Source organism: Photobacterium sp. 270122K (assembly GCF_059941365.1).
In genome coordinates, this window is the sequence record NZ_JBPOEN010000009.1 from 170595 (window position 1) to 228265 (window position 57671).

General features: G+C 51.4%; 57 protein-coding genes and 1 pseudogene (2 of these 58 cut by a window edge). 41 read left to right on the top strand and 17 right to left on the bottom strand.

The annotated features are described in order from the left end of the window. Both ACSF8W_RS16975 and metF read left to right on the top strand, forming a co-directional pair. Positions 1 to 918, top strand: partial view of a bifunctional aspartate kinase/homoserine dehydrogenase II gene (locus tag ACSF8W_RS16975; protein WP_500848381.1) — the 3' end only. 1500 nt of this gene lie to the left of the window's left edge; 918 of the gene's 2418 nt are visible here — the last part of the coding sequence; the start codon falls outside the window, past its left edge; its stop codon occupies positions 916 to 918. A 281-nt stretch (positions 919 to 1199) separates the two neighbouring features. Continuing rightward, on the top strand, positions 1200 to 2096 hold the full coding sequence (metF, locus tag ACSF8W_RS16980) for a methylenetetrahydrofolate reductase (RefSeq protein WP_500848382.1): 897 nt from the start codon (positions 1200 to 1202) through the stop codon (positions 2094 to 2096). A gap of 99 nt (positions 2097 to 2195) precedes the next feature. Here the strand turns inward: metF and ACSF8W_RS16985 are convergent, their stop codons facing one another. Together ACSF8W_RS16985 and ppc are read right to left on the bottom strand one after the other, a co-directional pair. Then, positions 2196 to 2759, bottom strand: coding sequence for a PadR family transcriptional regulator (locus ACSF8W_RS16985; protein ID WP_428475973.1), 564 nt, complete (start codon positions 2757 to 2759; stop codon positions 2196 to 2198). A gap of 414 nt (positions 2760 to 3173) precedes the next feature. Further along, positions 3174 to 5804, bottom strand: a complete 2631-nt coding sequence (ppc, locus tag ACSF8W_RS16990) for a phosphoenolpyruvate carboxylase (protein WP_500848383.1) — start codon at positions 5802 to 5804, stop codon at positions 3174 to 3176. A gap of 638 nt (positions 5805 to 6442) precedes the next feature. Between ppc and argC the strand changes: the two genes are divergently transcribed. From argC to argH, 4 genes and pseudogenes are all read left to right on the top strand, one after another. Continuing rightward, positions 6443 to 7456 carry an N-acetyl-gamma-glutamyl-phosphate reductase gene (gene argC, locus ACSF8W_RS16995; protein WP_500848384.1) on the top strand — a complete coding sequence of 338 codons (1014 nt, stop codon included), beginning with the start codon at positions 6443 to 6445 and terminating at the stop codon, positions 7454 to 7456. A gap of 16 nt (positions 7457 to 7472) precedes the next feature. Continuing rightward, entirely contained in the window at positions 7473 to 8252 is a 780-nt protein-coding gene (argB, locus tag ACSF8W_RS17000) for an acetylglutamate kinase (protein WP_500848385.1), read from the top strand. 149 nt (positions 8253 to 8401) lie between these two features. Continuing rightward, positions 8402 to 9610 (top strand): argininosuccinate synthase, encoded by a 1209-nt coding sequence (locus tag ACSF8W_RS17005; protein WP_428475977.1) that lies wholly within the window; start codon positions 8402 to 8404, stop codon positions 9608 to 9610. A 72-nt stretch (positions 9611 to 9682) separates the two neighbouring features. Continuing rightward, a pseudogene (argH, locus tag ACSF8W_RS17010) lies at positions 9683 to 11080 on the top strand (argininosuccinate lyase); the annotation flags it as partial. Positions 11081 to 11164: 84 nt separating this feature from the next. Here the strand turns inward: argH and ACSF8W_RS17015 are convergent. The 4 genes from ACSF8W_RS17015 to ACSF8W_RS17030 all read right to left on the bottom strand — a co-directional run bounded on the left by ACSF8W_RS17015 (position 11165) and on the right by ACSF8W_RS17030 (position 15104). Beyond that, positions 11165 to 12358: an ISL3 family transposase gene (locus ACSF8W_RS17015; RefSeq protein WP_500847551.1), complete on the bottom strand. Its 1194-nt coding sequence runs from the start codon at positions 12356 to 12358 to the stop codon at positions 11165 to 11167. 51 nt (positions 12359 to 12409) lie between these two features. After that, on the bottom strand, positions 12410 to 12685 hold the full coding sequence (locus ACSF8W_RS17020) for a DUF3624 domain-containing protein (protein WP_500848386.1): 276 nt from the start codon (positions 12683 to 12685) through the stop codon (positions 12410 to 12412). Positions 12686 to 12839: 154 nt separating this feature from the next. Further along, positions 12840 to 14297 (bottom strand): dihydrolipoyl dehydrogenase, encoded by a 1458-nt coding sequence (locus ACSF8W_RS17025; RefSeq protein WP_500848387.1) that lies wholly within the window; start codon positions 14295 to 14297, stop codon positions 12840 to 12842. Between the two features lie 78 nt (positions 14298 to 14375). Then, positions 14376 to 15104 carry a glutathione peroxidase gene (locus ACSF8W_RS17030; RefSeq protein ID WP_500848388.1) on the bottom strand — a complete coding sequence of 243 codons (729 nt, stop codon included), beginning with the start codon at positions 15102 to 15104 and terminating at the stop codon, positions 14376 to 14378. Between the two features lie 168 nt (positions 15105 to 15272). On the opposite strand from ACSF8W_RS17030, the gene oxyR reads away from it, so the two are divergent. Further along, positions 15273 to 16202, top strand: coding sequence for a DNA-binding transcriptional regulator OxyR (gene oxyR, locus ACSF8W_RS17035; protein WP_500848389.1), 930 nt, complete (start codon positions 15273 to 15275; stop codon positions 16200 to 16202). A 112-nt stretch (positions 16203 to 16314) separates the two neighbouring features. On the opposite strand, the gene ACSF8W_RS17040 is transcribed toward oxyR, so the two are convergent. Beyond that, entirely contained in the window at positions 16315 to 18864 is a 2550-nt protein-coding gene (locus tag ACSF8W_RS17040) for a penicillin-binding protein 1A (protein WP_500848390.1), read from the bottom strand. Between the two features lie 147 nt (positions 18865 to 19011). On the opposite strand from ACSF8W_RS17040, the gene pilM reads away from it, so the two are divergent. The 9 genes from pilM to ACSF8W_RS17085 all read left to right on the top strand — a co-directional run bounded on the left by pilM (position 19012) and on the right by ACSF8W_RS17085 (position 27866). Further along, complete coding sequence (pilM, locus tag ACSF8W_RS17045; RefSeq protein WP_500848391.1) at positions 19012 to 20028, top strand: type IV pilus biogenesis protein PilM; 1017 nt, start codon at positions 19012 to 19014, stop codon at positions 20026 to 20028. Beyond that, on the top strand, positions 20025 to 20645 hold the full coding sequence (locus tag ACSF8W_RS17050) for a PilN domain-containing protein (protein WP_500848392.1): 621 nt from the start codon (positions 20025 to 20027) through the stop codon (positions 20643 to 20645). Before pilM ends, ACSF8W_RS17050 begins: the two co-directional genes overlap by 4 nt. Then, complete coding sequence (locus ACSF8W_RS17055) at positions 20638 to 21276, top strand: type IV pilus inner membrane component PilO (RefSeq protein ID WP_500848393.1); 639 nt, start codon at positions 20638 to 20640, stop codon at positions 21274 to 21276. The genes ACSF8W_RS17050 and ACSF8W_RS17055 overlap by 8 nt, the downstream gene beginning before the upstream one ends. Beyond that, entirely contained in the window at positions 21273 to 21809 is a 537-nt protein-coding gene (locus ACSF8W_RS17060) for a pilus assembly protein PilP (protein ID WP_500848394.1), read from the top strand. Before ACSF8W_RS17055 ends, ACSF8W_RS17060 begins: the two co-directional genes overlap by 4 nt. A gap of 16 nt (positions 21810 to 21825) precedes the next feature. Further along, entirely contained in the window at positions 21826 to 23541 is a 1716-nt protein-coding gene (locus tag ACSF8W_RS17065) for a type IV pilus secretin PilQ (RefSeq protein ID WP_500848395.1), read from the top strand. A gap of 210 nt (positions 23542 to 23751) precedes the next feature. Next, on the top strand, positions 23752 to 24270 hold the full coding sequence (gene aroK / locus ACSF8W_RS17070; protein ID WP_500848396.1) for a shikimate kinase AroK: 519 nt from the start codon (positions 23752 to 23754) through the stop codon (positions 24268 to 24270). A gap of 23 nt (positions 24271 to 24293) precedes the next feature. Next, positions 24294 to 25373, top strand: coding sequence for a 3-dehydroquinate synthase (gene aroB, locus ACSF8W_RS17075; RefSeq protein WP_500848397.1), 1080 nt, complete (start codon positions 24294 to 24296; stop codon positions 25371 to 25373). 14 nt (positions 25374 to 25387) lie between these two features. Further along, positions 25388 to 26935 (top strand): AAA family ATPase, encoded by a 1548-nt coding sequence (locus ACSF8W_RS17080; RefSeq protein ID WP_500848398.1) that lies wholly within the window; start codon positions 25388 to 25390, stop codon positions 26933 to 26935. A 106-nt stretch (positions 26936 to 27041) separates the two neighbouring features. After that, positions 27042 to 27866 (top strand): Dam family site-specific DNA-(adenine-N6)-methyltransferase, encoded by an 825-nt coding sequence (locus ACSF8W_RS17085; protein WP_500848399.1) that lies wholly within the window; start codon positions 27042 to 27044, stop codon positions 27864 to 27866. 159 nt (positions 27867 to 28025) lie between these two features. Here the strand turns inward: ACSF8W_RS17085 and ACSF8W_RS17090 are convergent, their stop codons facing one another. Further along, positions 28026 to 28235 carry a DUF2970 domain-containing protein gene (locus tag ACSF8W_RS17090; RefSeq protein WP_500848400.1) on the bottom strand — a complete coding sequence of 70 codons (210 nt, stop codon included), beginning with the start codon at positions 28233 to 28235 and terminating at the stop codon, positions 28026 to 28028. Positions 28236 to 28383: 148 nt separating this feature from the next. Between ACSF8W_RS17090 and rpe the strand changes: the two genes are divergently transcribed. The 8 genes from rpe (at position 28384) to ACSF8W_RS17130 (ending at position 36766) form a co-directional block, all read left to right on the top strand. Then, positions 28384 to 29058, top strand: coding sequence for a ribulose-phosphate 3-epimerase (gene rpe / locus ACSF8W_RS17095; protein ID WP_428475993.1), 675 nt, complete (start codon positions 28384 to 28386; stop codon positions 29056 to 29058). 1 nt (position 29059) lies between these two features. Continuing rightward, positions 29060 to 29749, top strand: a complete 690-nt coding sequence (locus ACSF8W_RS17100; RefSeq protein ID WP_500848401.1) for a phosphoglycolate phosphatase — start codon at positions 29060 to 29062, stop codon at positions 29747 to 29749. A gap of 90 nt (positions 29750 to 29839) precedes the next feature. Continuing rightward, positions 29840 to 30856 carry a tryptophan--tRNA ligase gene (trpS, locus tag ACSF8W_RS17105; RefSeq protein ID WP_500848402.1) on the top strand — a complete coding sequence of 339 codons (1017 nt, stop codon included), beginning with the start codon at positions 29840 to 29842 and terminating at the stop codon, positions 30854 to 30856. A gap of 123 nt (positions 30857 to 30979) precedes the next feature. Then, complete coding sequence (locus tag ACSF8W_RS17110; RefSeq protein WP_500848403.1) at positions 30980 to 31561, top strand: aminodeoxychorismate/anthranilate synthase component II; 582 nt, start codon at positions 30980 to 30982, stop codon at positions 31559 to 31561. A gap of 468 nt (positions 31562 to 32029) precedes the next feature. Then, positions 32030 to 33250 (top strand): aspartate aminotransferase family protein, encoded by a 1221-nt coding sequence (locus ACSF8W_RS17115; RefSeq protein ID WP_500848404.1) that lies wholly within the window; start codon positions 32030 to 32032, stop codon positions 33248 to 33250. A gap of 127 nt (positions 33251 to 33377) precedes the next feature. Then, a complete protein-coding gene (gene astA, locus ACSF8W_RS17120) occupies positions 33378 to 34400 on the top strand; it encodes an arginine N-succinyltransferase (RefSeq protein WP_500848405.1) in 1023 nt (340 codons plus the stop codon). 12 nt (positions 34401 to 34412) lie between these two features. Beyond that, positions 34413 to 35879, top strand: a complete 1467-nt coding sequence (astD, locus tag ACSF8W_RS17125; protein WP_500848406.1) for a succinylglutamate-semialdehyde dehydrogenase — start codon at positions 34413 to 34415, stop codon at positions 35877 to 35879. Positions 35880 to 35947: 68 nt separating this feature from the next. Continuing rightward, positions 35948 to 36766 (top strand): DUF1338 domain-containing protein, encoded by an 819-nt coding sequence (locus ACSF8W_RS17130; RefSeq protein WP_500848407.1) that lies wholly within the window; start codon positions 35948 to 35950, stop codon positions 36764 to 36766. A 58-nt stretch (positions 36767 to 36824) separates the two neighbouring features. On the opposite strand, the gene ACSF8W_RS17135 is transcribed toward ACSF8W_RS17130, so the two are convergent. Both ACSF8W_RS17135 and crp read right to left on the bottom strand, forming a co-directional pair. Beyond that, a complete protein-coding gene (locus ACSF8W_RS17135; RefSeq protein WP_500848408.1) occupies positions 36825 to 37013 on the bottom strand; it encodes a hypothetical protein in 189 nt (62 codons plus the stop codon). A 177-nt stretch (positions 37014 to 37190) separates the two neighbouring features. Beyond that, positions 37191 to 37823: a cAMP-activated global transcriptional regulator CRP gene (gene crp, locus ACSF8W_RS17140; RefSeq protein ID WP_036801200.1), complete on the bottom strand. Its 633-nt coding sequence runs from the start codon at positions 37821 to 37823 to the stop codon at positions 37191 to 37193. 273 nt (positions 37824 to 38096) lie between these two features. Between crp and ACSF8W_RS17145 the strand changes: the two genes are divergently transcribed. Next, positions 38097 to 38501, top strand: a complete 405-nt coding sequence (locus ACSF8W_RS17145) for an OsmC family protein (RefSeq protein WP_500848409.1) — start codon at positions 38097 to 38099, stop codon at positions 38499 to 38501. A gap of 280 nt (positions 38502 to 38781) precedes the next feature. Here the strand turns inward: ACSF8W_RS17145 and ACSF8W_RS17150 are convergent, their stop codons facing one another. From ACSF8W_RS17150 to ACSF8W_RS17170, 5 genes are all read right to left on the bottom strand, one after another. Beyond that, entirely contained in the window at positions 38782 to 39651 is an 870-nt protein-coding gene (locus ACSF8W_RS17150; RefSeq protein WP_428476002.1) for a phosphoribulokinase, read from the bottom strand. Between the two features lie 153 nt (positions 39652 to 39804). Then, on the bottom strand, positions 39805 to 40026 hold the full coding sequence (locus tag ACSF8W_RS17155; protein ID WP_500848410.1) for a YheU family protein: 222 nt from the start codon (positions 40024 to 40026) through the stop codon (positions 39805 to 39807). Between the two features lie 50 nt (positions 40027 to 40076). Beyond that, on the bottom strand, positions 40077 to 41057 hold the full coding sequence (locus tag ACSF8W_RS17160) for a hydrolase (protein ID WP_500848411.1): 981 nt from the start codon (positions 41055 to 41057) through the stop codon (positions 40077 to 40079). Positions 41058 to 41165: 108 nt separating this feature from the next. Then, complete coding sequence (locus ACSF8W_RS17165) at positions 41166 to 41675, bottom strand: TIGR02444 family protein (protein WP_500848412.1); 510 nt, start codon at positions 41673 to 41675, stop codon at positions 41166 to 41168. A gap of 27 nt (positions 41676 to 41702) precedes the next feature. Next, positions 41703 to 43631: an ABC transporter ATP-binding protein gene (locus ACSF8W_RS17170; RefSeq protein WP_500848413.1), complete on the bottom strand. Its 1929-nt coding sequence runs from the start codon at positions 43629 to 43631 to the stop codon at positions 41703 to 41705. A gap of 190 nt (positions 43632 to 43821) precedes the next feature. Between ACSF8W_RS17170 and kefG the strand changes: the two genes are divergently transcribed. The 4 genes from kefG (at position 43822) to slyD (ending at position 47113) form a co-directional block, all read left to right on the top strand. Further along, the gene (kefG, locus tag ACSF8W_RS17175; RefSeq protein ID WP_500848414.1) at positions 43822 to 44391 is read left to right on the top strand and encodes a glutathione-regulated potassium-efflux system ancillary protein KefG; all 570 of its coding nucleotides are present in this window, start codon (positions 43822 to 43824) and stop codon (positions 44389 to 44391) included. Then, entirely contained in the window at positions 44381 to 46195 is a 1815-nt protein-coding gene (gene kefB, locus ACSF8W_RS17180) for a glutathione-regulated potassium-efflux system protein KefB (protein WP_500848415.1), read from the top strand. Before kefG ends, kefB begins: the two co-directional genes overlap by 11 nt. Positions 46196 to 46234: 39 nt before the next feature. After that, on the top strand, positions 46235 to 46447 hold the full coding sequence (locus ACSF8W_RS17185; RefSeq protein ID WP_500848416.1) for a YheV family putative zinc ribbon protein: 213 nt from the start codon (positions 46235 to 46237) through the stop codon (positions 46445 to 46447). A gap of 102 nt (positions 46448 to 46549) precedes the next feature. Continuing rightward, complete coding sequence (slyD, locus tag ACSF8W_RS17190) at positions 46550 to 47113, top strand: peptidylprolyl isomerase (RefSeq protein ID WP_500848417.1); 564 nt, start codon at positions 46550 to 46552, stop codon at positions 47111 to 47113. Between the two features lie 100 nt (positions 47114 to 47213). Here slyD and ACSF8W_RS17195 read toward each other — a convergent pair whose 3' ends face one another. Together ACSF8W_RS17195 and ACSF8W_RS17200 are read right to left on the bottom strand one after the other, a co-directional pair. Continuing rightward, the gene (locus ACSF8W_RS17195) at positions 47214 to 47435 is read right to left on the bottom strand and encodes a SlyX family protein (protein ID WP_428476010.1); all 222 of its coding nucleotides are present in this window, start codon (positions 47433 to 47435) and stop codon (positions 47214 to 47216) included. A gap of 4 nt (positions 47436 to 47439) precedes the next feature. Next, positions 47440 to 48417, bottom strand: a complete 978-nt coding sequence (locus tag ACSF8W_RS17200) for a WD40 repeat domain-containing protein (RefSeq protein ID WP_500848418.1) — start codon at positions 48415 to 48417, stop codon at positions 47440 to 47442. Between the two features lie 196 nt (positions 48418 to 48613). On the opposite strand from ACSF8W_RS17200, the gene fkpA reads away from it, so the two are divergent. From fkpA to rpsJ, 12 genes are all read left to right on the top strand, one after another. Next, entirely contained in the window at positions 48614 to 49429 is an 816-nt protein-coding gene (gene fkpA, locus ACSF8W_RS17205; protein ID WP_500848419.1) for an FKBP-type peptidyl-prolyl cis-trans isomerase, read from the top strand. 295 nt (positions 49430 to 49724) lie between these two features. Further along, complete coding sequence (locus ACSF8W_RS17210) at positions 49725 to 50447, top strand: helix-turn-helix transcriptional regulator (protein WP_428476013.1); 723 nt, start codon at positions 49725 to 49727, stop codon at positions 50445 to 50447. Then, positions 50444 to 50848, top strand: a complete 405-nt coding sequence (gene tusD / locus ACSF8W_RS17215) for a sulfurtransferase complex subunit TusD (RefSeq protein WP_500848420.1) — start codon at positions 50444 to 50446, stop codon at positions 50846 to 50848. The genes ACSF8W_RS17210 and tusD overlap by 4 nt, the downstream gene beginning before the upstream one ends. Positions 50849 to 50871: 23 nt before the next feature. Further along, complete coding sequence (tusC, locus tag ACSF8W_RS17220) at positions 50872 to 51228, top strand: sulfurtransferase complex subunit TusC (RefSeq protein WP_500848421.1); 357 nt, start codon at positions 50872 to 50874, stop codon at positions 51226 to 51228. Between the two features lie 7 nt (positions 51229 to 51235). Beyond that, entirely contained in the window at positions 51236 to 51529 is a 294-nt protein-coding gene (gene tusB / locus ACSF8W_RS17225) for a sulfurtransferase complex subunit TusB (RefSeq protein WP_500848422.1), read from the top strand. Positions 51530 to 51706: 177 nt separating this feature from the next. After that, on the top strand, positions 51707 to 52081 hold the full coding sequence (gene rpsL / locus ACSF8W_RS17230; RefSeq protein ID WP_005595139.1) for a 30S ribosomal protein S12: 375 nt from the start codon (positions 51707 to 51709) through the stop codon (positions 52079 to 52081). Between the two features lie 95 nt (positions 52082 to 52176). Then, entirely contained in the window at positions 52177 to 52647 is a 471-nt protein-coding gene (gene rpsG, locus ACSF8W_RS17235) for a 30S ribosomal protein S7 (RefSeq protein ID WP_428447266.1), read from the top strand. A 90-nt stretch (positions 52648 to 52737) separates the two neighbouring features. Next, positions 52738 to 54834, top strand: a complete 2097-nt coding sequence (gene fusA, locus ACSF8W_RS17240) for an elongation factor G (protein WP_500848423.1) — start codon at positions 52738 to 52740, stop codon at positions 54832 to 54834. Positions 54835 to 54944: 110 nt separating this feature from the next. Further along, positions 54945 to 56129: an elongation factor Tu gene (gene tuf, locus ACSF8W_RS17245; protein WP_500848424.1), complete on the top strand. Its 1185-nt coding sequence runs from the start codon at positions 54945 to 54947 to the stop codon at positions 56127 to 56129. Between the two features lie 330 nt (positions 56130 to 56459). Further along, positions 56460 to 56648, top strand: coding sequence for a (2Fe-2S)-binding protein (locus tag ACSF8W_RS17250; protein WP_500848425.1), 189 nt, complete (start codon positions 56460 to 56462; stop codon positions 56646 to 56648). A gap of 83 nt (positions 56649 to 56731) precedes the next feature. Next, the gene (gene bfr / locus ACSF8W_RS17255; protein ID WP_428479872.1) at positions 56732 to 57211 is read left to right on the top strand and encodes a bacterioferritin; all 480 of its coding nucleotides are present in this window, start codon (positions 56732 to 56734) and stop codon (positions 57209 to 57211) included. Positions 57212 to 57585: 374 nt separating this feature from the next. Continuing rightward, on the top strand, positions 57586 to 57671 hold the 5' end (the start) of the coding sequence (gene rpsJ, locus ACSF8W_RS17260; RefSeq protein ID WP_002541412.1) for a 30S ribosomal protein S10. The gene runs 226 nt beyond the window's last position; the window shows 86 of its 312 coding nt (coding positions 1-86); its start codon is at positions 57586 to 57588; the stop codon falls past the right edge of the window.

The following is a 57671-nucleotide window of genomic DNA, read 5'->3' on the forward strand; positions in this document are numbered from 1 at the left end:
GATCTGGCGGGCATTGAACCGCAGAAAGCCCTCGATCATTTTGATGATGTGGCACAAGCCTATCAACCGGGGGCCTGGATCGACACGTTGGCCGCCCACGACTACGACGATGTGATCGTATTGGATGTCACGGCCAGTGCCGAATTGTCGGCGCGCTACCCGCAAATTGCGGAAGCCGGATTGCATTTGATCTCGGCGAACAAGGTGGCCGGCTCAGCCAGTGGCGAGCAGTATCACGCGGTGATTGATGCGTTTGCCAAGAACAGCCGCCTGTGGCTTTACAATGCGACGGTGGGGGCGGGCTTACCGGTTAACCATACCGTGCGGGATTTGTCGGAGAGCGGGGATGTCATCATCGCTTTGTCCGGGATATTCTCGGGCACCTTGTCATGGTTGTTCCAGCAGTATGATGGCAGTATTCCGTTTTCTCAGCTGGTGGAACTGGCGTGGCAACAAGGGCTCACGGAGCCGGATCCGCGGCATGATCTTGATGGCAGTGACGTGATGCGCAAGCTGGTCATTTTGGCTCGCGAGTCCGGTTTGGCGCTGGAGCCTGAACAGGTAAAAGTAGAAAGCTTGGTGCCGGCCAGTTTGGCAGAACTCTCTCTTGATGCTTTCTTTGAGCAAGCGACCGAGTTGGATGAGCTGCTGTTAGAGCGGTTAGTCAAAGCCCAGAAAGAAGACAAAGTGCTGCGCTATGTCGCGCGTTTGGATCGCCATGGCAAAGCCGCCGTGGGGGTGGAAGCCCTGCCGGCAGAGCATGCGCTGGCGAACCTGCTGCCGTGCGATAACATTTTTGCCATTGAAAGCCGTTGGTACCGAGAAAACCCGTTGGTGATCCGTGGTCCGGGGGCGGGGCGGGATGTCACTGCTGGGGCATTGCTGTCGGATATCAACCGATTGGCGGGCATGTTATAGCGGGCGTTATGCTTCATGCCAGTGAGCCGGCAGGGTAACACTCGGCCGTGTTTCTCTTGGTTAGTTGATTGTTTCAATAATAGATTTAAGCCCGTGTTTTGCGGGCTTTTTGCTATGTGTTGACGTGAAAATCCTGCAACTTCAAGTTGAGAAATATTCATGATCATCAGGTTGACATTGAATTGGTTACAATACATCCTGTAGACATATAGACGGCTAAACGGATGTTTTGCGTCACGGTTCAGGGAGTGGCCAACGGCCAACACAGAAAGGAAGGGATTATGGGCTATTCATACGCAGGCCAGTTGGACGTACTCAATCAGAATATTGCTGATTTAGATGGCAATATTAACGTGTCATTTGAATTTTTCCCGCCAAGCAGCGAGCAGATGGAGCAAACGCTGTGGCAATCCATTCACCGTCTCAAAACCCTGAAACCAAAATTTGTTTCTGTGACCTACGGGGCCAACTCAGGGGAGCGTGATCGCACCCACTCCATCATTAAAGACATTAAAGATCAGACCGGCTTGGTCGCTGCCCCACACTTAACCTGTATCGATGCCACGCGTGATGAACTGCGTACCATTGCCCGTGACTATTGGAATAACGGTATTCGCGATATCGTCGCACTACGGGGGGATTTGCCACCACAAGGCGGAAAGCCGGACATGTATGCAGCCGATTTGGTGGCGCTACTGCGTGAAGAAGCGGATTTCGATATTTCTGTGGCGGCGTATCCAGAAGTGCACCCTGAAGCGAAAAGTGCCCAAGCGGATCTGATTAACTTAAAGCGCAAAGTGGATGCGGGCGCGAGCCGTGCCATTACCCAATTTTTCTTTGATGTGGAAAGCTACCTGCGTTTTCGTGACCGCTGTGTCGTGGCGGGCATTGATGTGGAAATTGTGCCGGGGATCTTACCCGTTTCGAACATGACACAGGCCAAGCGTTTCGCATTGGCGAATAACGTGAAAGTACCGGGTTGGTTGGAAAAACAGTACGAAGGGCTAAATGATGACTTGCTGAGCCGCCAGATGGTGGGGGCGAGTAATGCCATGGACATGGTGCGCGTACTTAGCCGAGAAGGGGTGAAGGACTTCCATTTCTACACCTTGAACCGTGCTGAACTGACGTACGCGATTTGCCATACCCTTGGCGTACGCGCAGAGCAGGAAGCGTAATCTTGTCATCCTCATTGTGTTCCCCGAAAGGGGAAAGCCAAGCATAAAAAAAGCCGCATTTCTGCGGCTTTTATTATGATTGCGACATGCAAAAAGGAATTACAGGGCCACGGCGCTACCAGGCGCATCCATGTCTTTTAATTCCACCAACACTTCTTCCGCCCAATCAATCCATGCTTGACGATTGTGAATCGCACGACGTAGTGTTAGACGATCAAGACGGGATTGACGATCCATGTTGCGGTAATCCGCAAAATGGACGTTTTCCATCTCATTGTAATGGTTTAGCAAGGTGTGTGATTCTTCAATCAACCCTTCAAGTTGCTGCTGCATTGGGGTGGAGTTATAGACCCCACACACCACCAATTTGGCAGAAAACTCATCACGAATGGTTGGGTTTTTGGCTGACTCTTGGAACCACTGAAACAGGGCTTGACGACCGAGATCGGTAATCGAATAGACTTTTCTATCCGGCTTGCCGTCCTGTGGCTCCAGTTTGCACGTCACTTGATCATGACTGGCCATCTTATTGAGCTCACGGTACACCTGCTGATGACTGGCTTTCCAGAAATAACCGATGCTGTGTGAAAACTCTTTAGTGATATCGTAACCTGTGGCATCGCGGCTGCTCAGCACAGTTAAAATAACGTGTGGTAGTGACATCTCTTCTATCCGTTAAAAATACTACAAAAAGAAACTCAACCAGGCAGGCGTGAATGCCAGAACAATGCCCTTCCGCTCTATGGCGTTATTATAATCATATTGTTGCAGTGCCTGATCAAGATCACGTAGCATACACATCAAACGAGAAATTAGCGATATCAGAGCGAAATATCGAGAAAATCAGATGTAACCAATTTCTCGTCTTGTGATGCCGGTCTATCTATTGCTTTTTTTCACTATGCAAACAGGTTAAATTCATCTGTGTTCACACAGCGCCTTTTTACCCTAGCCGAGGCGTAAAACATCCAGTGTCTTATTATTGAGTCAGAGTGAGATAAGTGGCATAAATGGGGATTTTTAGAATAAAAAAAGGCCACATGATGTGGCCTTTTTTAGACAGCTTGCGCGGGGTTATTAGCCGGTGTTACGCATACCGGTTGCGATCCCTGCGATGGTGACCATCAGGGCTTCTTCAAGCATCGGAGAGACAGTCTCTTGCTGACGGGTGCGGTACAGCAATTCCGCTTGTAGCATGTTCAACGGCTCGATGTAGATATTACGCAGGCGAATAGACTCTGCACCCCACGGGTTTTGCTCCATCAAGTGCGCGCTGTTTTCCACAGTAAGTACTGCTTTGATATCGCGCTGCAGCTGATCGCGCAGTTGCTGACCCAGTGGCCACAACGATTCATCCGTCAGACGCTGATCGTAGTATTGCGCAATGCCCATGTTGGTCTTGGTGAACACCATTTCCAGCATACCAAGACGGGTCGAGAAGAACGGCCATTCGCGGCACATTTCTTCGAGCTGCGCGGCATGACCTTGATCGATGGCATACTGGATCGCTTCACCTGCACCCAGCCATGCTGGTAGCAGTAAGCGGTTCTGACTCCATGCAAAAATCCATGGGATCGCACGCAAGCTTTCGACGCCGCCGTTCGGGTTACGCTTGGCGGGACGCGAGCCTAATGGCAGTTTACCGAGTTCCAGTTCTGGTGTGGCTGCGCGGAAGTAAGGCACAAAGTTTTCGTTACTGCGTACCACGTTACGGTACGACTCGCAGGATACCTCTGACAGCACATCCATCAGTTTACGCCAATCTTGCTTCGGTGCGGGTGGCGGCAGTAAGTTTGCTTCCAAAATGGCACTGGCGTACAGGCTCAGGCTGTTCACTGCGACTTCCGGTAAGCCCAGTTTAAAGCGGATCATTTCCCCTTGCTCGGTCACGCGTAAGCCGCCTTTCAGGCTGCGTGGCGGTTGAGACAATAGCGCAGCATGCGCAGGGGCGCCCCCGCGGCCAATCGAGCCACCACGACCGTGGAACAGGGTCAGCTCCACGTTGGCATTTTCACACACGGCCACTAAGGATTCCATGGCGTGATACTGTGCCCAGCCGGCAGACATGACGCCTGCATCTTTGGCGGAATCGGAATACCCGATCATCACCATCTGGTGGTTTTGAATAAAGCCTCGGTACCAGTCAATGTTCATTAATTGGGCGATGACCGATTCGGCGTTATTCAAGTCTTCCAAGGTTTCAAACAATGGACAGACATCCATGCGGAACGGGCAACCAGCTTCTTGCAATAGCAGGTGAACGGCCAGCACATCGGAGGCGGTACGTGCCATCGAAATGACATACGCCCCTAGGGCTTCACGAGGCTGCTCAGCAATCGCCTTGCACGTGGCAATGACTTCACGCACTTCATCTGACGGTTCCCAGTCACGCGGCAACAGTGGGCGCTTAGAGGCCAGTTCACGGACCAAAAACGCAATTTTGTCTTGCTCACTCCACTGATCATAATCGCCCAGTCCCAGATAACGGGTCAGCTCTGAGATCACGTTCGAGTGGCGGGTACTTTCCTGACGAATATCCAAGCGTACAAGGTGGACGCCGAAACATTTGACGCGGCGCAGTACATCCAGCAGTAGGCCGTCAGCAATGATGCCCATGTCGCACTCATGCAGCGACTGATAACAGGCGTGCAGCGGTGCCCACAGTTGATCGATATGATCAATGATGCCAAAGCTTGGGACGTCCAGTCCTTTGATTTGGGCGTCCAAGACATCGCGGGTGTGGGTCAGCTTACTGCGCAGATCTTTTAAGAGGGCACGGTACGGTTCGTGTTCATCACCGGCCAGTTCTCGGACCTGATCATTACAACGTACCATCGACAGTTCGTTTACCAACTCTTGAATGTCTTTCAGATACAGATCAGCCGCTTTCCAACGTGACAGTAATAATACTTCACGGGTCACGTTAGAGGTGACAAACGGGTTACCGTCGCGGTCGCCCCCCATCCAAGATGAGAAGGTGACGGGAGAGGCATCAATCGGTAGGCCTTCGCCTAAGTGTTGCTCCAGTTTTTCATCAAACTGGCGCAGGAATTCGGGTACGGCTTGCCACAGTGAATTTTCAATCACCGCAAAGCCCCACTTCGCTTCATCTAAGGGGGTCGGGCGTTGCTGACGGATCACGTCAGAGTGCCACGCTTGCGCGATCAGCTGCTCAAGGCGGCGCTCAACGCGTTGGCGTTCACCGGCAGAGAGTTCACTGAGTTCAAGTTGGGACAAGCATTTGTTGATTTGCACCAGCTTGTGGATCATGGTGCGGCGTGCAATTTCGGTCGGGTGGGCGGTTAACACTAAGTCGATGTTAAGGTCGCGTACCGCTTGAAGGGAATCTAATTGGCTGACGTCTTGGTCGGTGAGCTTCGCGAACAAGGCATCAATGGAGTCTGGGCTGCAGATATGTTCTTCGCTGTGGCGAGAAACGGTATGGTACTGCTCGGCAATATTGGTCAGGTTCATGAACTGACTGAAGGCACGGGCAACCGGGAGTAACTGATCATCCGGCAGGTTTTGCAATTCTTCGATCAGCTTGGCGCGATCGTCATGATTGCCTGCACGGGCCGATTTAGACAGTTTACGGACGGTTTCGACCTTGCTCAGGAGTTCTTCACCGTGCGCATCCTTGATGGTATTGCCCAGCATGTGGCCAAGCATACTGACATTGCTTCTCAGCGCGCTGTACTTTTCGTTCATATCGCATCCATCTCGTAAGTTTATTACATCCAATTACAGTCTTGTAAGCACACAATCTAGCCGTGATCCCACTTTGAGGTCAACATCCATTGTATTTACCGCCAAGAAAACACCGCTGCATTGATTTTTGTCATAATTTGAAATTAATCATGTAACAAATTTTCGTAACTCTGTGGAAATAAAGCACAAAATGCGCGTGCTTCTTATTCGTTTCGTCTTATCTATTGTCATTTCTGTCATTGGTAGAGCATTGTACTGCTTGAATGTCAGCGTGACGAAAGGGTGACCGGTACCCGTCCTCTAAAGATGGCTTTTTTTTCATCAATTTACCGTTCAACGGTTGACAGGTTAAGCAATAATAAGTAAACATATAAATTCATAGGATGTGAATAAAAATACTGATTGCTGGGATCTATACCGCATAACGATGTGAATGGCCCACAACAGTTTGACTCTTGCTCGATGAGGAATTTGTTAACATGAGCCAAGCGACCCCGTTTTACCCCCTCTCTCTTCGACGACGCTAAGTCTTCATTGCTTGGCGCCGTTTCGCGCCCTTCAGGCAACCGTTGTTGCCTGTCAACACGAACACAGTCACGAACGACACCTTCTCCCCACAAGATAAAGACGGATCGAATATGTTGAACACCCTGATTATAGGTGCCAGCGGCTACACCGGTGCTGAGCTGGCCAAGATGGTACATGACCACCCCCACCTTGCATTGCAGGGCCTGTATGTGTCGGCCAACAGTGCCGATGCGCACACCCCGATCAGTGCTTTGCACGGTCAGCTGAAAGGCATTGTGGATTTGCCGTTGCAACCACTGGATAACCCGGAGGCGATTGCACAAACCGCCGATATCGTACTGTTGGCGACTGCGCATGAAGTCAGCCACGATCTCGCGCCTATTTTTCTGGCGGCAGGCTGTCAGGTGTTTGATTTATCCGGTGCGTTCCGGGTGAAGGGTGACAGCTTCTATACCCAGTATTACGGTTTCGCTCATCAATACCCGGCGTGGGTCGACCAAGCGGTGTACGGTTTAGCGGAGTGGAATCATGCCGCGATTGCCCAAGCGCAGTTGGTGGCGGTGCCGGGCTGTTATCCCACGGCCGCACAGTTAGCGTTAAAACCGCTGTTGGAAGCTGGGTTGATCAATATCGCGCAATGGCCGGTCATTAATGCGGTCAGTGGCGTGACCGGTGCCGGACGTAAAGCGACCATGAATAACAGCTTTTGCGAAGTGAGCTTTAAAGCGTACGGGATTTTCACTCACCGTCATCAACCTGAAATTGCCGCGCATTTGGGCCAAGACGTGATCTTCACGCCGCACCTTGGCAACTTTAAACGTGGGATCTTAGCCACGATCACCGCCAAGTTAGCCGACGGCGTCGATGAGTCGCAGGTCGCCGCGGCGATGGCCAACGCTTATGGTACTGCCAGCGATAAACATGCCGTGCGTTTGCTGGGCGATCAACCGGTTGAAATCCAGAGTGTTGTGAACACTTGTTTCTGTGACATTGGCTGGCACTTACATCAGGGTCACATTGTTTTAACCTCGGCAATTGATAACTTATTAAAAGGGGCGTCGTCGCAAGCGATGCAGTGCATAAATATTCGGAACAATTTTCCGCAGTTAACCGCGTTAGTGTAGGGTTGGGAGAGTCGAGATGAGTCAGGGTCCTTTAGTCATCAAATTGGGCGGCGCCGTGCTGTCGTGCCATGAAACGTTAGAGAAGTTGTTTGGTGCTATTCGTCTTTATCAGCAGCAAGCGCAGCGTCCGTTGCTATTGGTGCACGGTGGTGGCTACTTGGTGGATGATTTGATGGCGAAGCTGCAGCTGGAAACGGTCAAAAAAGCCGGCTTGCGTGTCACGCCTGCGGATCAGATCGGCTATATCGCCGGGGCGCTGGCTGGGACGGCAAATAAGGTGCTGCAAGGCCAAGCCATGAAAGCGGGTGTGGCCGCAGTGGGCATGAGTCTGGCCGACGGCGGCCTGTGCTCTATCACCGAATTGGATCCTGAACTGGGGGCGGTCGGAAAAGCCGCACCGGGTGACAGCACCTTGATGGCCCAGATCATGGCGAACGGCTTTTTACCCATCATCAGTTCGATTGGGCTGGATGCTTCGGGGAACCTGATGAACGTCAATGCTGATCAAGCGGCGGTGGCGGTGGCGGCGGCCTTGGATGCGGAATTGGTACTGCTGTCTGACGTAAGTGGTGTATTGGATGGCAAAGGGCATTTGATCCCGGCATTGAATGAAGAGAAGGCAGAAAGCCTGATCCAACAAGCGGTGATCACTGACGGCATGATTGTCAAAGTGCGCGCGGCCTTTGAGGCGGCCAAAGCACTGGGGCGCCCGATTGAAGTGGCGACCTGGCGTTACCCGGAAAAACTGGGCGCGCTGTTTAACGGCGAAAGTATTGGGACCAAATTTTCAGTGTAGCCCAGCATGCGCACGGCAGTGTGTGTCTTGCGCATGCGAAATCCCTTTTTTGATATTTTTTAAGACATTTTTTAAGACAACCTTTTAGACACTATTTAAGACAGTAGCCTGAGCGGGACGATCGCCGAGCAGGTAAGCAGGAGAGCATTATGAGTCAGGTAAAAAAAGTAGTATTGGCCTATTCCGGCGGTCTGGACACATCAGCCATCATTCCTTGGTTGAAAGATAACTATGACTGTGAGGTTGTGGCGTTTGTGGCCGATGTCGGTCAAGGTGCCGCTGAGCTGGAAGGGATTGAAGCCAAAGCGTTGGCCTCCGGTGCGTCGGCGTGTTACGTCGCCGATCTTAAAGAAGAATTGGTTGCCGATTATATCTACCCGACACTGAAAACCGGTGCGGTGTATGAAGGTAAGTACCTGTTGGGTACGTCAATGGCGCGTCCGATCATTGCCAAAGCGCAAGTTGCGTGTGCATTGGAAGTGGGGGCGGATGCCTTGTGTCACGGTTGTACCGGTAAAGGTAACGACCAAGTGCGTTTTGAAAGCTGTTTTGCCGCGCTGGCACCGCAGCTAAAAGTGATTGCACCGTGGCGTGAGTGGGACATGCGTAGCCGTGAAGATCTGCTTAATTACTTGGCGGAGCGTGATATTCCTTGTAGTGCCTCGCGCGCCAAAATCTACTCGCGTGATGCGAATGCTTGGCATATCTCCACCGAAGGCGGTGTGCTAGAAGATACGTGGAACGAACCGGATGCAGAGTGCTGGGCATGGACCAAAGATCCAGAAGAAGCACCGAACACCCCTGAATTGGTGACGGTCAGCATTGAGAAAGGCCAGATTGTCGCGGTAGATGGTGAAGCGATGTCACCGTACAACGTGTTGGTTTACCTTAATAAAAAAGGTATCGAGCACAGTGTCGGTCGTATCGACATCGTGGAAAACCGTATGGTCGGTATGAAGTCGCGTGGTTGTTATGAAACCCCGGGCGGCACCATCATGATGGAAGCCTTGCGTGCGGTTGAGCAATTGGTGCTGGATAAAGAGTGCTTTGATTTCCGTCAGACCGTTGGGCTGAAGTTCTCACACCTTGTCTATGATGGCCGTTGGTTCACGCCGCTGTGTCAGTCATTGTTGGCCGCGGCCGATGTGATTGCGCAAGAGGTGACCGGTGAAGTGGTACTGAAACTGTATAAAGGTAACGTGACCGCGGTACAGAAGCGTTCTGATAACAGCCTGTACTCAGAAGAGTTTGCGACCTTCGGGGAAGATGAAGTGTACGACCAGAGCCATGCTGAAGGCTTTATCCGTCTGTACTCGCTGTCGAGCCGTATCCGTGCATTGAATGGGCTGAAAAAATAAGTCTGCCATTCGCATAATAATACGATCCAAGACAACACCAGTCAGTTGAGTAAGTAGCATAGGAGAAGAACCATGGCACTCTGGGGTGGGCGGTTTAGCCAAGCCGCTGATACGCGGTTTAAGCAATTTAATGATTCATTGCGGTTTGATTATCGATTGGCCGAGCAAGACATTGTCGGCTCCATCGCATGGTCAAAAGCCTTGTATCACGTTGATGTGCTGACCAAAGATGAGCAGCAAACACTGGAGTTGGCGCTCAATGAGCTCAAGCTAGCGGTCATGGACGATCCTGCGCAGATCTTGCGTTCGGATGCGGAAGACATTCACAGCTGGGTTGAACAGCAGCTGATCAACAAAGTGGGCGACTTAGGTAAAAAGCTACATACCGGTCGCTCACGTAACGATCAGGTGGCGACGGATCTCAAGCTGTGGTGTCGTCAGCAAGGGCATCAGTTACTGTTGATGCTCGATCATTTGCAACAGCAATTGGTCTCGGTTGCCCGTGATCACCAAGGCACCGTCCTGCCGGGGTATACCCATTTGCAGCGGGCGCAGCCGGTGACGTTTGCCCATTGGTGTTTGGCTTATGTGGAAATGTTTGAACGTGATTATTCACGTTTGCACGATGCGCTGGCACGTCTGGATACCTGTCCGTTAGGCTCGGGAGCCTTGGCGGGGACGGCTTATCCGATGGACAGAGAAGCTTTGGCACACAGCTTGGGCTTTCACCGTGCGACCCGTAACAGTCTGGATTCGGTCTCTGATCGTGATCACGTGATGGAACTGCTGTCGACAGCATCGATTTCGATGTTGCACTTGTCGCGCATGGCGGAAGATTTGATTTTCTATAATTCGGGCGAGTCCAATTTTATTGAATTGGCCGATACCGTGACGTCGGGTTCGTCGTTAATGCCGCAAAAGAAAAACCCCGATGCGTTGGAGTTAATTCGTGGTAAATGTGGTCGCGTCTATGGCGCGATGACGGGCATGATGATGACCGTGAAAGCACTGCCGCTGGCGTACAACAAAGACATGCAGGAAGACAAAGAAGGCTTGTTTGATGCGTTAGACAGCTGGTACGAATGCATGGAAATGGCCGCATTGTGCTTTGACGGGATTCAGGTTAATCACGAACGGACGTTGGAAGCGGCGATGCAAGGCTATTCCAATGCGACTGAATTGGCCGATTACTTGGTTGCAAAAGGGATCCCATTCCGCGAAGCACACCATATTGTGGGTGTGGCGGTGGTGGCTGCAATTGCTAAAGGCTGTGCGTTAGAAGCGTTGTCGTTGGCTGAGATGCAGACGTTCTCACCAGTGATCGAGGAGGATGTGTACCCGATCTTGACCATCGAATCGTGTTTGGAAAAACGCAGTGCCTTAGGCGGCGTTGCACCGTTCCAAGTGGCGCATGCCATTCATCAGGCGCAGATGCGCTTGACTGAACGCAATGATGCCAGTGTAAAAGTGGACGTCTGATCGGAATACGCTCGATGGCTAGTATTTGAGACTGCGTTGATGAAGCTCGCCCTCAGTGGCGGGCTTTTTTTTGGTTCATCGCGGCTTTCCGGGGAAAGCCGCTTTGATCTTTAAGAAGAAGTAATCGGTATCTCGGTAACCATAGCCCATCCGTTTTATTAATTTTATCTTGTTATTGATCCCTTCAAGCGTACAGGTGTTCAACGGATAGCGTGCTGAAGCGGTAATCCCATGAAGGTAAGGACTGAGCTTTCGGGCAAACTCTTGTAGGGGTTTAATTCCACTTTCATTGACTTGAGCCCACCACACCTTCCATAAGCTCTTTGCCTGATGCTCTGACTCACAACGCCAGAGTTCCTTCAACTGTGCGCCCAATACATAGGTCGTCATCAAGTCCTTATTTATCTCCAATATTTCATTGAGATAGCTGTTCTGCTGTGTATTTAAATTATCTCTATTTTTCAATAATACCCAGCGTGACCGCTTTACCCATTGCCTCGCTTTCTTATCATGTTTTAGCTTATTGGCTTGGTCGACTCTGACTCTATCCATCACTTCTCGACCGAACTTTGCTACAACGTGGAACAAGTCATAAACAATACGTGCATTTGGGCAATGCGCTTGAACCTCAAGATCAAAAGCCGTATTCATATCCATGGCTACCGCTTCGATATTCTTGCCATGTTCGCCTAACAACTCGAAGAATGGTCGTATATCTTTGCGGCTGCGACCTAGACCAATCCAGATAACCTGATGACTTTTCGCATCTGCAATGACAGTGGCGTAGCGGTGCCCCTTAAAAATGGCGAACTCATCCATGACGAGTTGCCTCAATTCACCCCATTTAACTTGAGGTACCACTTGTTGAAGCCGGCGCTTATCTATCTCTTTGATGGTGTGCCAATGCACTCCTGTCATCTCGGCGATATGCTTGATCGGCAAAAGAGGCAGCAGTTGTTCGATATAACTTCGCATGCGATTGGTGATACGAGCATAAGGCTCCAGCCAAGATAATCGCTCCGTTCTAATACCGCAGTGACTGCATTTAATCCGCCGAGTTTGAACAAAGAGTTCAACTGGCGTTCCAAGCAGCGTTGCTTCCTTCACGTTACGCCATTGGTACTCATGCACGGATTGAGCATTAAGTCCGCAAGGGCACTTTGCGATAGAGTGAGGTTCAAGCGTGAGCGTAATAAGTGATGCAGTCTGATGAGACTTTACTATCTGAAAGCCTTCCCAGAATGAAGATAGGAAAGTATGATTCGGCATGAAAACGGTAGTTTGTGTTGGTTTTGTTTGGCGATAAAACTCTATCACTTACTACCGTTTTTGTTTTGAGTTCCCGCTTATCCGCGATGAACCTTTTTTTTGCGTGCGGATCTGCTTGGCACGTAGTAGGTGGGCGAGCAGCAAAACGGTGGTACTGCAGGCGGCCACAAACAGCGTAATGGCTTCGACGGTGTGGGCGCGGTGGGCGTAAAACAACCCCCAGATCAGCCAACAGAGCGGGCTGGCGATGGTTAATTGGATCATGCAGCGTCGGCAGCGACCGAGTTTTTGCATGAAAATTGAGGATGAACAGGCGCGGCAGCCCATGTCGGTTCCTTAATAGAGATCGTCAAATAACGTGAGAGGGCACAGCATAGCATGTGTGCCGGGTATGTGAGAGAGGGCCTTGTAAGGGGAGTGGGGGATGACGTAAAAAAGCCCTCAAGAAGAGGGCTTAGTAGAAAAAGTGATTCAATGGCGATTAGCAGCCTGGGCCACAATCCAAACAATGTTTGATCATGTCAGGGCCTAAACGTAACTTGGCATTCAAATCACGCAGGGCAGTACGTACCCCTTCTTCAATCACCGGATGATAGAACGGCATGTCCAGCATCTCAGAAATGGTCATCTTATTTTGATGCGCCCAAGCCAGTAAGTGCGCCAAGTGCTCGGCATTCGGGCCCATCATTTCAGCGCCGAGGAAGCGACCGGTACCTTGCTCTCCGTACACATGCAACATCCCTTTGTTACGCAGCATCACACGGGAACGACCTTGGTTCTCAAACGACACCACACCGGTTTCGAAACAGCCACAGGTGCCCAGACGCTGGGTGATCTCGCGGTAGGTTTCACCCACCATCGCAATTTGTGGATCCGAGAACACTGCGGAGATTTTTGAGCGACGCAGACCGGCACGGATATCCGGGAAGCGACCGGCATTGTCACCGGCAATACGGGCTTGATCGGCGGCTTCATGCAACAGTGGCAGCTGGTTGCTGGCATCACCGGCAATGAAAATCGACGGCACAGACGTTTGCAGTGTGAAGTGATCCGCAACAGGTACACCGCGCTGATCCACCGTCATGCTGGTGTGTTCAATCCCGATTTTATCGACATTCGGCCGACGACCGGTGGCAGCCAGTACGTAATCGACGATAAAGGTTTCTAGCTCACCCGCATGGTTGATAAATTGGATTTCCACTTTATCTTCACCATCAATGCGCTTCATGCTTTCGACGTTGACATCGGCATCCAAATAGAACTCTTCTTTGAAGGCTTTATCAGCGTACGCCATGACGGCCGGATCGGTCAGTGGACCCACTTGGCCACCCAGACCGAATAGCTTCACGTTGACCCCAAGGCGGTGCAGTGCCTGACCTAACTCAAGGCCAATCACACCGGGGCCAAAGACGGCTACCGATTCGGGTAGGTCGTCCCAGTTAAACACATCATCGTTGATGATCAGGCGATCGCCCAATTCATTCCACACCGCCGGGTAAGCCGGACGCGAACCGGTCGCGATCACGATGCGTTTTGCATGCACAAGGGTGTGGTCATCAACTTGCAGTGTGTTGTCATCAACGAAAGCGGCGTAACCAGACAGTTTGTCTTCAGCCGGAATTTCATCCACCCCTTCCAGCACAAAACCAACAAAGCGGTCACGTTCACGCTTCACGCGATCCATGACTTCACGGCCATTGATCACGATTTCACCTTGTGGATGAATACCAAAGCCCGGGGCTTTTTCGATGTGGTGAACGCTTTCTGCCGCGGCAATCAGTAGTTTGGAAGGCATGCAACCGACGCGTGCACACGTGGTGCCGTACGGGCCACCTTCAATCATTACGACGCTGTCAGTATGGGCTTTCGCAGCGCGGTAAGCCCCTAACCCTGCGGTACCACCACCAATCACGGCGACATCTACATTCACGTTTTTCATCGAATTCTCTCCACTCGGTGTTGCCAATTTTATGCATCGGGCCTGCGGAACAGGCCCTGAGTTGTTATGGGGTAGTGATTAGCCTAGGTATACGTCTAGCTCTTCGCTGCCACCGATGTGTTTACCACCGATGAAGACTTGCGGTACGGTGCTGCGACCGGATACGGCACGTAGGCTCACGGTAGTTGCATCTTTACCCAGTACCACTTCTTCGTATTGTAGACCTTTGTCGATCAGGGCCTGCTTCGCTTTTGCACAGAATGGGCAGCCAGGCTTGGTGAAGACAGTGATCGACTCTTGCAGTTTCTGCTCAGGCGCAATGTACTGCAGCATGGTATCGGCATCAGACACTTTGAACGGGTCGCCTGGTTCGTCGTTTTCGATGAACATTTTTTCAATCACGCCGTTGTTAACCAGCATGCTGTAACGCCATGAACGAGGGCCAAAACCAAGGTCAGCTTTTTCTACTAGCATGCCCATACCTTGTGTGAACTCGCCGTTACCGTCTGGGATAAAGGTGATGTTTTCCGCTTCTTGATCCGCTTTCCATGCGTTCATTACGAACGTATCGTTGACAGAAACACACAAGATGTCGTCGACACCGTTTTCAGCAAAAATAGATGCTAGCTCGTTGTAGCGAGGTAGGTGGCTAGAAGAACACGTTGGTGTAAATGCGCCTGGTAGGCTGAATACGATCACTTTTTTGTTAGCAAATAGATCGTTAGTCGTTACGTCTACCCATTGGTCGCCTTGGCGAGTGTGGAAAGTAACTTGTGGAACTGCTTGACCTTCTTTAGATACGAACATAATTAATGCCTCTAAATTTTAAAATATTGTTAGGTAAATATTGCAACCGGAGGATATTACTGCTTGTTGCTCCCTGTTGATGTGATCATTATGGGATTTTTGACTTGATAGCTCTAATCGTTTGCTGCTATGGTTTTGATAGTTTTTACCTATCAATATGGCGCATCGATGAATATTCGGGATCTTGAATACTTGGTTGCTCTGGCAGAGCATCGGCATTTTCGTAAGGCGGCAGAAGCGTGCTTTGTCAGCCAACCCACCCTGAGCGGACAGATCCGCAAACTGGAAACAGAGCTGGGCGCGGTGTTACTTGAGCGCACAAGCCGTAAGGTGCTGTTTACCGATGTGGGATTAACGCTGGTGGAGCAGGCGAAAAAAATCTTGCTGGAAGTGAAGGTACTGACGGAATTGGCCAGCGATCAGGGTGAGAGTATGTCTGGCCCTTTGCACATTGGTTTTATTCCGACGGTCGGGCCGTATTTGCTGCCGCACATTATTCCGCAAGTCAAAGCCCGCTTTCCTGACTTGGAAGTGTTTCTGCATGAAGCACAAACCCATCAGCTTGTCCCGTTGCTGGATGAGGGGAAACTCGATTGTGTGATTTTAGCGGCCGTACAAGAAAGTGAAGCCTTCATTGAACTGCCGCTTTATCACGAGCCGATGGTATTGGCGGTGCCGGAAGCCCACCCGTGGGCCGATAAAACGAAGTTACCGATGGATGCGTTAAATGGACAAACCCTGTTAATGCTGGGGGATGGCCATTGCCTGCGGGATCAGGCGATGGGGTTCTGTTTTGCCGCAGGAGCGAAAGAAGACGGCAGTTTCCGCGCCACCAGTTTAGAAACCTTGCGTAACATGGTAGCGGCAGGCAGTGGCATGACTTTGTTGCCGCAATTGGCGACCCCGCATGAGCGCGTGCGTGATGGGGTGTGTTATATCCAAGCCTATGATCCGGTGCCAAGCCGTTTGATCACCTTGGCGTATCGTCCGGGGTCTCCATTGAAAGGGCGCTATGAGCAGTTGGCGACCCTGATCACGGCCCATTTAGAAGCCGTGTGGCCCCAAAATGCCGATGAAGAGGCTGAGAGCACGATCTAAATGCACGATGCCCGTGGCTGACCGACAGATAAAAAAAGAGCGCCCTTGGGCGCTCTTTTTGTTGGAGCCGTGAGGCTCATACCATTATGACGGTGCGAGCCTGACGGTCGGCTTAGAACAGCTCGTCTGAACTGTCTGACTCGAAAATACCATCGGCACCGGTGTCACTCACCATCTCTTTCGGTTCAGAGCCACTTTCAAAATACTCGAACATCGAGCTGTGATCCGTGCGGTTGGTCAGCTTGCCCGTCGCACGGTCAATACGCACTTGAACGATATCGTCCGGCAGTTGTTTACGCTGCACAGGGACATCTTCCAACGCTTGCTGCATGAAGTCGATCCATGCCGGTTGCGCGGTTTTCGCCCCGGCTTCGCCGCCAGAGATCTGGTTCTTATCGAGGTTGTTGTTCCATGCTGTTCGGCCGAGATCACGGCTGTGATCATCAAAGCCGACCCATGCCGTAGCAACGACCCCAGGACCAAAGCCGGAATACCAGGCATCTTTCGAGCTGTTGGTCGTCCCGGTTTTACCACCGATATCATGGCGTTTCAGTTTCTGTGCGCGCCAACCGGTACCGTTCCAGCCAGAGCCGTGACGCCAATCGCCGCCGCCCCAGATGTTACTTTCCAGCATTTCACGCACAAGGAACGCATTCTGCTCGGTGATCACTTGTGGCGCATAGTTTGGTGTGCCCGCTGCTGGCGTGTGCGTGTTACCCAGTGACTGTTCACTGATGGCAATATCATCCAATGCGCTACTTGATTCGCTATGGGTAGGTGCCACGCTGTGGCCGTTAGCCGTCTGCTCACGACGGCATTCGCTGTTACACGCAATGCTCGGATTGGCTTGGAATACCACGTTGCCATACGGATCTTCGACACGCTCAATAAAGAACGGTTTGACGTAGTAACCGCCGTTCGCAAAGACCGCATACCCTTGGGCCACCTCAACCGGCGTCAGGCTACCTGCACCCAGTGCCAGTGGTTCTGCACGTGGCAAATCTTTCTTTTTAAAACCAAAGCGGGTGAGGTAGTTGATGGTTTCATCTAAGCCCACACTTTGCAGCACGCGGACCGCCATCACGTTCTTGGATTGCGCTAACCCTTGACGAAGCAGGGTAGGGCCGTTGTAAGTCGGTGGTGAGTTTTTCGGACGCCATGCGGTGCCCATGCTCTGATCCCAACGGTTAATCGGCGCATCGTTGACCAAGGTCGCCAGCGTCATGCCGTTATCCAGTGCGGCCGAGTAGATGAACGGCTTGATGGCCGAGCCCACTTGGCGAATAGACATCGTGGCACGGTTAAACTTGCTATGAATGAAGTTAAAACCGCCCACCATGGCTTTCACCGCACCGTCTTGTGGCGACATGGCCACAAACGCGGTATTGGCATCCGGTACCTGACTCAGTACCCATGCTTCACCTTTAGGCTGAATCCAGATCTGCTGACCCGTCGCGAGAATATCTGCCGCTGACTTCGGTGCCGGTCCCTGACGGTTGTCTGAAATGAACTTACGTGCCCACTTCATACCATCCCATTCAAGGGTATGGGTTTGGCCATCTTTGGCTTGTACCGTGGCGGTTTTGCCTTTCACCTGTGTGACGACTGCCGGCATTAAATCGCCATAGGTCGGTTGCTTCGCAAGGTGTGCAGCAATGTCGCTGGCTTGCCAAGCAGGTTGGCCTTTTTTCCATAAGGTTTCAACGGCACCACGGAAACCGTGGCGTTGGTCATAGCCCAGCAGGTTATTGATGGCCGCTTGTTGTGCGGCAATTTGCATGCGTGAATCAGCGGTGGTGTAGATACGCATCCCCGAGGTGTAGGCCGCATCGCCGTAGCGCTCCACCATCCATGAACGGGCTTGTTCGGCAAAGTAAGGGGCGCTTAATTCAATCTCAGCACCGTGGTAGCGAGCCACAATTGGCTCATTACGGGCTTGGTCGTATTCACTCTGCGTGATGTAGCCTTCATCCAGCATACGACTGAGTACCACATTGCGACGCGTAGTGGCACGATCCACCGAATAGATAGGGTTCATGGTAGAAGGGGCTTTCGGTAAACCGGCAATAATTGCGATTTCGCTGAGTGTCAGCTGGCCGACTTCTTTACCAAAATAGACTTGTGCGGCAGCCCCGACACCGTAGGCGCGGTAACCCAGATAAATCTTATTGAGATATAACTCTAAGATTTCGTCTTTTGTTAGCAATTGCTCGATGTGGATTGCGATAAAAATCTCTTTGATTTTTCGCATGATCTTCTTCTCATTAGAGAGGAAGAAGTTACGCGCGAGCTGCTGCGTGATGGTACTGGCCCCTTGTTTCGCCGACCCTGACGTCACGACCACGAACGCGGCACGTGCGATCCCGATCGGATCGATGCCCGGATGGTCGTAATAACGACTGTCTTCCGTAGCAATAATCGCATGGATCAATTGTGGGGGGATTTGATTAAGGGGGAGCGGAATGCGACGTTTCTCACCAAATTGTGAGATCAGTTTGCCGTCCGCACTGAAAACTTGCATCGGAGTTTGTAATTCAACATTTTTTAACGTTGCCACATTTGGGAGTTCTGGCTTTACATAAAGATAAAAGCCAAAAATTGTGGTGACTCCAAGAATAATGCAAATCAATGCAAAAATGAGTAGCCGCTTTATGAACTTCACTTGAGATTTCCCGTTACACCAACATTCGAGCGTTCAATATACTGCAACCAAGAGTATAAAGGTAACCTATGGAAAATTAACGCTATAACTTGGTGTTTGATTTAAGTAACAATTTTGCTTTTCCGTCTAAAGGGAGCATAGCACGGTATGTTTCGGAACCCACTAACAATTGGGATTGATATTGGTCACCACAGCGTCAAAGCGGTGGTGTTACGACAGAAGAAGGCGCGACTGGAATTGGCGGCCTTTGCCGAGGTGGTGTTACCGGCATCTGTTGTTAACGAGCAGCATAGCGTGAACACCCCTGCCTTGTTGTCAGCAATGCGTAAATTAAAAAAGAGTTTACCGTTTGGGGCAAAGAACGTTGTCCTCGCGCTGCCAGACAGCGCCGTGATCAGCAAGGTCATTCAGTTGGATACTAACTTGAGTGACGATGAGTCGGTGTTTGCGGTCGAACAAGCGCTGAGTGCGTCATCTCCCTTTCCCATCGAAGAATTACGCTTAGACTTTTTTCCTTTGGCCTCACAATCCTTTTCTCAGCCCGCGCAGACCCAACCGGTTCAAGTGTTTGCGGCACGACGTGAAACCGTTGATAGCCGTGTTGAGGCGATTCGCAAAGCGAAATTGACGCCCAAAGTGGTTGAGTTGCAAACCCATGCCCTGTTATGGCTCGAAGAATATATTGCAGAGCAGCAGAACATGTCCGGTCAGTGGGGCGTGGTGAATGTAGGCAAATCGCGCACCGAGTTTTGTGTGAAGCCTGCTGGCAGCGCCGCGTATCACCGTGAGCTGGCCTTTGGTTGCCAGGCATTGCAAGGTGTGGATATGCACAAAAATGATGACGAGAGTCCTCGCTTAGCGGTTTCTGCTGAACAGGCTGAGCAGTTTACCAAGCAATTGGTGGATGGCTTGAAGCGTCAGTTACAGCTGTATAACTCCACCCATCCTCGCGCGACCTTGCAAGGGTTATGGTTGTGTGGTGGCGGACAAAGTGTGGTGGTCAGCGACATGCTAGAGCGCATGTTAGGGTTGGAAGTGCGTTGGTTACATCCCTTCGCCTCGTTTGAACGCGATCAGAAAATGGAGATAGCGCTAGAGCAAGGCAGTTTCGGTCAGTATGCCGTTGCGGCAGGCTTGGCGCTGCGAGGAGGGGAGTCGTCGTGATAGCAAAACTGAATTTATTACCCTGGCGTGATGAAAAAAAGAAACGCCATCAGGAACGATTTTGGACCCTTTTAGCCGGTAGTGCAGGTTGTGCATTACTGGCGCTTTGGCTTGCCAGCAGTTTAATTGGGCGTCAGCAAGACATTCAGCAAGCGCGAAATGCGCAGCTCAAACAAGAGGTGGCGGTGTTAGAAAAACGCCTTGCTCTGTTGCCTGAATTGGATCGCCAGCGGGATGCACTGATTAAGCGTTTGGCGGTGATCACTGATATTCAAAAAGGCCGCAACCACGTGACACGTTTGCTCAGCTTATTGCCGAGTGTAGTGCCACAAGGGGTGTACTTGGACGACATGTCCATGGCCGGCAGTCATGTGAAAATCAACGGGATCGGGGATTCTAATGGCCGCTTAGCGACCTTGTTGTCTAACGGTGAACAGTCTGAGTGGCTGGGACAGGTGGGCATGCACTCGATCGTTGTGAACAAAGACAAACCGCAGGAACAGAAAGAGTTTAAGGCTTCTTTCTCATTGCTTTCGCCTGACGTGGTCGCCGCGAAGTCGTCGCAGGCGCAGCCCCACGACCTGCAAGCTAACCAGCAAGGAGGCGTAAATGAGTAATTGGCAAGATCTTGAACTGGACGAAATCACTGAGTGGCCTCTGCAGGCGCAAGCCTTGGTGGCCGGGCTGTTCGCCATGTTGATTGCCGCGATCGGCTATTGGTACTGGCTGTCGCCGATGCAAGATGAGTTAGAGCGCTTTAAGCAAACGGAAGTGGAATTGCGTCAGCAAGTGACCCGCCGGGCGAATCAAGTGGCGGCATTACCGCAGGTGAAGCAGCAGATTGAAGAGCTCAAAGATCGCTATCAGCACGTCGTTGAGCAGCTACCGGAAGAAGAAGAACTGGCCAGCTTGTTGGCGGATGTCAATGATATCGGTATCCGTAACGGCTTGGAATTTCAGCGTATTGAGTGGGCGCCACGGGTTGAGCATCCACTGTATTTTGAACTGCCGATTAGCATTGTGTTGACCGGGAAATACGAAGATATCGGCAACTTTTCTGCCGATATTGCGCATTTACCCCGCATCGTGACACTGAATGACATTGATTTAGAGCGCACCAAGAACACGGGGCGTGGTCATGCCTCTCGCATGACTGAGCGTACCGAATTGTTATCGCTAAAAGTATCAGCAACAACCTATCGCTTTAAAGCGCCGGTGGGTACCACATCGGTTGAGGGGGAACAATGAGCAGGGTACGCGCAGCCAGTTTAACCGTATTGGTGAGCTTGCTCATGGGGTGTCAGGCTAATGATGACTCCATTTCACAGTTTATTGCACAGGCGCATGAACAGGCTAAAGCCGATGTGGAGCCGCTCGCTGAGCAGTCCGCGTTTATGGCGGAAGCGTTTGTGATGACCAGTTCACGGGTGCCATTTTTAAAACCGCGTCCGGAGCGGGGGGAGCCCGTAGAGGGGGAGGCGCATGCTTGTTGGCAGCCCGCCCCAAGAAAACAACAATCACCACTGGAAAGTTTCCCGTTAGGCCAACTGAGTATGCGTGGCGTAATGGGTGACAATAATCTGCTTTGGGGATTGGTGTACACACCGGAAGGCAAACTGATAAAAGTGCGAGAAGGTTATTACCTCGGCCTGAATCATGGGAAGATTTTAAAGGTGAGCCCGAAGAGTATTGACATCGAGGAGATTCTGCCGGATGGCGAGGGATGTTGGCTGAAACGGCCGATGAAACTTACGTTGGTTAAGCAGGACAAGGCAGTTTAGTGAAGAGAATGAAATTATGACAAGGAAAGCATCGCAATATTTTGGGTTCTGGAAACTCGGCTTCAGTTGGCTGTTGCTCTTGGTGTTAACGGCAGGCTCTTCTGCTGCGTTTGCCGCCACCGCCAATCAAGTGAAGAATCTTGACTTTACCCGTAATGGTAAGGGAGACGGCATACTCAAAGTGGAACTCAGTGACACCCGTTCAGTGGTGGACATGCGTCGTTCAGGGAAGCAGTTGTATGTGGAATTGCACGATACCAATATCGCCGATGACATGATTTATGTGCTCGATGTGAAAGACTTTGCAACCCGCGTGAACACGGTGGAATCGTTCCGTACCGATCGGGGCGTGCGTTTGGTTTTGACCATGAATGGCGGCTTTGAGTACGACTACACGTCGAAGGGTAAGTTGTTAGAAGTGCGCGTTCAGGCGCCGGCGAAGAAAGCCGCAGCAAAGAACGCCTCAAAAATCACCTATAACAGCAAACCGATCTCGATCAACTTCCAGGACGTACCCGTGCGTAACGTCTTGCAGCTGATTGCGGAATATAACGATTTCAACTTGGTGGTTTCGGATACTGTTGAAGGCAACCTGACGTTGCGTTTGGATGACGTGCCTTGGCAACAAGTGCTGGATATCATTTTGGACGCCAAAGGCCTGGACAAGCGTGAGCAAGGCTCTGTCGTGATGATTGCGCCGAAAGAAGAGCTGGCGCGCAATGAACGTCAGGAGCTGGAAGCCAAGCGTAAAGAAGAAGAGTTGTCTTCACTGCGATCTGAAATCATTACCATTAACTATGCCAAAGCGAGCGAGCTGGGTGAGCTGTTAATGAGCGAAGGCGACAGCGATGTGAGCATGTTGTCTGATCGCGGTTCGCTGCACATTGATGAACGTACTAACTCATTAATTATCAATGATATTCCTGAAGTATTGGATAACATTCGCGACATCGTGACGGCGTTGGATGTGCCGGTGAAGCAGGTACAGATTGAAGCACGTATCGTGACCATTGATGAAGGGGATATCGATGAACTGGGCGTACGTTGGGGTATTTTAAGCACCGACGGCAACAACACTATTGGTGGTTCGGTCGAAAGTAACCTTAACTCTGCCGGTTTGCTGGAAGATGGTGCAACAGTCGATGATTTCTTGAACGTGAACTTGGCGGCAACCAAAGCGGGTGCCTCAAGCATTGCATTCCAAGTGGCCAAAATTGGCGATGTTCTGCTAGATTTGGAATTGTCTGCATTGCAGTCTGAACAGAAAGCAGAAATTATCTCAAGTCCTCGACTGATGACCACCAACAAGAAAATGGCGTATATCGAGCAGGGTACTGAAATTCCTTACCTTGAAGCGTCATCAAGCGGTGCGGTGTCTGTGAGCTTCAAGAAAGCGGTCTTGAGCTTGATGGTGACGCCGCAAATCACGCCTGACGGTAAATTGGTGCTCGACTTGGTCGTGACCCAAGACCGTAAAGGGGAAACCGTACAAACGGGGACGGGTGAAGCGGTTGCCATCAGTACCCAGCGTATCGGTACCCAAGTGTTGGTGAACAATGGTGAAACAGTGGTGCTCGGGGGGATCTATCAGCACTCATTGAATAATTCAGTTCGTAAAGTCCCACTATTGGGTGATTTACCGGTATTGGGCGCCTTGTTCCGTCACAAATTGGATGAATTGGCGAAGCGCGAACTGCTTATTTTTGTCACACCTAAGATCGTCTATCAGTAAGATATTTTGATTCAACCCGGGGCGTACAGGCAACCTCTGTGCCCTCGGGGAGAATAAATCCCCACCTAGCTATTGCCAAAGGCAGTCTTGTCCTGAGATAATTTTCGGTCTTATCACGAATTAAAAGTGAGGAAGTTGGCGCCTCGGGCTTGTTTATTGAAAGCCTGCGGGCGGTGTCGTTTTATTAACCGCGCGTAAAATTTGCTAAAAATGGCTGAAAAACGAAATATTTTCCTGGTCGGCCCAATGGGTGCCGGCAAAAGTACCATCGGTAGACACCTTGCTCAGCAGCTGCATATGGAATTCTTTGACTCTGATACTGAGATTGAAGATCGCACAGGCGCAGACATTAGCTGGGTTTTTGATGTTGAAGGCGAAGCGGGTTTCCGTATCCGTGAAGAAGGCGTCATTGATGACCTGACTCAGGAGCAAGGCATTGTACTTGCGACGGGTGGGGGCTCAGTGAAAAGCAAAGAAAGCCGTAACCGTCTGTCTGCTCGTGGTATCGTTGTGTACCTTGAAACAACGATCGAGAAACAATTGGCACGTACTCAGCGTGATAAAAAGCGTCCTTTACTACAAACAGATACACCACGTGAAGTATTGGAAGCATTGGCTGACGAGCGTAATCCCCTGTATGAAGAAGTGGCTGACTATGTCGTACGTACTGACGATCAGAGTGCGAAAGTAGTTGCTAACCAAATCATCAAGATGCTTGAAGAGCGTTAATCTAAAAAACAGAGAGGCTGGCCATGGAACGGATCACCGTCGATCTCGGAGAGAGAAGTTACCCCATCTCCATTGGCGCCGAGTTATTTAATAACCCGGCGTTATTTTCCCCCGCACTATCTGCCAAGCAACGCGTTGTTGTGATCAGCAACGAAACGGTTGCCCCTCTTTATGCCGATCAGGTCATGCATACGTTACAAGGCTTATGCCGTGACATTGCGTTACTGTCATTGCCTGATGGAGAGCAGTACAAATCCCTCGATACATTCAACCACATCATGACGTTTTTGCTGGAAGGCAATTATGGCCGTGATACGGTGATTGTAGCGCTCGGTGGCGGCGTGATTGGCGATGTGGTCGGCTTTGCGGCGGCCAGTTTTCACCGTGGTGTTGATTTTTTACAAGTCCCGACAACGTTGTTGTCACAGGTCGATTCTTCCGTTGGTGGAAAAACGGCCGTGAACCATCCGTTGGGTAAAAACATGATCGGGGCGTTTTACCAGCCGCAAGCGGTTGTGATTGATACCCAGTGTTTGCATACGTTGCCTGCCCGTGAATTTGCGGCGGGTATCGCGGAAGTGATCAAATACGGCATCATCGCTGATGCGCCGTTCTTTGCTTGGCTTGAGCAGAACATCGAAAAATTGCAGGCGTTGGATGCGGAAGCACTCAACTATGCGATCAAGCGGTGTTGTCAGCTCAAAGCTGATGTGGTTGCAGCGGATGAAAAAGAATCCGGTGTGCGCGCATTATTGAATTTGGGTCATACCTTTGGTCATGCGATTGAAGCACAAATGGGGTATGGCAACTGGCTTCACGGCGAAGCGGTAGCCGCTGGCACCGTGCAGGCTGCACGGACGGCACAATTGCAGGGTTTGCTCTCAGAAGACGACGTCGTGCGCATTATCCGCTTATTGGAAAAAGCGCAGTTACCGGTACGGGGTCCTGAGGGCATGTCTTTTGATGCCTACATGAAACATATGATGCGGGATAAAAAGGTGCTGGCTGGCCAGTTACGTTTGATCCTGCCCACTGCGATTGGTCGTGCGCAAGTGGTGGCTGGGGTACCAGAAACCGTCTTGCGTCAGGCTATTACCGCCTAACGCTGTTCGTTCTGATGCGTACGGGTGCTTTTCCTTATGCGCTGGATCTGGAGTCTCAGATCCAGTTGCTTTCTCGCCTGCAATTTCTCACCCGTTTTAGTACCAACCTGATCCAAGTGACTGGCCCGGAAGGGGCAGGAAAAACATGGCTCTCCCAACGTTATCTCGAACAATGGGCGGCTGTGCCACAACAAGCCTTATTATTGTGTCATCCCCAGCAAACCGACGCGCAACACCGAACCTTCCTGTTACAGCAATTGGCGCCCAAAGCGGTATTTAATGAACACGATCCCATCGTCGACAGCATAGAGCGGATTTTTTCGCATGTTGCGGTCAATATGGTGATTGTCATTGATGACGCCCACCATTTAAGTCCGGTTATCGTGGCGGAGTTGTGGGCGCTCGTCCAGCGAGCGCGTGAGCTGAAACATTGGCAAATCAATGTGCTGTTGTTTGGTTACCCCGGCCGACTGGATACGTATCTGGAAAAAATCATCCACGGGCAAGACACTCGCGCATTGGATGTCGAGATCATCCCGCTGTCGGGTGAGGAAGCCGTGGCCTTCGTCGATGCGTGTGTGACAAAAGGTGACGAGGATGTCCAGCAGCGACGTGCCACCAAAGCACGTATCACCCAATGTGCCCCTTGGCCTGGTGCCTTGATGAAGTTAGAACAGGGAGACTCTCAGAATATGGATGCACAACGTACGCGTCGCCCATTCCCGTTAGCTGTGCTTATCGGTGTGATGGCGTTGTCTGCTGTCGGGATGGGGTGGTGGTTACTTTCTCCTGAGGCGACAGATCCCACTCCCACTGCAGTGACTACGCCGGTGCAGGATCAAGGGCCGCAATCCGAACAAATAACCGCATTGCCCCACACCATTGGATCTGACGACAGCGCCGCGTTATCGATTGGCGCCTCTGCAGTGCAGGATGACAGTACCAGTTTGCCTCCCGAGGTGCGTTTAGAAGGGTTAACGGTCGGGCGCAGTGATGACAACCCGCGTTTAGTGGTGCCGTCGGATGTGGTGGATGCCATGTTGGATGAGCAGCAGATCGGCGGCAGCGGCGAGCGTGCGGCGGCCCTTCAATCGCCGTCAGCGGGGGCAACGGTCGTGACTCCCGCGTCAGCGTCACTCGGTATTGCGACGGAATCGACGGAGTCAGTTCCGGCATCCACACCGGCACGGGAACCCGCCCCGGAGCCTAAACCTAAAACGACACCTGCGCCTGTGATCTCCGTGACCGAGCCGGTTAGCCGGGTTGAATTGGGGCATGAGTTACGCGATGTGCCACCGGCACATTACGCCTTGCAACTCGCGGCCATGCAGTCGATCGCCGTTGCGCGTAATTTTATCGATGAATATGAAATCCACGATTTAGCTGTCGCGTATGAGACCCTGCGTAACGATCGCCTCTGGTACATCATTGTGACGGGCAATTACCCGGATATGCAAACGGCGCGTCAAGCCGAGCAGCGCTTGCCTGCCAACGTGCGTGCCTTGAAACCGTGGGTGAAGTCTTATGGGCAAATTCACCGTGAAATGGACCGGGCAAAATAACTGCCGAGCGTCTGAGATATTTCCCTGTTAGCGGTATCAGTAGCGATAGGAAATGGTGTACAATCCGCCACCTTTCGTTACAAAGTCGGTATTGGTGGTCAGCTGAATGAAAAAGCATCGTGCATTCCTGAAATGGGCTGGGGGGAAATATTCTCTGGTTGAGGAAATCGAGCGCCATCTGCCACCTGCGCGTAAATTGGTCGAGCCTTTTGTCGGGGCCGGCTCTGTCTTTTTGAATACAGATTTTGAACAGTACCTGTTGGCGGATATCAATCCGGATCTGATCAACTTGTATAACATTATCAAAGAGCAACCTGAACAGTATATTCGCGACAGCAAGGCGCTTTTTACCCAAGAATATAATCAGAAAGGCGCTTATCTTGAGATCCGTGATGCGTTTAACCGCACGGATGATCCTTATACCCGCTCACTGTATTTTTTGTACATGAACCGTCATGGTTTTAATGGCTTGTGCCGTTATAACAAAAAAGGCGGCTTTAATGTGCCGTTTGGCTCGTACAAAAAACCGTACTTCCCAGAAGATGAAATGTACTACTTCTCGGAAAAATCCAAGCGTGCCACGTTTGTGTGTGAAGGCTATCAACAGACCTTTTCCCGTGCGCGTAAGGGTTGTGTGATCTACTGTGATCCACCGTATGCGCCGTTATCTACAACCGCAAACTTCACCTCGTACGCCGGCAATGGTTTTAGCTTGGATGATCAAGCCGCCTTGGCCGATGCCGCAGAGCGTGCGGCAAATGAGCGTGATATTCCGGTGTTGATCTCGAACCATGACACCACGTTGACCCGTCGCCTGTACCACGGTGCGGATCTGTCAGTGGTGAAAGTGAAGCGCACCATTAGTCGCAATGGCAGTGGGCGTAATAAGGTCGATGAACTGTTGGCGTTGTTTAAACCCGCAGAAAAATGATCCTGATGTGATTATCGAAAGACGCCATATTCTGGCGTCTTTTTTGTTTCTATCGTGCTTGATGTTCATGGTGTTCAATTTAAACCTCAAACCTCAAACCTCAAACCTCAAACCTCAAACCTCAAACCTCAAACCTCAACGATACATCCCCATTCCTATTTACGCCCCCGCAGTAACCCATTGGCTGATCGCCACTAATATTCCGACAAACAGCGCAATGGCCAGTACACCGATGACCACATACGGCCAGACTCGGTGTTGGCTAAAATCCGCTTGCCGATGGTGTTCCGATTGCACGCCCAGTAAGGCACCCAGCACACTTTTGAGTACCTGACGTAATGACGGTAACGGGCGGTTTGATTGTCGCATAGGCGCTCCTTTTGTCTTTCTTCCAGTCTAGTTGAGCGGCTCTTGTTTGAAATCTCGGCTGAAAACGATTAAGACATCGCTAGGGGGATCGGGTAGAATTGCCGCGATTTCCGATAACGTTTTCGTATGTACCGAATAGAGGCTGAACATGAAGGACTTTTTGATCGCTCCATCGATATTATCTGCAGATTTTGCGCGTCTTGGCGAAGATGTAGAGAAAGTATTGGCTGCGGGGGCTGATGTCATACATTTTGACGTGATGGATAATCACTACGTCCCGAACCTGACGTTTGGTGCGCCGATCTGCCAAGCGTTGCGCGACTACGGTATCACCGCGCCGATTGATGTACACCTGATGGTGAAGCCGGTTGATCGCATTATTCCTGATTTTGCTAAAGCGGGCGCGACCATGATCACTGTACACGCAGAAGCGACGGATCACCTTGACCGTACTTTGCAGTTGATCAAAGAGTGTGGCTGTCAGGCGGGCGTGGTGTTTAACCCTGCGACACCGCTGCACTACTTAGATTACATCATGGACAAGGTTGACATGATTTTGTTGATGTCCGTGAATCCAGGTTTTGGTGGCCAATCCTTCATTCCAAGCACATTGGATAAATTGCGTGAAGTGCGCCAGCGCATTGATGCGTCAGGCCGTGCGATCCGTCTGGAAATTGATGGCGGCGTGAAAGTGGATAATATCCGTGAAATCGCAGAAGCGGGTGCCGATATGTTCGTCGCTGGCTCAGCCATTTTCAGCCAGCCGGATTACAAAGTTGAAATTGATAAGATGCGTGCCGAATTGGCCAAGGTAACACGTTAAGATGAAACACATTGAAGGCATCACATTCATTGCGTTCGATCTCGATGGTACGCTGCTCGACAGCGTGCCGGACTTGGCGGATGCGGCGGATAAAACCATGCACGCCCTGGGGCGTGAAGGGGTGACGGTTGAGCAAGTGACCACCTGGATCGGCAACGGCGCCGATATTCTGATTGGCCGGGCGTTGAGCCGCAGTATCGAGGTGGATCCGGCGTTGGATCCCGCGCTGCACCGCGACGCGCGCCAATTGTTTGATCGGTTTTACGAAGAAGGCGGCCACCAGAAGAGTGCGTTGTACCCGGGCGTGAAAACGACCTTGGCGGCGTTCCATGCGGCGGGCATCCCGATGGCGATTGTCACCAATAAACCTGCGCAGTTTGTTCCACATTTGCTGGAAGCGCATGACATTGCCCAGTATTTCGTGGATGTTATTGGTGGCGATACCTTCCCGCTGAAAAAGCCAGATCCGTTTGCGCTTAACTGGTTATTAGAAAAACACCAATTACGCGCCGAACAGATGTTGATGGTCGGGGATTCCCGTAATGACATCTTGGCGGCCAAAGCGGCGGCATGTTATGTTGTCGGGCTGACTTACGGCTACAACTACGGGCAGCCGATCAGTGCCAGTGAGCCAGATATTGTCTTGGATCACTTTAGTCAGTTGGCCGAAGTGGTTACACTAGGGCACTAGTACAGGAGACCGCTTGCGGTCCCCTTCATGTAAATCGAATACAGCAGCGTCGGGCTGCTGCTTTGCTGAGTGACAGAGGAAAATCTCATCATGACCAAACCCATTGTATTAAGTGGCGTCCAGCCTTCAGGTGAATTAAGTATTGGTAACTATCTGGGTGCGCTGCGTCAGTGGGAGCAGATGCAGGATGATTACGATTGCCAGTATTGCGTGGTGGATTTGCATGCCATCACCGTGCGCCAAGACCCAAAAGCGTTGTATGAAGCGACGTTGGATGCGCTAGCGATTTGCTTGGCCGTTGGCGTGACGCCAGAGAAAAGTACGCTGTTTGTGCAGTCACACGTGCCTGAGCATGCGCAGTTAAGCTGGGCGTTGAACTGCTACACCCAAATGGGTGAGCTAAGCCGTATGACCCAGTTTAAAGACAAGTCAGCCCGTTATGCGAATGACGTGAATGCCGGTTTGTTCAGCTACCCTGTGTTGATGGCCGCTGACATTTTGTTGTACGGCGCCCACCAAGTGCCGGTCGGTAACGATCAGAAGCAGCACCTTGAGCTGGCGCGTGATATCGCGACCCGTTTCAACAACATTTACTCACCAGAGCAGCCAATCTTCACCATCCCAGAGCCGTACATCCCAAGCGTGAATGCGCGCGTGATGAGCCTGCAGGATGCGAGTAAGAAGATGTCTAAGTCGGATGATAACCGTAAGAACGTGATCACCCTGCTGGAAGAGCCGAAGTCGATCATCAAGAAGATCAACAAGGCACAGACCGATGCGGAAACCCCACCGCGTATCGCCCACGATGTGACAAACAAAGCGGGTATCGCGAACCTGATGGGTCTGTACTCGGCGGCAACCGGTCTGAGCTATGCAGAGATTGAAGCGAAATATGCTGGCGTAGAAATGTACGGCCCGTTCAAGAAGGACGTCGGTGAAGCGCTAGTGGCAATGCTTGAGCCAATCCAAGCAGAATACCGCCGCATCCGTGCTGACCGTGCGTACATGGACAGCGTGATGAAAGTCGGTGCAGAAAAAGCCTCTGCGCGCGCGGCTGTGACGTTGAAGAACGTGTACGAAGCGATCGGGTTTGTGGCGCGCCCATAAGCCTCTGCGAGAGCGCATGTTGATGAAAACCGGCAGATAGCCGGTTTTTTTTCGCCAGTACTTGCCTTTCTGAGGGGCTACTGCAAAATAGGCCGCTGTCATTTTGAGGAAGCGGTGGTACTCATGCTATTGATGATCGATAACTACGATTCATTTACCTACAACCTGTATCAATATTTCTGTGAATTAGGTGCAGACGTGCAGGTGGTGCGCAATGATGAGATCGATCTGGCTGGGATTGAAGCCCTCGCACCGTCTCATCTGGTCATTTCTCCGGGGCCATGTACGCCCAATGAAGCCGGGATCTCACTGGCCGCGATTCGTCATTTTGCCGGTAAATTGCCAATCCTCGGCGTATGCTTGGGGCATCAGGCCATCGCTCAAGTGTTTGGCGGCGATGTAGTACGCGCACGCCAAGTGATGCACGGCAAAACATCGGCCATCCGCCATACGCAAACCCACCTGTTTACCGATCTTAACGAACCGTTGACCGTGACCCGTTATCACTCGCTGGTAGTCAAAGCCGACACCCTGCCTGATTGCTTTACCGTGACGGCATGGAGCGAACGTGATGGGGAGCCTGATGAAATCATGGGGATTGTGCACAATACCTTACCGATAGAAGGCGTGCAGTTTCACCCAGAAAGCATTCTGACCGAGCAAGGGCACCAACTGTTGGCCAACTTCCTGCGTCGCACGATCTGAGGGGATTTGAGACACCGCCTCTCATGGCTGTCTGTTTTCGTTTTCTGCTCGTTGTGCTTGTCATACTGGTGCGTTACGGGCAGTCGATTGTGCTGCCGGTTAGGCTCACCCCGCGTTTCATCTTCCCCCTGTCTCCCTTTTTCGGCCGAATGACTGCTCGTGTGCGTGAAAATGGGCGTGATCATGCGCCATATTGTTTCCTTTCCTCTTGGTTTCTTTTCTGCCTGCCGACGTTTTTTTGGACTGACCAATTATTCATTACGTCACCGAAAGGCGCGCTATTTCCTCAAAGGAAATACAGTTTGTCTTTTTTTGATCTTAATAATTTTTCTGTAAACACGCATAACTATGTACTTCATAGGGATTAACCTCGTCGTATGTAGAGAATAAAAACATAATCTGCTATTGGAATTGGTTAATAAAATGTAAATACTGTGTTTGGGGCAGTGAATAAAGAAGGATACGACAATGGAAAAGGAACAGGCGGTAGATCGTCAGGTATTTGATGAGGTAATGGTGCCGTGTTACGCACCGATGCAGATCGTCCCGGTAAAAGGCCAAGGGGCTAGGGTGTGGGATCAAGACGGCCGCGATTATATCGATTTTGCCGGCGGGATCGCCGTCAGCTGTTTGGGGCATTGCCACCCAGTGATGGTGCAGGCGCTGACCGCGCAAGCCGAGCAGTTGTGGCATGTCAGTAACGTGATGACCAATGAGCCCGCGCTGCGCCTTGCCCGATTGCTCACGGCACACAGCTTTGCCGAGAAGGTGTTTTTTGCCAACTCCGGCGCCGAAGCCAATGAAGCGGCGTTGAAACTGGCCCGTCGCTATGCCGCAGACACGGCGGGGCCGGAAAAATCCGAAATCATCGCCTTCACCCAAGGCTTCCATGGTCGTACTTTTTTCACTGTCACGGTCGGCGGACAAGCCGCCTATTCTGACGGCTTTGGTCCGAAACCGGGGGATGTGACCCACCTGCCGTATAACGATCTTGCCGCCTTGGCCGAACACATGTCAGCGCGCACTTGTGCGGTCATGATGGAGCCGTTGCAAGGGGAAGGGGGCATCATTACGCCGGATCTGGCGTTTGTGCAAGGGGTGCGTGATCTGTGTGATCAGCACAATGCCTTATTGATTTTCGATGAAGTGCAAACAGGCAATGGGCGTACCGGCGACTTTTATGCCTATCAAGGGCTGGGTGTTACGCCGGATATTCTGAGTACCGCTAAATCGCTTGGCGGTGGTTTCCCTATTGGTGCCATGCTGACAACATCCGCGTTGGCGGCGCACATGAAAGTGGGGACCCACGGCTCGACCTATGGGGGTAACCCATTAGCCTGTGCGGTGGCGGAAGCCGTGGTGCGTACCGTTGCTGAGCCTGACTTCTTGGCTGGTGTCAAAGTGCGGGAGCAGTGGTTCCGTGAGGCGCTACAAGCCATCAATGATCGTTACCCGATGTTCGATGCGATCCGTGGTAAAGGCCTGTTATTGGGGGCGGCGCTGAACAGTGATTTTCAAGGCCGTGCCCGTGATGTGTTGGTTGCCGCCGGAGAGGAAGGGGTGATGGTGTTGGTGGCCGGACCGGATGTGGTGCGTTTTACCCCATCGCTGGCGATCAGCCGTGAAGAATTCAACGAAGGAATGGCGCGATTGGAACGTGCTATTGCCAAGGTGTACGCACAATCTTAATCATACGCTAACCGGCATGGGGGAGCGTGCAGGATGCATTGTTGCCCATGCCTCGCCGTGTCGTTTCTTGTCATTGCGACACAGAGCATTCAAGCATTGCGCCTTATGGGCATCAGGAGGGAAGACGATGCTAGTGATTCGACCGATTACCGCCAATGATTTACCCGCATTGATGCAATGTGCGGAGGCATCGGGCCACGGTTTTACCTCGTTGCCCGTTAACGAAGAGATCCTGGCGGCCCGCATTCAGCATTCCGAAGACAGCTTTGCTAAAGCGGTGATCCAACCGGGGCCGGAAGGGTACCTGATGGTCGCCGAAGACACCGAAACCGGTGAGATTGCCGGCACCACCGCCATTGAAGCAGCGGTGGGGCTCGACAGCCCTTTCTATACCTATCATCTCAGTACCGTGGTGCACTCATCACGCCGTCTCAATGTCCACAACGTGGTAAAGATCCTGACCTTTGGGAATGATTACACCGGCGTGAGTGAACTGTGTACCTTGTTTTTACGTCCCGAGTGGCGCGCCGGCATGAATGGTCGGTTGTTATCGAAATGCCGCTTCTTAATGATGGCGCAGCACACCGAACGCTTTGACCGCACCGTGATTGCTGAAATGCGCGGGGTGTCGGATGCAGCCGGGAACTCACCGTTTTGGGATTGGTTGAAAGCCCATTTTTTCTCGATTGATTTTACCTTGGCCGATTACCTGACCGGGATCGGCAAGAAAGGTTTTATTGCTGACTTAATGCCGAAATTGCCCATTTATGTCAATTTACTCAGCCCCGAAGCGCAGGCGGTGATCGGGGAAGTCCATGACAACACCCGCCCCGCGTTGCGTTTGTTGGAAAAAGAAGGCTTTAGTTGTCGCGGCTATGTCGACATCTTTGATGCCGGCCCGACAGTCGAGTGTGAATTGCGCAACATTGAATCGGTCCGTCATTCGCAATTGTGTCAGGTCGTGATAGGTCAACCTCAGCACGGAAAAGATTGCGTGATCAGCAATACCTCGTTTACCGCATTTCGGGCTGTCGTGGGGGCGGTGTCGATCGCCGGGCCAGAAGAGGGCGCGCAGGCTGTCATTCGTGCTGATATGGCCGCCGCGTTGCAGGTGAAACAAGGCGACACGATCCGTTTGATTGTTCAATAAAGGAGACATGTTATGACGCAATGGATAGCAGGACGTTGGCTCGCTGGCGAAGGCGATGCCATGGTATCGCTGAACCCGTTTACAGAGCAATCGGTCTGGCAAGGCCACGCGGCAACGCCTGCCCAAGTGGACGCGGCGGTGGCCAGTGCGCGCCATGCCTTGCTTGAATGGCGCCATACGGCATTGTCGGACAGGCAGGCCTGGGTAGAACGTTTTGCCGCCTTGGTCGAGGCCAACAAAGAGATCATTGCCACCGCTATTGCCGAGGAAACCGGTAAACCGTTGTGGGAAAGCCGCACAGAAGTGGCGGCCATGGTCGGCAAGATTGCAATTTCCTTGCGCGCCTATCACGAGCGTACCGGTGAAAAACAAAAAGCGATAGGCACGACACAGGCGGTGCTGCGTCATCGTCCCTTAGGGGTGATGGCGGTATTTGGCCCGTATAACTTCCCGGGGCACCTACCGAACGGCCACATTGTACCGGCGCTGTTAGCGGGCAATACCGTGGTGTTTAAACCGTCTGAACAGACCCCGAAAGTCGCCGAAATCACGATGACGCTGTGGCAGCAAGCGGGTTTGCCCGATGGGGTGATCAACCTCGTGCAAGGTGGACGGGCAACCGGAGAAGCGCTGGCGCACGCCTCCGGCATTGATGGGCTGTTATTTACCGGCAGTGCACACACGGGCCATCTGCTGCATCGCCAGTTTGCCGGTCAGCCAGAGAAAATGTTGGCACTGGAAATGGGGGGGAATAATCCCTTGGTTGTGTCGTCGCACTATGGCGACTTGGACGCCACTGTCTACACTATTATTCAGTCGGCATTTTTAAGTGCGGGTCAACGCTGTACCTGTGCACGCCGATTGTATGTGCCGCGTGGAGAGGAAGGGGATCAGCTGGTGGTGCGTTTAGTGACGTTAACGCAGCAGCTGCATGTCGATGGGCCTTTTGCGTCTCCGGCGCCATTTATGGGGCCACAAATATCCGTGGCCGCCGCCGAGCGTATCGTACAAGCCGAGGCCGACTTAGTGGCGTTAGGAGGGCAAAGTCTGCTCACCGCCACTCGTGGGCAAGGGGCGATCGTGACGCCCGCCATCATTGATGTGACGGCGATTGCGGCCTTGCCGGATGAAGAATATTTTGGCCCCTTGTTGCAGGTCGTGCGTTATGACACCTTGGCAGACGCCGTGACGCTGGCCAATGCCACCCGCTTTGGGTTATCCGCCGGATTGATCTCGACCGACGATCCGGAATGGGCGTACTTTCTCGATCATATCCGCGCCGGGATCGTAAACCGTAACCGACCGTTGACCGGTGCCAGTGGCGATGCACCCTTTGGTGGCCCGGGGGCATCGGGTAACTTACGCCCGAGTGCGTATTATGCTGCCGATTACTGTGCCTATCCCATGGCGTCGATGGAAGGGGCACAACCTGAGTTGCCCGCCCAGCCGATCCCTGGCATGGGGAGCCACCCTCAGTAGCGAGCGAGGCCGTTAACGTAACAGCGAAATAGACAGCGTGTGATATCACCTTGTGAGGAGGGGATGAGATGGAACGGGTAGTGCAATTATTTGATAACTTGTGGCAAGACTATGTGCAGCGTCTATGCCCGTCAGCGCAAGACATACATGATTTGCTGACGGAAGAAGAGCCTCTGCACAATGACCACATCGCGTTGCGGACGTTTAATTTACCCAAAGTCGGGTTAGACCGACTCGCCGCCCCCTTCATTGCGATCGGGTATAAGCCGATGGGGAGGTACCATTTTGAAGGGAAAAAGCTCTATGCTGAGCATTTTGAGCACCCTAACCCCCTTGCGCCTAAAGTGTTTATCAGTGAATTGATGGTGGGGCAGTTCAGCGCCTTGTTTCAAGAAACCGTGCGGGATTTGATTGATCAGGTGCCGGAGTCGGTGATGCGGGATCCGTCATTCCTGTTTGGTGGTCGCGCTTGGGGTCTGGATTACGCCACCTATGAGTTACTGTATGCGGAAAGCGAATATGCGGGCTGGTTGGCCGCGCACGGCTTTGGTGCGAACCATTTTACTGTCAGTATCAATCACCTTGAGCAATTTACCGAGGTGGCGGAAGTGAACCATCTGTTGCTACACAATGGGTTTTCCATTAATGCATCAGGCGGGGACGTGAAAGGATCCCCTGCGGTGATGTTGGAGCAATCGGCCACCTTGGCCGATCAGATCGACGTTGGCTTTACTGACGGGGTCTATACCATTCCCGGTGGCTTTTATGAATTTGCCAAACGCTATCCGACCGCAGAGGGAGAAGCCTTGTTTTCAGGCTTTGTGGAAGCGTCTGCCGATAAGATCTTCGAAAGCACCGATGCGCCTGTGACGGCCAGAGAGCCGTGATGACCAAAGGTCGATAGTCTCTCTCTACAGATAGTCACTCTCTACAGATAGTCACTCTCTACAGATGGCGACTGTCGAGGGGAGAGATCTCTAACCCGGGACGCACGGTGCCGTAACGGGGAAGTTCGTGTTGTTCCAAGAAGGATCGCCCATCACTAAAGCCGGTGAGTTCTACCGTTGTCGGCAGGGGGAAGGTGGTGCCCGCAGAGAGTGTGGTGTGATGCTGAGAGAAACGTTCAATGTCCATCGCGTGTATTTCCATCCATAGAAATCAGAGTGCGTTTATATGCATAATGTAGCATCAAGTGTGGACGTGGCAAACAAGGAAAAGAGTGAGCTTGCTAACAAATATGCCCTATAGCGATACGCAAAGTGAAAAAAAAGCCGCAATGAGCGGCTTTTTTTATTGGTGTGACTTGTACGTTTAGCGCGTACCGTACACCACGATCGTTTTACCGTGAGCAGAAATCAGGTTTTGCTCTTCCAGCATCTTCAAGATACGGCCAACGGTTTCACGAGAACAACCAACGATCTGACCAATCTCCTGACGGGTGATCTTGATTTGCATGCCGTCTGGGTGCGTCATTGCATCTGGCTGTTTAGCCAAGTTCAGCAATGTCTGCGCGATGCGGCCGGTTACGTCCAAGAACGCAAGGTCGCCCACTTTCTGGCTTGTCACCTGTAAGCGACTTGCCATCTGTGCAGATAGGCGCATCAAGATGTCTGGATTGACTTGGATCAGCTGACGGAATTTCTTGAATGAAATCTCAGCCACTTCACAAGGGGTCTTTGCACGTACCCATGCGGTACGCTCTTGGCCTTCTTCAAACAGACCTAGCTCACCAATGAAGTCACCTTGGTTTAGGTAAGACAGGATCATTTCCTTGCCTTCTTCATCCTTGATGAGAACAGCAACAGAACCTTTAACGATGTAATAGAGCGTTTCAGCTTTTTCACCCGCATGAATCAACGTGCTTTTTGACGGGTACTTATGAATGTGGCAATGGGAAAGAAACCACTCTAAAGTTGGATCTGTTTGAGGTTTACCTGGAACCATATTACTAACTTCCTCTGCGTTTGTTGCCCAACAACGACGTCCCTATACGTTTGAGGCCGGGCCTAACAATAATGTAGTTCGCCGTTTAGGATATTCAGTCAACGGCAAGGCTGCAAGCTGACCTGAATAATTAGTTCAGAGTTTATCTTTTTTCGGCACGCTTTTCTTGATATTGATCTATCGGGCGCGGCCATTTTATACCCATAAGTGTGCACATGATCACACGGTTGTTAGATAGTGCCCAAATCCCTCAAAAGTAGTAAGGAGAATGCAATGCAATCACGCGTTAAATGGGTAGAAGGGATGACCTTCTTAGGCCAGTCAAATTCAGGTCATAGTGTGGTGATGGACGGCAAGGGTGGCGAAAAAGCACCCAGTCCGATGGAGCTGGTTTTAATGGCAGCAGGGGGATGCAGTTCGGTGGATGTCGTGGACGGATTGACGTCAGCCGGTCAGCCGATCACCGCGTGTGAAGCACAAATCAAAGCAGTGCGTCGTGAGCAAGCGCCACGTTTGTTTACTTCGGCCAATCTGCATTTTGTGGTGACAGGCAAAGGCCTCGATGAAGCGCTGGTGGCCAAAACCGTGGCGGATTCGTTAGAGAAATACTGCTCAGTGTGTTTGATGCTGGGTGAAGGCGTCGAGATGACCCACTCGTACGAGATTATTGAAGGGTAAGACAGAAAGAAGGGACGAGGGGCGAGTAAGTGCGAAAAAGCAAAGGCGGTCGAGAGCGGTCCTTGGGCCCTAAGGCCCTATGGTAAGAGCGAGAACTGAAGTATTTGAATCTTGAATGAGAAGCGGTATTTTGACCACAGAACCACAGAACCACAGAACCACAGAACCACAGAACCACAGAACCACAGTCGCTTTTACTCGTCACTCGCTACTCGAAAACTCGTCCCTATCCCTATAAACGCGCAAACTTGTTCCTCATCCCTGCTTTTCCTTGCCCTTGTCAGCCAATCTTCCCCGTATCAATCAACTGTTGGATCAAGGGGCGCATGATCAGCTCCATCGCAAAACTCATTTTACCGCCGGGCACGACTAAGGTGTTATGGCGTGACATGAAGGAGCCTTGGATCATTGACAGTAAATAGGGGAAATCGACCTTCTTGATCCCACGAAAACGGATCACGACAAAACTCTCATCCAAACTTGGAATGGCTTTTGCGCTCAAAGGGTTAGAGGTATCTACCGTCGGCACGCGCTGAAAGTTAATGTGGGTGCGGGAAAACTGGGGGGTGATGTAATTGAGGTAATCATCCATCGAGCGGACAATCGATTCCATCACCGCTTCACGCGAATGGCCCCGATCGCGGGTATCGCGCACGATCTTCTGGATCCACTCCAAGTTCACGATCGGCACCATGCCAATCAATAAGTCGACATGCTGCGCCGCATTGGTGTCACCGTCGACCACACCGCCATGCAACCCTTCGTAAAACAACACATCGGTATTTTCCGGCAATGATTGCCAAGGGGTAAACGTGCCGGGCATCAGGTTATAAGGCACGGCTTCATCAAAGGTATGCAGATAACGGCGGTATTGGCCGCTGCCATCCAGACCGTATTGGCGGAAAAAATCAGCCAGTAGCGGGAAGTCATTGGCTTGCGGGCCAAAGTAGCTGATATGGCGACCTTGCTCTTTGGCTTTGCGGATCTCGACATCCATCTCGGGGCGAGTGAAGCGGTGAAAGCTGTCCCCCTCCAGCCAAGCGGCATTGATGTTCATCATATTGAACATTTTACGAAACGCTTCGGAGGTGGTGGAGGTGCCGGCCCCCGACGATCCCGTGACGGCTATGATCGGATGTTTTGCTGACATGACAAACCCTGTCGTTAACATTAACGGAAAGAGTTATTAACAGTCTGGCAGGATAATAGCAAGTTGGATTGTCAAAAATGCTGGTGGGCTAACCGAACCAGCATCCTTGAGGCAGGTATCACGATCTTGCATAGCGATGCGACGGCGATGGGATCAGGCGCGCCCTAAGTCGCGGCGCAGTTTGATATCGACCGTTTCGTGCAATTCCGAAAAGAAAATGACCGCGTCGCCACTTTCGAGTTGCTGACGGACATGCTGTACTTTGCTGGCCATGCTGAGCTCTTGTTCACCGTAGTCAGTGCCTTCGCGCAGCACAAAATGCTCAATCAGGTTAGTCAGGGTCTCGGGGTCAATGTCTTGCCAAGGAATAATCATGGGGGGGTCATCATGGTTGAACAGAATCCCCTATTATATTGGCAATATTGTCACTTGTAGAGGGCTTGCAGTTGCTGCAGGAACCACGCGGGTACCGTGTGCTCCAACCAAAAGACCGGCTGACGCCAGTGGCCGGTGACAAACCCGACGTGTCCGCCGTGATCTGACAGGTGGTAATCAATGTGCGACGGCAGCGACTGTTGCGGGATCACGGCCTCGGTCATGAACGGGTCGTCTTTGGCATGAATGATCCGCAGTGGGGTGGTAATGCGCTCGAGTTTGGCTAAGCCGCTGCATCGCTGGTAATAGTCCTCGGCATTAGCAAATCCGTGCAAAGGCGCCGTGATGTGCTCATCAAACTGCCATAAGGTACGAATACGTTGCGCGGCGTGGGTATCGAGCGGCATGGCCAGCGGGTGCGCCTGAATTTTCTGGTCGAGATTGCCTTTCATCGAGCTCAGCAGGTAACGTTGATATACCTGAGAAAAGCCTTGTTGGATGCGGCTTGAGCAAGCTGCCAAATCGAGTGGCGGTGAGATCACTTGTGCTGCCAATAGTCCGGAGTCTTGCTGGGTTTCTGCCAGATAGTTAACCAGCATGTTGCCTCCCAGTGACACGCCTACGGCCATAAAGGGTTGCGTTGGCAGGTGTTGACGCAGCCATTGTAAAAAGAAACGCGCATCGCCTGTTTCCCCCGAATGGTAGCTGCGGGGAAGACGATTGATTTCACCGCTGCACCCACGAAAATGCATCATTACCCCGAGCCAGCCTTGCGCCTTTGTCGCATGCAGCAGGCCGTTGGCATAGGGGCTGTTAAAACTGCCTTCTAGGCCGTGGAACAGGATCATCACGGGTTGGTCAGGGGCGCATTGTTCAGGCGGGGCGGTCCAAGCTAAATCGAGGAAATCGCCATCGGGGGTATCAATGCGTTGGGTGATCGGTTCAAACAGGGGCTGGCGGCGAAGAAAGCGCGGCAGCAAGGTTTGCAGATGGGCATTGCGTAAGCCGTGCGCCGGGGTGAACGGTTGCATGATGACTCCTGATAAACACACCTTTTCGGGCGTATAAGACCGTAAAGGAAGAAAAGTGCAGAAAGCATAACGCCGGGATTGGGATATCGTCCAGTGAAAGGGCGCGGGCTAGTCAGTGGTGTGACCTTGTAATTGTCGGTACAGGGCGGTGGGGGCATGGCAATGCTGGCAATAGGCGAAAAGATTGCAAGGGGCAAGGACAAGCGAAGTGGTGGTGTGTGGAATGCTTGAGTGCAGAATGTCGGAGTTTGAGACGCTGAGTGGCAATAAGGCGTGGCACTGTTGCACGATATCGGCTTGCTGCTGGCGTTCCTGCTGCAATTCTTCCGCGAGCAGAGCTTGATAGGCGGCCGTCGAGAGGTGGGCTTTTTGTGCACGGCGTTGGGCGCGAAACTGTTGCAGAGGTCGATCGCTGCGCGTGAGAGTGGTCAGCAGTGTTGTTAGTCCTTCGGGAGGAAGGGCAAGTGACTGTGTATCGAGCCAATGCAGCAACAGGGCAAGGTTAACGTTGCCCTGATACTGGTCTTGGAAGCGTAAACAGGCGGCTTCAACCCCCGCTTGACGGTAGTGGTGCAATGAAAATTGCCAAAAATCCGCTGCCGTCAACGTTGGGGTCATGAGGTATTACCTTGTTATAGAATAGCGTTACGCATTCGGGGCCAAGAATTCAGCTTCCAGCGCTTCCAGCTGCTCTTGCAGATCCATCCATTCCATCTCGACATCTTCCAACGCCGATTTGGCTTCGGCCTGACGCTTGAGTTGTTCGTTCAGGCGCGCTTTGTTGTCGGCTTCGTAGATAGTGACATCAGCAAGGTGCGTTTCGGCATCCGCCAGTGTCGCACTCAACGTTTCCATCTGCTTATCCAGCTTCTCGATCTGCTTACGCATTGGGGCGGTCTGCTTACGGAATTCCGCTTCCAGGCGCTTTTGCTCTTTACGTGATGCGGCGCTGTTGTCTTTGACCGTTTCCGGTTTGCTGGCTTGTAGTTCGCGACGTTCGTTACGTTGCTGTTCGGTCAGCCACTTGTGATAGTCCTGCAAATCACCATCAAATGGTTCAACTTTGCGGTCATGCACCAAGTACAGATCATCGGTGGTAGCTCGCAATAAGTAACGGTCGTGGCTGACAATGACCATCGCCCCTTCATACGACTGCAAAGCGAAGGTCAGCGCTTGGCGCATGTCCAAGTCCAAGTGGTTGGTCGGTTCATCGAGCAACAGCAAGTTCGGGCGCTGCCACACGATCAATGCCAAGACCAAACGGGCTTTTTCGCCGCCCGAGAACGGACCGACTTTTTCTAATGCCTTGTCACCCAAGAAGCCGAAGCTGCCCAAGTAATCACGCAGTTGCTGTTCGGTGGCATCCGGTGCGATACGGGCCAGATGTTGTACCGGGGTGTCGTCGAGGTACAAGGTCTCTAGCTGATGCTGGGCAAAGTAGCCGATTTTCACGCCTTGCGAGTACGCCATGTCACCGGCTTTTGCCGGTAACTCGTTGGCCAGCATTTTGATCAGGGTTGATTTACCCGCGCCGTTACGGCCCAGTAACCCGATGCGGCTGCCCGGCACCAGATTCAAACGGATTTTTTCCAGGATCAGTTTATCGTCATAGCCGGCGGCCACTTGATCCATCATCAAAATCGGATTGGGCAAGGCGGAAGGATCGCGAAATTCAAAGCTGAACGGGTTATCGAACTGCGCAGGCAGCACTTTTTCCATGCGTTCTAAGGCTTTGATGCGGCTTTGTGCTTGACGGGCTTTACTTGCTTTGTAGCGGAAGCGGTCGATGTACGACTGCATGTGCGCCATTTGCTTTTGTTGCTTCTGGTATGAGGCCTGTTGCAGCAATAGCTTCTCAGCACGCTGATTCTCAAACGAGGAATAGTTACCGGTGTAACTGTTCATGGTCTGGTTTTCAACATGGATGATACGGTTGACCACCGGATCCAAGAAATCACGGTCATGGGAGATCAGTACCAGCGTGCCTCGGTAGTTCTGCAGCCATTTTTCCAGCCACATTACGGCATCCAAATCCAAGTGGTTGGTCGGTTCATCGAGTAGCAGCAAGTCGGAACGGCATAGCAGGGCCTGTGCCAGGTTCAGACGCATACGCCAGCCCCCTGAGAACTGGGTCAGGTTCCATTGCATTTGTTCTTGTGAGAAACCCAGACCGTCTAACAGTTCGGCGGCGCGGGCACGGATGCTGTAACCGCCAATGGCTTCCAGTTTACCGTGCAGCTCTGCCACCAAGGTACCGTTATCTGCGTGCTCGGCCGCCAGCAGATCGCGCTCCAATTGGCGGTATTCGCGGTCGCCGTCAATCACGTATTCTAACGCGGCACGCTCAAGGGCAGGGGTTTCCTGTGCCACCCATGCCAGTTCCCAGTTTGCAGGGTATTGGCAGTTACCGGCATCAACGCTCAGTTCATGCTTGAGTAGGGCAAACAAGGTGGATTTGCCGCAGCCATTTTTACCGACCAAGCCGACTTTGTCGCCCGGGTGGATCGTCGCTGTAGCGTGGTCGAGCAGTACCTTGCCACCACGTAGAAGTTGGATATCCGAAAAAGTGATCATGACCTGTGACGGGAAGCCCCGCTCCGCAAAAACTAAATGCCAGAATGAGAGCGGAGTCTACCCGAAAGCGACGGGGACTGCTAATCCGGACAGGATGAATTGAGGGGCGTGCGGTACCTATTTCTCGGCAATTATGTATGATGTGTATATCTGCATTACGGTCATGCTATGACCGAACACAAGGAGTGTTATGCCTTTTCATGGACCCCCGCGCGTGTTGGTGATTTACGCGCACCCCGATCCACAGATGTCGATTGCCAACCGTGACATGCTTGAGGCAACCGCAGGTCTCACGCATGTGACGGTGCATGATCTCTATGCGTCATACCCCGATTTTTTCATTGATGTGGCGGCCGAGCGTGCTCGCCTTGATCAACATGATGTGATTGTCTTTCAGCACCCACTCTATATGTACTCCTGTCCCGCGTTGCTCAAAGAGTGGATGGATGTGGTACTCAGTAAAGGCTTTGCCCACGGAGAAGGCCAGCAAACCCGAGGTAAATACTGGTGTAGCGTGGTGACCACAGGCGGGGCGGCGGAAGCCTACACGCCGGACGGTTATAACCGCTGTACGATTGCCGATATTTTACGTCCGTTTGAACTGTGTGCGGCGCTGTGCCAAATGACCTGGCTTCCCCCGGTCGTATTGCACTGGGCGCGTCGGATCCCACTGGAAGAACGGCGTCACCATGTGGCCCGTTATCGCCAATGGCTGTCTGATCCGCTGGCGGTGACGCAGGAGGTGCGCAATGGCGAATGATATTTTGTCGGTTAGCGTGGTGTTTTTGGCCGCCGCTGTCGTCGCGGTACCCATTGCACAGCGGTTGGGGTTGGGCTCCGTCTTGGGCTATTTGTTGGCGGGGATCGCCATTGGCCCGTGGGGGTTGCGCTTAATTGATGATGTTGACGCCATTTTGCACTTTGCCGAGTTCGGGGTGGTGTTGCTGTTGTTTTTGATCGGCCTAGAGCTGAACCCGAAAAAATTGTGGCAAATGCGCAAGCCTATTCTCGGGTTGGGCGGCGGTCAGGTGGTGATCACCAGCGTGGTGATTGCGGGTGTGGTCATGGCCTGTCAGGCCTTTTTCCCGTCGATTACCTGGCGTGATGCCGTGGTGGTCGGGATGGGCTTGGCACTGTCGTCGACCGCCATTGCGTTGAAAGTCATTGAAGAGCAGGGGCTGGATGGCAGTGAAACCGGTCAAGCGGGGTTTGCGGTGCTGTTATTTCAAGACATTGCCGTGATCCCCATGCTCGCGATTCTGCCAGTGCTGGCTGGGGGTGGGGGCGGCAGTTGGCTTGATTTGCTCTGGATGATTGGTGGCATTACCGCGTTGCTGGTGGGCGGCCATTTTCTGTTGCGCCCCCTGTTTCGCTGGGTAGTACTCAGCGGCGTGCGCGAGTTGTTTAATGTCGCGGCCTTGTTATTGGTGGTCGGTATCGCGTTGGGGATGCAGTCGCTGGGGCTGTCGATGGCATTGGGGACGTTTTTGGCAGGGGTGTTACTAGCCGAAAGTGAATACCGTCATGAGTTAGAGATTGCCATTGAACCGTTCAAGGGGCTATTGCTCGGTTTGTTCTTTATTTCTGTCGGCATGGCGGTAAATCTTGGGTTGCTGGTGGCGTATCCATTACAAATTTTGCTGGCCGTCACGGCGCTGATTGTGGTGAAAGGGCTGTTGTTGTATGGCTTAGCACGGGCATTTGGTATTCGGGCCAAATCCCGCAGTCAGATGGCCGCGATCCTGAGTCAAGGCGGGGAGTTTGCTTTTGTATTGTTCACCGCGGCAATGGGCGAGGGCTTGTTGGGCGCGTCGTTATCCGCCTTCTTGTTGGTGGTGGTGAGTGTGTCGATGATGACCACCCCGCTGATCCTGCTGTTGCAAGAAAAATGGTTCCGCCATTCGTTTGAAGCCGAAGACGAAGAGATCTTAGAGCCGGATGTGGAAGATCGCGCGCCACGGGTGATCATTACCGGCTTCGGCCGATTTGGCCAAGTGGTCGGGCGATTGTTGTTTGCCAATAAGATCCGCGTGACCGTGCTGGAGCGCGATCCCAGCCAAATTCAGTTTCTGCGCAAGTTTGGCTACAAGGTGTATTACGGTGATGCCACGCACGTGGAGTTACTCCGTGCTGCCGGTGCTGACAAAGCGGAGGCCATCATCATTTGCACGGATTCGCCCGATGAGGTGATGGAAGTGGTGGCGTTGTGCCAACAGCATTTTCCGCATCTGAAGGTACTGGCCCGTGCGCGCAGTCGGGTGGAAGCGCACCAGTTGCTCAGTCATGGTGTGGAGTGCTTTTCCCGCGAAACTTTTGCCGGCGCCCTTGATCTTGGTCGTCAGGCCCTCATATCTTTGGGTATGCACCCCTATCAAGCCAAACGCGCGGAAGCACATTTTCGCAAACTTGATACCACGGCGCTGCGTGAGTTGCTGCCACAGCATTCCGAAGATGTCCATTTGGCCTCTCGGGCACGGGAAGCGCGTAAAGAGTTAGAAGACATTTTCGATCGTGAAATGCGCGGCGAGCGAGATCGGCATGCCGGGTGGGATGAACGTGAGTAAGGTCATTGCCTGACGCGGTATCATGGCAAGGAGCAAAAGATGGCGAAGAAACGATTTATAGCCGGGGCGGTATGCCCGTCTTGTCAGCAGCAGGACACATTGCGCTGGTGGCAGGAGCATGATGTAGAACATGTAGAATGTGTGGCGTGCGCCCATACGGATGTGCGGGCACCGCAGTCGGTGGAAGACAGTACACAGCTGTCAGTACAAACGAAACAACAGGTTATTGGTATCTTCAAGCCGCAAGAGTGAATCGGTTTGGGGGGACGAAAGAGAATATTGGCATCCCAGTGCCATTATCCGGTATCATGCGGGCGAAATTCCTTTGATACCCAGTTCAATATTGGAGTAAACATGAAAGTCGCTAAAGACATCGTAGTAAGCTTGGCTTACCAAGTTAAGACTGAAGATGGCGTTGTTGTCGATCAAGCAACGGTTGATGCACCCCTTGATTACCTACACGGTCATAACAACCTGATCGTAGGTTTGGAAACGGCGCTTGAAGGCCGTGAAGCAGGCGAAAAGTTTGAAGTGACTGTTGCTCCTGAAGATGCGTACGGCGAGCACATGGACGAAATGGTTCAGCGTGTACCGGCGAATGTATTCCAAGGCGTTGATGAGATCACTGTAGGTATGCGCTTCCTAGCGGATACTGACCAAGGTCCAATCCCTGTAGAAGTAACAGAAGTCGACGGCGACCACGTTGTGGTTGACGGCAACCACATGCTAGCTGGCCAGACGCTAACGTTTATTGCTGAAATCGTTGCACTGCGTGACGCGACAGCAGAAGAAATCGAACACGGCCACATCCACCAAGAGGGTGGTTGTTGTGGTGGCGGTGGTTGTGGCGATCACGACCACGGCGACGAAGACGGCTGCTGCGGTGGCGACGAGAAAGGCGGCTGCTGCAGCCACTAATACCTTCTCGGTCTTAGACGTATAAAAAAAGGAAGCCTCGGCTTCCTTTTTTACGTTCTGAGGCGTTGATTTTGTTCAAACCTCAAACCTCAAACCTCGATCAGTAATGTGGCGGTGGGGTTTCTTCCGACTCCGATGCCATGTTCGATGGCTCCATGCCCTTCACTTTACCGACCATGAATTTCATTTGGGTCTGGATTTTATCAACCGTGAACTGTTGCGCCGTCAGGGCTTGGTTGAGCTCTTCAATGGTTTGTTCCTGAAAAGCCTGTTTCATTTCAAGCTCGTCAATACGAGCCTGCAGTTGTTCGATTTCTGTCATTGCGTTATTCCGTCGTCCACTGTTGGGCGATACCTGCTGATGTGCCTGAAGTCACCCGTCCCTCAGGGGTAATAGCGACATCATACACCACCGCGGCTGGCGGTCGAGTGTCTTGTTGGGGGGCGACTTCCCAGCGACCGAGGTTGTCTCCGCTGGTGGTATCCCATAATTCGACCCGCCGGGCAGGCGTGCCCGTTGCTAGGTATTGGCCATCATCTGAAAAACGGGCACTGGACAGGGTTTGTTGTCGAGCGCGTATGGCCAAAGTACTGCGTTTCTCACCGGTGGTGAGATCCCAAATATACGCGCCTTTGTGGCCATCCGCCGTCATCGCTAGCTTGCCATCGCGCTGCAGGGCAACGCGGCGAACCCGGCTGTCATGCGCAAAACGGTAGAGAATTTGCCCGTCACGGGTATCCCACAGGTAGGCAAAATGGTCGTTACCACCGGATAAGGCATAGCGTCCGTTGGGAGAAAGTGCCACGGTATTGACTTTTTCTTGGTGGGCAAGGAACTCTAGCCGTCTTCCGCTGCCCAAGTCGACATACAGTGCCTTACCGTTGGATAACGCCAACAGTACATGTTGGCCATTATTGCCGATGGCGGCGTCGAGGATCTGTCCGTCAGAAATAGACCACAGGCCTTCCGATTGGCCCCAAGCCAGATCCCAGACCGCAAAATTTTCCGCGGTGGCTGTGATCGCGTAGCGGTTGTTGTCTGAAATCTGGCTGGTTAACACGGTATTGTGATATGGATCTTGAGAACCAAACTCCGCTAACTTTTTGTTTTGCTGTAAGTCCCACAGCACGATACCTTGTTGGGCTGAGTGATACAGCGCGAAACGACCGTCTCGGCTGATACTGAAACTGGTGGTGCCTTCTGAAGCCAGCGTCCAACGGTGTTGTTCGCCTCCGGAGAAAAAACAGCCGGTGAGCGTGAGGAGTGCCACAATCAGTATGGCCGTCTTGCATTGTTTTCGCATTAAGGTTGGGTTCCGCTGGACTCTGCTATGAAAAATTGTCTATAACCTTATTAATTCACTGATTTGCAGTTAATTAATAAGGTGATTACTCAGGGTGATTGCCCTAGTATATTTATCTAAAGTGCTTTTCATACTGAAGACGGAAAGCCGATATAAAAATTGAGGCATTCCCTCAGTAAAAATGATGGAGAAATACATGAAACCTGTTCTTAAGATGTCTGTGTTGGCTGCAACCATTCTACTGGCTGTTGGCTGCCAAGATGAAAAAGCGGCAGAAACAAAACCAGCTGAACCTGCAAAGGTAGAGCAGGTTGCGGCGCAAGCGCCGGCAGCAGAAGCGGCAACGTTCGCGTCTGAAGACGACAAAGCGGCTTACGCGATTGGTGCGTCTCTAGCACAATACTTGTCAGCGAACCTTGATCAGCAGAAAGAGCTAGGTTTGGATCTGAGCCGCGAGCAAGTGGTGGCGGGTGTGAGTGATGTGTTTGCCGGTAAGAGCCGCCTAACAGCGGAAGAAACACAGCAAACGCTACAAGCATTGGATCTACGTGTGGCGGAAATCGTGAAGAAGAAAGCAGACGCAGAAGCACAAAAGAACGTGAAAGCGGGTGATGACTACCGTGCTGAGTTCGCGAAGAAAGACGGCGTCGTGAAGACCGATTCTGGTCTGCTTTACCACATCGATACCGAAGGTAAAGGCGAGAAGCCAGCGGCGACTGACACCGTACAAGTGCACTACAAAGGCACACTGACTGACGGCACCGAGTTCGATAGCTCTTACAAGCGTAACCAGCCAGCGACGTTCCCACTGAACCAAGTGATCCCTGGTTGGACGGAAGGCGTTCAGCTAATGCCGGTGGGCTCTAAGTTCACGTTTGTTATCCCGCCTGAGTTGGCGTACGGCGCACAAGCGAACCCAAGCATTCCTGCAAACTCCACCTTGGTGTTTGAAGTTGAGCTTCTTGATATCGTGAAAGCGGACAAGCCAGCAACAGACGCTGCAACACAGTAATTATGCCATTAAGGGCGCCTCTGCCTGCAGAGTGTTGCCCGCATAGACTGTGTGAGAGTAAACAGAACCCAGCCTGAGGCTGGGTTTTTTTATACCTTGAGTTGAAGATGATGGAAGAAACCTGCTGGCTCCTTTCATAAATCTGATAAACTTGCTAGCAAGATTTTAATTTTTATCACTCGCGGTAGGTTTTTTACGCTGAGCGAGGCATAGCCCATTCTATTTATGGTCCCGTGGCACCGAAATCGGGGCGTAGAGACGTAAACACAATGGGCATTAGCAAGGAAGAAGACTAGTGGTATCTACAGATAATTATGGTTCTGATCTGATGGTAGAAAACGATCTGATCGAGCCGCGTAAATTCACCGAGCACGATTACATCATTCTGCGTTCGTATGAAGCCGTGGTAGACGGATTGGCCGCGCTGATTGGCCCATTTTGTGAAATCGTATTGCATTCATTGGCTGATCTGAATACGTCGGCGATCAAAATTGCCAATGGGGAAAATACGGGCCGTAAAGTCGGCTCACCGATCACGGATCTGGCCTTGCGTATGCTGCGCGATATTGAAGGCTCGGAGCGCAATTTCTCCCGCGCGTATTTTACCCGTGCGAAAGGCGGCGATTTGATGAAGTCCATCACCATTGCTATCCGCAATGGTGAGAACAATATCGTGGGTCTGTTGTGCATTAACGTCAACTTGGATGCACCGTTTTCGCAAATTCTGCAATCGTTCATGCCAACCGACGAAGCCAAACACGCAGCGTCATCGGTGAACTTTGCCAGCGATGTGGATGAGTTGGTCGATCAAACGGTTGAACGCACGATTGAAGAAATCAACGCCGATAAGAATGTGTCGAACAACGCCAAGAACCGCCAAATCGTGATGGAGCTGTATGACAAGGGGATCTTCGACATCAAAGATGCCATTAACCGTGTGGCCGATCGTCTGAATATTTCCAAGCACACGGTCTACCTCTACATCCGTCAGCGTAAGACTGAGGATGGCGAAAAGTGATCCAGAACGATGCCCTGAATTATGCGTTAGTGATTGAAGGGCCGGCCTACGGTACGCAGTCCGCGCGTTCGGCCTATCAGTTTGCGTTGGCCGTGTTAGAAGAAGGGCACTCGTTGTCGCGTATCTTTTTCTATCAAGAGGGCGTGCATAATGGGTCAGCCTTAACGGCACCGGCGTCGGATGAGTTTGATTTGGTGGCGGCGTGGCAACAATTGGCCCACGACCATCAGGTGGAATTACACACTTGCGTCGCGGCGGCGTTGCGTCGTGGCATTGTCAGTGCGCAAGAGGCTGAGCAAAATCAGCTGCCCGCCAGTAATCTCGCGGCGGGATTTGAACAAGCCGGTCTGGGGGGGCTCGCCGAAGCCTTGCTGACCGCGGATCGCGTGATTCAGTTTTAACGAAGGCGAACATGCAGACGAACATGAAGAGAATTGGGTTTGTTTTTGGCAGTGCGCCACATGGTCGCACATCCGGCCGCGAAGGATTGGATGCGGTGTTAGCGACATCGGCGTATACCGATGAGATCGCCGTGTTCTTTCACGGTGATGGGGTATTACAGCTATTAAAAGGCCAACAGCCAGACGCGATTTTATCACGTGACTACAGTGCGACCTTTAAGATGCTGGATCTTTACGACATTGAAACGATTTATGTGTGTCGTGCGTCATTAGAGGCGCGGGGGCTGACAGAGGCCGCGTTATTGATTGATGTGACGGTGTGTGAGCGCGAAGATTTTGCGCAGCATTTACATACTTGTCACCGATTATTGAGCTTTTGAGGTGCCGATGCTGCATATTCTGACGCGTTCCCCGTTTCATTCTTCTGCCTTGGCACAATGTGTTTCGCTGGTAGCGGAAAATGATGCGGTATTGTTGATCCAAGACGCCGTTTTGGCCTCTTTGAGCCAAAATGAAGCATTAACTGCGCTCTCTGCGCGTGGTGTGAAAATTTATTTGCTGGCCCCCGATCTGGTCGCCCGTGGTTTAAGTACCACACCAGAGGGTGATCTTCAGTGTGTTGATTATAAAGGTTTTGTTTCCTTGACGGCAGCGCATGAAACGCAATTGAAATGGGATTAAGACGGTTTAATTTGCCGGAAAAACCCCACAATTGGCGGTTGTCTAAGAAATAATCGTTTGAATGATCGCTGGTTATATCTTGACACCTTTGAGTGCGATGCATAAAATTTCGCGTCCTCCTGTTGTTGGGAGGCGGATTTTTCACCTTTACGAAAGTAATATTTCAGGAGCTATTTAATGGCAACTATTAACCAGTTGGTACGTAAGCCACGTGCTAAGCAAGTTGTAAAAAGCAACGTGCCTGCACTAGAAGCGTGCCCACAGAAGCGTGGTGTATGTACTCGTGTATATACTACTACACCTAAGAAACCTAACTCAGCACTACGTAAAGTGTGCCGTGTTCGTCTAACTAACGGTTTCGAAGTAACTTCTTACATCGGCGGTGAAGGTCACAACCTTCAGGAGCACTCAGTTGTTCTTATCCGTGGCGGTCGTGTTAAAGACCTTCCAGGTGTTCGTTACCACACAGTTCGTGGTGCACTTGACTGTGCAGGCGTAAACGACCGTAAACAAGCTCGTTCTAAGTACGGTGTGAAGCGTCCTAAGTCTTAATGGATTCCGTTAAGTAAGGCCAAACACTAAAATTATTTAATTTTGAAGAAACTGAAAAGTTTTGGATAACCTGAAGAAGACAACGGAGAAATTCCATGCCACGTCGTCGCGTAATCGGCCAGCGTAAGATCCTTCCAGATCCTAAGTTCAAATCTGAGCTGCTGGCAAAATTCGTTAACATCCTAATGGTTGACGGTAAAAAATCTACTGCAGAAAAAATTGTTTACTCTGCACTAGCAACTATGGCTGAGCGTTCTGGTGAAGAACACCTAGCTGTATTTGAAAAAGCTCTTGAAAATGTACGTCCAGCGGTAGAAGTTAAATCTCGCCGTGTGGGTGGTTCAACTTACCAGGTGCCTGTAGAAGTACGTCCAGTACGTCGTAATGCACTAGCTATGCGTTGGTTGGTTGAAGCTGCGCGTAAGCGTGGTGAAAAATCTATGGCTCAGCGTCTTGCAGCAGAAATGCTAGATGCGGCTGACAACAAAGGTTCTGCTGTTAAGAAACGTGAAGACGTTCACCGTATGGCAGATGCGAACAAAGCGTTCGCACATTACCGCTGGTAATCTAGCCGGTAATACCACTTGGGCACAGCCGGTTTTGCCGGCTGTGCCTAAACCATACTCTAAGGTCACCCTTAGTAAGAGGATACTGCCGTGGCTCGTAAAACGCCTATCGAGCGCTACCGTAACATCGGTATTTGTGCTCACGTTGACGCCGGTAAAACAACAACTACCGAGCGTATCCTGTTCTATACAGGCTTATCTCACAAAATCGGTGAGGTTCACGACGGCGCTGCTACCATGGACTGGATGGAGCAGGAGCAGGAGCGTGGTATCACTATCACATCTGCTGCCACTACGACCTTCTGGCGTGGTATGGAAGCGCAATTCCCAGAGCATCGCGTAAACATCATCGATACCCCAGGACACGTAGACTTTACGATTGAAGTAGAGCGTTCATTGCGTGTACTTGACGGTGCGGTTGTTGTTTTCTGTGGTTCTTCAGGTGTTGAGCCGCAGTCTGAGACCGTATGGCGTCAGGCTGACAAATACGAAGTACCGCGTATGGTTTTCGTAAACAAGATGGACCGAGCTGGTGCTGACTTCCTACGTGTTGTTGACCAGATCAAAAACCGTCTTGGTGCGAACCCAGTGCCAATCCAGCTAAACATTGGTGCTGAAGACGAATTTAAAGGCGTCATTGACCTTATCAAAATGAAGTCAATCAACTGGGATGAATCTGACCAAGGTATGTCATTTACCTACGAAGATATTCCGGCTGACATGATGGATGAAGCTGAGAAATGGCGTCAAAACCTCGTTGAAGCTGCGGCTGAAGCGACGGAAGAGCTGATGGATAAGTACCTTGAAGAAGGTGAACTGTCTGAAGCCGAAATTAAAGCGGGTCTGCGCCAACGTACTATCGCGAACGAAATCGTGCTGGCAACGTGTGGTTCTGCTTTTAAAAACAAAGGTGTTCAAGCTGTACTTGATGCAGTCATTGAATACTTACCTTCACCAACAGAAGTGAAAGCTATCCGTGGTGAAGATGAAAAAGGTAACGAAGTTGAACGTCAATCAAGCGATGAAGAACCCTTCGCCGCGCTTGCGTTTAAAATCGCGACCGACCCGTTTGTTGGTAGCCTGACCTTCATGCGCGTTTACTCTGGTGTTGTAAATTCTGGCGACAGCGTCTACAACTCTGTAAAAGAAAAACGCGAGCGTTTTGGCCGCATCGTACAGATGCATGCGAACAAGCGTGAAGAAATTAAAGAAATCCGTGCGGGTGATATTGCTGCGGCAATTGGTCTGAAAAACGTGACAACGGGTGATACCCTGTGTGATGGTGATCATAAAGTGATCCTAGAGCGCATGGACTTCCCAGAGCCTGTTATTCAGATTGCTGTTGAACCTCGTTCAAAAGCTGACCAAGAGAAAATGGGTGTCGCGCTAGGTAAACTAGCGGCAGAAGATCCATCTTTCCGCGTTGAAACGGATGAAGAATCTGGCCAGACATTGATTTCAGGTATGGGTGAACTGCACCTTGATATCATTGTTGATCGTATGAAGCGTGAATTCAGCGTTGAATGTAACGTTGGTAAACCTCAGGTGGCATACCGTGAAACTATCCGTGGTAAAACGGAAGTGGAAGGGAAGTTTGTGCGCCAGTCAGGTGGTCGCGGTCAGTACGGTCACGTATGGCTACGAATCGAACCTGCGGAGCTTGATGAAGGCTTCGTGTTCGTGGATGAAGTCGTTGGTGGTTCGGTACCGAAAGAGTACATTGGTGCTGTTGCAAAAGGTATCGAAGAGCAGATGAACAACGGTGTGCTTGCTGGCTATCCTGTATTGGATGTCAAGGCAACCTTGTTTGACGGTTCTTACCACGATGTTGATTCCAACGAAATGGCATTTAAGATTGCCGGTTCTATGGCTTTCAAGAAAGGTGCGCTACAAGCAGAACCTGTTATTCTTGAACCATTGATGAAAGTTGAAGTAACCACTCCGGAAGATTGGATGGGTGATGTTGTTGGCGACCTTAACCGTCGTCGCGGCATGATCGAAGGTATGGATGAAGGCCCTGCTGGTCTTAAAATCATCCGTGCTAAAGTGCCACTTTCACAAATGTTTGGTTACGCAACTGACTTGCGTTCAGCGACTCAGGGTCGTGCGTCTTATTCGATGGAATTTAGCGAATATGCTGATGTTCCTAAGAATGTCGCCGATGCCATCATCGCAGAACGTGGTTAATCGCAAGATCTATATTGCGCCAATGGCTGTTGGCGCATAAAATAGCAACTTCTGACACGTCCCATATTTAAACTTAGTGGGGCGTATCACAACTAGGAAGGAACACGATCGTGTCTAAAGAAAAATTTGAACGCGTAAAACCGCACGTTAACGTTGGTACAATCGGCCACGTTGACCACGGTAAAACAACTCTAACTGCTGCTATCTGTACTACACTTGCAAAAGTGTACGGTGGTGTTGCTAAAGACTTCGCATCTATCGATAACGCTCCAGAAGAGCGCGAGCGCGGTATCACAATCAACACTTCTCACGTAGAGTACGATACTCCTACTCGTCACTACGCACACGTTGACTGCCCAGGACACGCCGATTATGTTAAAAACATGATCACTGGTGCTGCGCAGATGGACGGTGGTATCCTAGTTGTTGCTGCAACTGATGGTCCAATGCCTCAGACTCGTGAGCACATCCTACTAGGCCGTCAGGTTGGTATTCCTTACATCATCGTGTTCATGAACAAGTGTGACATGGTTGATGACGAAGAACTACTAGAGCTAGTAGAAATGGAAGTTCGTGAACTTCTTTCTGAGTACGACTTCCCAGGCGACGATTGCCCAGTAATCATGGGTTCTGCTCTAGGTGCACTTAACGGTGAAGAGCAGTGGGAAGCTAAAGTTATCGAGCTTGCTGAAGCACTAGATACTTACATCCCAGAACCAGAGCGTGCGATCGATCGTCCGTTCATTCTTCCAATCGAAGATGTATTCTCAATCCAGGGCCGTGGTACTGTTGTAACTGGTCGTGTTGAGCAAGGTATCATCCGCGTTGGTGACGAAGTTGCTATCATCGGTATCAAAGACACTATCACTACTACTTGTACTGGTGTTGAGATGTTCCGTAAGCTTCTTGACGAAGGCCGTGCTGGTGAGAACGTTGGTGTTCTTCTACGTGGTACTAAGCGTGACGAAGTTGAGCGTGGTCAGGTTCTTGCTAAGCCAGGTTCAATCACTCCACACACTACTTTCACTTCAGAAATCTATGTTCTTTCTAAAGATGAAGGCGGTCGTCACACTCCATTCTTCAAAGGTTACCGTCCACAGTTCTACTTCCGTACAACTGACGTAACTGGTACTATCGAGCTACCAGAAGGCGTTGAAATGGTAATGCCTGGTGATAACATCTCTATGACTGTTACTCTAATCGCGCCAATCGCGATGGACGAAGGTCTACGTTTTGCTATCCGTGAAGGTGGCCGTACAGTTGGTGCTGGTGTTGTTGCAACTATCGTTGCTTAATAACTACTAGTAACACCGTACAAAAAAAGGGAGCTTCGGCTCCCTTTTTTGTACCTGTTGGTTGCTCACGTTGTTCGTTGATGTACTGTTATCCGCTTATCCGCTTATCCGCTTATCCGCTTATCCGCTTATCCGCTTATCCGCTTATCCGCTTATCCGCTTATTTTACACGCCTGTCTGATTAATTAGCCTTGCCTGTCTTTATATTTTTAAAAGGCATAACTGAATATTTAATAGTCCAAAAACATATAGATGTTTCGTTTAACCTAAGTGGTAATAAGAACGCTTCTTGTTTATATTTGAGCCTATTGAATATAAGAGTGTTGCCCTATGTTTGTTTGTCTCTGTCATGCCATTTCAGATAAAAAAATTGCCCAACTGGTTGAGCAAAAAGGTGTCTATGATCTTAAAGGACTTCGACAACTGACACCGCTAGGGTCGCAGTGTGGTAAGTGCATCCGACAGGCCAAAGTGTTGATTGAACATACAGTGGCCGAGAAATACCAAAAGGCCAGTTAACACACGGGCTTTTCCTTCCTCTGGCTTTTGACACCCCTCTGATCGGTTCTATGCTTTAGACAGTCGACAGAGGAGTGTGCGCGATGAAAGCTGATCCAAAAATTATTCAACACCTCAATAAAGTCCTCGGTAACGAGTTGGTTGCCATTAATCAATATTTCCTCCATGCCCGCATGTATAAAGATTGGGGTCTCAAGCATCTCGCCGACAAGGAGTATCATGAGTCCATCGACGAGATGAACCATGCCGATCACTTAATCGAACGTATTCTGTTTCTTGAAGGGATCCCTAACTTACAAGATCTCGGCAAGCTCAATATTGGTGAAGATACCCAAGAAATGCTCGAATGTGACTTAGCGTTAGAGATGGCGGCCATTCCGGATCTGCGTGAAGCCATTGCGTATGCGGAAGATGTTCATGACTATGTCTCACGTGATGTATTCCAGGCGATCTTGTCTGATGAAGAAGAGCATGTGGATTGGTTAGAGACCCAGCTAGGGCTTATCGAAAAAATGGGGATCGCCAACTATAACCAAGCTCAAATTGTTGATGATGATGAATAGTCGAGAGAAAAGGGCAGGGTGAGGTATAAAACCTCTATATTTATCAGTGTGATACCGAGGTGGCGCATTTTATGCTGTGCAAGCCTGATTATTTTTCCTACAAAGCTTGCGTTCCAAAGTGTGATCTGTATAATGCCATCCACTGCCTGAGGTAACCAAATCTCGTAAGCGCAGTTGTGAACCAATAAGCGTTGAGGAAGAAGTTGCTAGTCAACTTAACAATGTATACTCTGACTTATGTTCGCAGTCATTAAATTGACTGACAATGTATCCGATAGGGATACTACGTTCACATAAATCAATCGGCATTCTCTCGTCTTATCGAGTCTGAGTGGCGATATTGTTTGTGTAATTTTTATTTGGAGCTCTGTCTAATGCAGAACCAACGTATTCGTATCCGCCTAAAGGCTTTCGATCACCGTTTGATCGATCAGTCAACTGCGGAAATCGTTGAAACAGC

Bases quoted from the DNA above. Each gene is read 5' to 3' on its own strand.
- ACSF8W_RS17250 (WP_500848425.1), top strand. From the start codon at position 56,460: ATGTTTGTTTGTCTCTGTCATGCCATTTCAGATAAAAAAATTGCCCAA.
- ACSF8W_RS17160 (WP_500848411.1), bottom strand. From the start codon at position 41,057: ATGCAACCGTTCACCCCGGCGCACGGCTTACGCAATGCCCATCTGCAA.
- metF (WP_500848382.1), top strand. From the start codon at position 1,200: ATGGGCTATTCATACGCAGGCCAGTTGGACGTACTCAATCAGAATATT.
- kefB (WP_500848415.1), top strand. From the start codon at position 44,381: ATGGCGAATGATATTTTGTCGGTTAGCGTGGTGTTTTTGGCCGCCGCT.
- ACSF8W_RS17195 (WP_428476010.1), bottom strand. From the start codon at position 47,435: ATGACAGAAATCGAACAACTGCAGGCTCGTATTGACGAGCTTGAAATG.
- ACSF8W_RS17135 (WP_500848408.1), bottom strand. From the start codon at position 37,013: ATGGACATTGAACGTTTCTCTCAGCATCACACCACACTCTCTGCGGGC.
- ACSF8W_RS17060 (WP_500848394.1), top strand. From the start codon at position 21,273: ATGAGCAGGGTACGCGCAGCCAGTTTAACCGTATTGGTGAGCTTGCTC.
- ACSF8W_RS17115 (WP_500848404.1), top strand. From the start codon at position 32,030: ATGGAAAAGGAACAGGCGGTAGATCGTCAGGTATTTGATGAGGTAATG.
- ACSF8W_RS17100 (WP_500848401.1), top strand. From the start codon at position 29,060: ATGAAACACATTGAAGGCATCACATTCATTGCGTTCGATCTCGATGGT.
- aroK (WP_500848396.1), top strand. From the start codon at position 23,752: ATGGCTGAAAAACGAAATATTTTCCTGGTCGGCCCAATGGGTGCCGGC.
- bfr (WP_428479872.1), top strand. From the start codon at position 56,732: ATGAAAGCTGATCCAAAAATTATTCAACACCTCAATAAAGTCCTCGGT.
- ACSF8W_RS17145 (WP_500848409.1), top strand. From the start codon at position 38,097: ATGCAATCACGCGTTAAATGGGTAGAAGGGATGACCTTCTTAGGCCAG.
- ACSF8W_RS17020 (WP_500848386.1), bottom strand. From the start codon at position 12,685: ATGGGCTGCCGCGCCTGTTCATCCTCAATTTTCATGCAAAAACTCGGT.
- ACSF8W_RS17170 (WP_500848413.1), bottom strand. From the start codon at position 43,631: ATGATCACTTTTTCGGATATCCAACTTCTACGTGGTGGCAAGGTACTG.
- ACSF8W_RS17150 (WP_428476002.1), bottom strand. From the start codon at position 39,651: ATGTCAGCAAAACATCCGATCATAGCCGTCACGGGATCGTCGGGGGCC.
- rpsL (WP_005595139.1), top strand. From the start codon at position 51,707: ATGGCAACTATTAACCAGTTGGTACGTAAGCCACGTGCTAAGCAAGTT.
- crp (WP_036801200.1), bottom strand. From the start codon at position 37,823: ATGGTTCCAGGTAAACCTCAAACAGATCCAACTTTAGAGTGGTTTCTT.
- ACSF8W_RS17025 (WP_500848387.1), bottom strand. From the start codon at position 14,297: ATGAAAAACGTGAATGTAGATGTCGCCGTGATTGGTGGTGGTACCGCA.
- argB (WP_500848385.1), top strand. From the start codon at position 7,473: ATGAGTCAGGGTCCTTTAGTCATCAAATTGGGCGGCGCCGTGCTGTCG.
- slyD (WP_500848417.1), top strand. From the start codon at position 46,550: ATGAAAGTCGCTAAAGACATCGTAGTAAGCTTGGCTTACCAAGTTAAG.
- ACSF8W_RS17030 (WP_500848388.1), bottom strand. From the start codon at position 15,104: ATGTTCGTATCTAAAGAAGGTCAAGCAGTTCCACAAGTTACTTTCCAC.
- ACSF8W_RS17065 (WP_500848395.1), top strand. From the start codon at position 21,826: ATGACAAGGAAAGCATCGCAATATTTTGGGTTCTGGAAACTCGGCTTC.
- pilM (WP_500848391.1), top strand. From the start codon at position 19,012: ATGTTTCGGAACCCACTAACAATTGGGATTGATATTGGTCACCACAGC.
- tusB (WP_500848422.1), top strand. From the start codon at position 51,236: ATGCTGCATATTCTGACGCGTTCCCCGTTTCATTCTTCTGCCTTGGCA.
- fkpA (WP_500848419.1), top strand. From the start codon at position 48,614: ATGAAACCTGTTCTTAAGATGTCTGTGTTGGCTGCAACCATTCTACTG.
- ACSF8W_RS17015 (WP_500847551.1), bottom strand. From the start codon at position 12,358: ATGCCGAATCATACTTTCCTATCTTCATTCTGGGAAGGCTTTCAGATA.
- trpS (WP_500848402.1), top strand. From the start codon at position 29,840: ATGACCAAACCCATTGTATTAAGTGGCGTCCAGCCTTCAGGTGAATTA.
- ACSF8W_RS17080 (WP_500848398.1), top strand. From the start codon at position 25,388: ATGCGTACGGGTGCTTTTCCTTATGCGCTGGATCTGGAGTCTCAGATC.
- ACSF8W_RS17005 (WP_428475977.1), top strand. From the start codon at position 8,402: ATGAGTCAGGTAAAAAAAGTAGTATTGGCCTATTCCGGCGGTCTGGAC.
- tusC (WP_500848421.1), top strand. From the start codon at position 50,872: ATGAAGAGAATTGGGTTTGTTTTTGGCAGTGCGCCACATGGTCGCACA.
- ACSF8W_RS17155 (WP_500848410.1), bottom strand. From the start codon at position 40,026: ATGATTATTCCTTGGCAAGACATTGACCCCGAGACCCTGACTAACCTG.
- ppc (WP_500848383.1), bottom strand. From the start codon at position 5,804: ATGAACGAAAAGTACAGCGCGCTGAGAAGCAATGTCAGTATGCTTGGC.
- ACSF8W_RS16985 (WP_428475973.1), bottom strand. From the start codon at position 2,759: ATGTCACTACCACACGTTATTTTAACTGTGCTGAGCAGCCGCGATGCC.
- ACSF8W_RS17055 (WP_500848393.1), top strand. From the start codon at position 20,638: ATGAGTAATTGGCAAGATCTTGAACTGGACGAAATCACTGAGTGGCCT.
- ACSF8W_RS17130 (WP_500848407.1), top strand. From the start codon at position 35,948: ATGGAACGGGTAGTGCAATTATTTGATAACTTGTGGCAAGACTATGTG.
- oxyR (WP_500848389.1), top strand. From the start codon at position 15,273: ATGAATATTCGGGATCTTGAATACTTGGTTGCTCTGGCAGAGCATCGG.
- argC (WP_500848384.1), top strand. From the start codon at position 6,443: ATGTTGAACACCCTGATTATAGGTGCCAGCGGCTACACCGGTGCTGAG.
- ACSF8W_RS17085 (WP_500848399.1), top strand. From the start codon at position 27,042: ATGAAAAAGCATCGTGCATTCCTGAAATGGGCTGGGGGGAAATATTCT.
- ACSF8W_RS17185 (WP_500848416.1), top strand. From the start codon at position 46,235: ATGGCGAAGAAACGATTTATAGCCGGGGCGGTATGCCCGTCTTGTCAG.
- ACSF8W_RS17090 (WP_500848400.1), bottom strand. From the start codon at position 28,235: ATGCGACAATCAAACCGCCCGTTACCGTCATTACGTCAGGTACTCAAA.
- rpsG (WP_428447266.1), top strand. From the start codon at position 52,177: ATGCCACGTCGTCGCGTAATCGGCCAGCGTAAGATCCTTCCAGATCCT.
- ACSF8W_RS17200 (WP_500848418.1), bottom strand. From the start codon at position 48,417: ATGCGAAAACAATGCAAGACGGCCATACTGATTGTGGCACTCCTCACG.
- kefG (WP_500848414.1), top strand. From the start codon at position 43,822: ATGCCTTTTCATGGACCCCCGCGCGTGTTGGTGATTTACGCGCACCCC.
- astD (WP_500848406.1), top strand. From the start codon at position 34,413: ATGACGCAATGGATAGCAGGACGTTGGCTCGCTGGCGAAGGCGATGCC.
- aroB (WP_500848397.1), top strand. From the start codon at position 24,294: ATGGAACGGATCACCGTCGATCTCGGAGAGAGAAGTTACCCCATCTCC.
- rpe (WP_428475993.1), top strand. From the start codon at position 28,384: ATGAAGGACTTTTTGATCGCTCCATCGATATTATCTGCAGATTTTGCG.
- astA (WP_500848405.1), top strand. From the start codon at position 33,378: ATGCTAGTGATTCGACCGATTACCGCCAATGATTTACCCGCATTGATG.
- ACSF8W_RS17165 (WP_500848412.1), bottom strand. From the start codon at position 41,675: ATGACCCCAACGTTGACGGCAGCGGATTTTTGGCAATTTTCATTGCAC.
- ACSF8W_RS17110 (WP_500848403.1), top strand. From the start codon at position 30,980: ATGCTATTGATGATCGATAACTACGATTCATTTACCTACAACCTGTAT.